Raw genomic sequence first — 56,862 nt, 5'->3', positions numbered from 1 at the left:
GGCTTCCAGAACACGCCGCGGCTGCTCGGCTCCGTCGAGCATGTGGCGGAGGATGGCACGCCGACCGCGCTGTTCGTTCTCCAGGGCTTCGTCCGCAACCAGGGCGACGGCTGGAGCAGCACCGTCGATTCGCTGGTGCGCGATCTGGACGACATCCGTCTCGGCCTCGCCCACGACCCGGAGGAGCCGACCGAGGGCGAGCCCTTCGGCATGCACGCCGCCATGATGGCGACGCTCGGCCAGCGCACGGCGGAACTCCATTGCGCGCTGGCGAAGCGGACCGGCGATCCGGCCTTCGATCCCGAACCGGTCACGGCTGACGACCTGAAGGGCTGGGGCGAGGCCGCCTGCCGTCAGGCCGAGGCCGCCTTCGCCGCCCTGCCCGGCGCGCTGGACCGTTTGGCCCCCGCCGTGCGCGAGCAGGCGGAATCGCTGCTGGCCCGCCGCGCCGACGTGATGAACCGGCTGGCCGAACTGGCGGACACCCCTCCGCAGGGCGACAAGACGCGCATCCACGGCGACTATCACCTGGGGCAGGTGCTGCGCGCCCAGAACGACTGGTACATCATCGACTTCGAGGGTGAGCCCGCGAAGTCCCTGGAAGAGCGTCGGGCCAAGCACAGCCCGCTGCGCGACGTGGCGGGAATGCTGCGCTCCTTCAACTACGCCACCTGGGCGGCGCTGTTCCGGATCGACGAGACCGGGGTGCTGGAGGAGGCCGGTGCGGTCATGGAGGCGGCGCTCGATTGGGAACGGCGCAGCATGCAGAGCTTCCTGGAGGCCTACCGCGCCGCCATGGGGGCCTGCCCGGACGTGCCGGACGGAACCGCCGCGGACCGCCGCCTGCTGGCGCTGTTCCTGATGGAGAAGGCGCTGTACGAGATCGCCTACGAGGCCGCCAACCGGCCGAACTGGATCGGCATTCCGGTGAAGGGCGTGCTGGGGCTTCTGGACGGTGAATCCTGAGGCGAAACCCGATGCGGGACATAGGACGCCGCGGGCGTGGTGTGACAAACGCCCCGGCGCTATGTTCACACCCCAAGAACGAGCAAGGGTAAGGGGAAAGTCAGCCGATGCCGAACGACATCCGAACGGGAAGCCGTGCCAAGGCGCAGGGGGCGTCGCCGAAGGCCGTGTCGCCGTTGAGCGGCGGCGTCGAGGCCATCGTCCGCGCCGACCACGGCGATCCCTTCGCGATCCTGGGCATGCACCAGACCGGCAAGGACCAGCCCGTCGAGGTCCGCGCCTTCATCCCCGGTGCGGAAAAACTCTGGGTGGTCGACAGCGCGTCCGGCGACCCGGTGGGCGAGGCCGACAAGGTCCATGACGAGGGCTTCTTCGTCGCCGTCCTGCCCGACCGCAAGGAGCGCTTCCGCTACCGCCTGCGCGTTCAGTTCCCGCTGGCGACGGTGGAGTTCGAGGACGCCTACCGCTTCTGGTCCGTCCTGGGCGAGCTGGACATCCACCTGCTGGCCGAGGGCACGCACCTCAAGAGCTTCGAGCGGCTGGGCGCCCACCCGCGGGAGATCGACGGGGTGGCCGGCGTGGCCTTCGCCGTCTGGGCGCCCAACGCCCGGCGGGTCAGCGTCGTCGGCGACTTCTGCGACTGGGACGGACGGCGCCTGCCGATGCGCAAGCGCATGGAAGCCGGCGTGTGGGAGATTTTCGTGCCCCACGCCACCGTCGGCCAGCGCTACAAGTTCGAGATCAAGGGGGCCGGTGGTGACTTGCTGCCGCTGAAGTCGGACCCTTACGCCTTCCAGGCGGAGTTTCGCCCGCAGACCGCCTCCGTCGTTCACGGCCTGCCGTCCTACGACTGGCAGGACGCCGAGTGGCAGCGGACCCGCTCGGCCAGCGCCGACCTGACCGCGCCGATCTCCATCTACGAGGTCCATCTCGGCTCCTGGGCGCGGGTGCCGGAGGAGGGGGACCGCTTCCTCACCTACCGCGAACTGGCCGAGCGGCTGGTGCCCTATGTGAAGGATCTCGGCTTCACCCACATCGAATTGCTGCCGATCACCGAGCATCCCTTCGACGGATCCTGGGGCTACCAGCCCATCGGCATGTACGCGCCGACCAGCCGCCACGGCACGCCGGAGGACTTCAAGTATTTCGTGGACGCCTGCCACGCGGCGGGGATCGGGCTGCTGCTCGACTGGGTGCCCGGCCATTTCCCGACCGACCCGCACGGGCTGGGCTGGTTCGACGGCACGCACCTCTACGAGCACGCCGACCCGCGCCAGGGCTATCACCAGGACTGGAACACGCTGATCTACAATTTCGGCCGCACGGAGGTGCAGAACTTCCTGCTCGGCAACGCGCTGTTCTGGCTGGAGCATTACCGGCTGGACGGGCTGCGGGTCGACGCCGTGGCCTCCATGCTCTACCTCGACTACAGCCGCAAGGCCGGCGAGTGGGTCCCCAACCGCTTCGGCGGGCGCGAGAACCTGGAATCCATCGCCTTCCTCAAGCGGATGAACGAGCTGGCCTATGGCCAGAACCAGGGGATCATGACGGTGGCCGAGGAATCCACGGCCTGGCCGGCGGTGTCGCGGCCCGTCTATCTCGGGGGCTTGGGCTTCGGCTACAAGTGGAACATGGGCTGGATGCACGACACGCTGGAGTATATGGCGAAGGACCCCATCCACCGCCGTTACCACCACCACCAGCTCACCTTCGGCCTGATCTACCAGTTCTCGGAAAACTTCGTCCTGCCGCTCAGCCACGACGAGGTGGTGCACGGCAAGGGCTCGCTGATCAACAAGATGCCTGGCGACGACTGGCAGAAGTTCGCCAATCTGCGCGCCTATTACGGCTTCATGTTCGCCCATCCCGGCAAGAAGCTGCTGTTCATGGGCGGCGAGTTCGGCCAGTGGCGCGAGTGGAGCGAGGCGCGCAGCCTGGACTGGCACCTGCTGGAGGAGCCGCTGCACCATGGGCTGCACGCGCTGGTGCGCGACCTCAACGGCATGTACCGCGGCTTGAAGCCCCTGCACCAGACGGATTGCGACCCGGCGGGCTTCGAATGGATCGAGGCCAACGACAGCGACAACTCGATCCTCGCCTTCCTGCGCAAGAGCGGGGAGGACCCGGAGCACCATGTGGTCGTGGTCTGCAACTTCACCCCGCTGCCGCGCGACGGCTACCGCGTCGGCGTCACCCTGCCGGGCCGCTACGAGGAGGTGCTGAACACCGACGCCCCGGAGTACGGCGGCAGCGGCGTCGGCAACGCCGGCGGCGTGGCGAGCGAGGAGACGGAATGGCATGGCCGTCCACACTCCATCAGCCTGACCCTGCCGCCTCTGGGCACGCTGGTGCTGGAACGCAAGGCGGGGTAGGGGGCGCGTCGCTTTCCCCATTGGCCACCCTTGACGGGCGGTGCGTGCCTCCTCTTTATTGAATCGCCTATCCCACACAGGACCTGGACGGGTGAGCGTCCAGGAGGGACGATCATGACGATGAGGAACCGGCCGCCGTCCGTCGAAGAGGTGGTTAGCATCCTGCGCGACAACAGCGCCGACCTGCGTCGGCGCGGTGTTCTGCACGCCGCCGTCTTCGGGTCGGTGGCGCGCGGAGAGGCCGGGCCCGAGAGTGACATCGACATCGTGATCGATCTGGACCCCGGCCGTCCCATGGGGCTGTTCGAGTATACGCGGGTGACGTTGGACATCGGTGACCTGTTCGACCGGCCGACGGATGTGGTGGTGCGGAGGAATTTGAAACCCGCACTTCGGGACAGTGTGGCGGGGGAGGCCGTGCATGCCTTCTAGGTCGCCGCAACGGCGGCTGGAGGACATCGTTCAGAACATCGATGCGATTGCCCGATTCGTTTCCTGAATGGGATTTGAGGATTTTCTGGCCGATCAGAAGACCAGCTATGCCGTGCTGCGCGCTCTCGAAATCATTTCGGAAGCCTCTCGGCGCATCCCCGATGACGTCAGACAGCGCCATCCCGAAATCGATTGGCGGGCCATAGCCGGTGCCGGTAACATCTACCGGCACGATTACGACAACGTGGACGACGCTCTTACGTGGCACACCATTCAACACGAACTTTCGCCGCTGAGGGCTGTGGTCGTCGCGGAGTTGATGCGGATCGAAGGGAACCGGCCATGACGGTCCAACAAGACGGGATCGTCGTCTGATGGCCATCTCCACCGCCACGCGCACCGCCGTCTGGCCCGGCAAGCCCTATCCCCTCGGAGCGAATTGGGACGGGTTCGGGGTCAACTTCGCCCTGTTCTCCGCGCACGCCGAGAAAGTCGAGCTGTGCCTGTTCGACCAGACTGGCCAGCGCGAGGTCGAGCGGGTCGTGCTGCCGGAGCACACCGACGAGGTCTGGCACGGCTACCTGCCCGACGCCCGGCCCGGCCTGCTCTACGGCTACCGCGTCCACGGCCCCTACGAGCCGCTGGCGGGGCACCGCTTCAACCCGAACAAGCTGCTGCTCGACCCCTACGCCAAGGCGCTGTTCGGGCCGTTCCGCTGGTCGGACGCCCATTACGGCTACCGCGTCGGCTCGACGCGCGAGGACCTGTCCTTCGACCGGCGCGACAACGCCCGCGGCATGCCGAAGTGCCGGGTGGTCGACCGCGCCTTCACCTGGGGCCACGACCGGCACCCGGCTGTGCCCTGGTCGGACACGGTCATCTACGAGACGCATGTCGGCGGCTTCACCATGCGCCATCCGGAGGTGCCGGCCCCGCTGCGCGGCACCTTCGCCGGCATGTCCACCCACGCGGTGATTGACTACCTCAAGGCGCTGGGAATCACCTCGGTGGAGTTCCTGCCGGTGCAGTCCTTTGCCGACGACCGGCATCTGGTCGGGCAGGGACTGCGCAACTACTGGGGCTACAACAGCGTCGGCTTCTTCGCGCCCGAGCCGCGCTACATGACCACCGGCGTGCTGTCGGAGTTCAAGACCATGGTCGCCCGCCTGCACGAGGCGGGGATCGAGGTCATCCTCGACGTGGTCTACAACCACACGGGGGAGGGCAACCATCTCGGCCCCACCCTGTCCTTCAAGGGCATCGACAATCTCAGCTACTACCGGCTGCTGCCCGACAACCCGCGCTTCTACATCAACGACACGGGCACCGGGAACACCCTGAATCTCAGCCACCCGCGCGTGCTTCAGATGGTCATGGACAGCTTGCGCTACTGGGTGACGGAGATGCATGTCGACGGCTTCCGCTTCGACCTCGCCACCGTGCTGGCGCGGGAGCCCTACGGGTTCGACCCCGGTTCGGGCTTCCTCGACGCCGTGCGGCAGGACCCGGCGCTGGCCGACGTCAAGCTGATCGCCGAGCCGTGGGACGTCGGTCCCGGCGGCTATCAGGTCGGCAATTTCCCGCCGGGTTGGGCGGAGTGGAACGACCGCTACCGCGACACCGTGCGCCGCTACTGGCGCGGCGACGACGGCATGCTGCCGGAACTGGCCGGACGCATCGCCGGCTCGTCGGACCTGTTCGAGAAGCGCGGGCGGCGGCCCTGGTCGTCGGTGAACTTCGTCACGGCGCACGACGGCTTCACCCTGCACGACCTCGTCTCCTACAACGACAAGCACAATTGGGCCAACGGCGAGGACAACCGCGACGGCCATTCCGCCAACCATTCCTGGAACCACGGGGTGGAGGGCGAGACCGACGACCCGGCGATCCGCGAGGCCCGCGCCAAGCAGAAGCGCAATCTGCTGGCCACCCTGTTCCTGTCGCAGGGCACGCCGATGATGCTGGCCGGCGACGAGATCGGCCACAGCCAGAAGGGCAACAACAACGCCTATTGCCAGGACAACGAGACCTCCTGGCTGGACTGGGCGCGGATGAAGGGCGAGGGCGGGCCGATGCTCGCCTTCGTCAAGCGGCTGATTGCCCTGCGCAAGGCGCACCCGGTGCTGCGACGCCCGGTGTTCCTGCACGGCCGCCGCACCTCCGCGAATGGGCTGAAGGACATCGTCTGGTACACGCCGCAGGGCGTGGAGAAGTCGGCGGAGGATTGGCGCAACGGCCATGCGCGCTGCATCATGCTGCTGTTGAACGGCCATGCCGGGAGCTACACCGGGGTGGACGGGGCGTCGCAGGACGACGGGGTGCTGCTGATCGTGCTGAACGCCCACACCGACACGGTCAACGTCACCCTGCCCGAGGTTCCCGACGCGCGCGGCTGGCGCTGCGTGCTCGACACCCGCGTGTCGGACGGCGCCGGCGACGGGCGGATGCAGCTCGCCGGGCGGACGATGCCGGTGGACGGACGGACGGCGCTGGTGTTCGTGCAGGTTGAATCGCCCGGTCGTTGATGCGGGTCAATAGGCGGTGTTTTCCGCCTGTGCTAACGTCGGGACCGGGGGTGGGTCCTCCACCTCCGGTTTTCGCGGAAGCGACGCATGCCCGACTACGACTTCTCCCTGGTTGATGCGACCATCATCGACACGCAGTCCAACAGCCAGCGCGTCATGCGCGAGGTGCTGGCGCGGCTGGGGATGAAGAAGACGGCGGTGCACGGCTCCGCCCAGGACGCGGCGGAGGCGGTGACCGCGGCCACGCCGGACCTGATCCTGCTCGACATCGACGGCGAGGAGCCGGAGGCGCTGCGCCTCATCCGTCGCCTGCGCAACGAGCCGGACACCCGCAATCCCTACGCCTGCATCGTCGCCACGACGTGGCAGCCGACGCCGCTGCTGGTCATGCGTGTCACCAACGCCGGGGCGGACGACCTGCTGGTGAAGCCCGTCTCGCCCAAAAAGGTGCAGGATCGGCTGGCCGCCCTGATCGAATCGCGCAAGAAGTTCGTGGTCACCGCCGACTACACCGGCCCCGACCGGCGCAAGTCACCGCGCGAGGGCGCCCAGGTGCCGCTGCTCGACGCGCCGAACACGCTGCGGCTGAAGGCCACCAACCGCTGGGCCCACATCAACGCCCGCCAGCTCATGGCCGAGGCCAACCACTTCGTCAACGAACAGAAACTGCTGCGCATCAGCGTGCAGGTCGCCTTCCTGATCGAGTTCGCCGCCACCGGCCTGGCCGCCCGCCCGCCCGAGCGGATGGCGGTGGAGCATGTGGCCCGCGTCCCCGCCTTCCTCGATGACCTGCTGCGCCGCCTCGACGATCTGGGCGAGCCGGGGCCGGCGGAGTCCGTCGCCAAGTCCCTGAAGATGATGGCCGAGCGGTTGCGCCTCCACGCCGAATCGGGCGCCGTCGCGGCGGAGGAGTTGGAAAGTGCCCGCTCGCTCGCCCGCGATCTCATGCAGGCGGTGGACACGGTCCGCCCGCTCGATGCGATGATGGCCGAGGTCGCCGCCGCCGTGACCGGCTACCGCACCCGCCTGGAGCAAATGGCCCAAGCCAAGGCGGAGGCGGCCAAGGCGGAGGCGGCGCGCGCCGCGACGGTGGTGCCTGCGGCGAATGGCGATGCCGCGAAAGAGGCGGTCGGGTCGTGATCCCGCAAATGGTGAGCCGCTGAAGAAGGCCGGATCATCCAGGGTTGCGGCGCGTTGTCACCCTTGCCCCGTCGCTGCGCGCGAAAGCGTTGCGGTCAATATGAAAATTCGAATGTTCGGGGCTGGACGGAACTGGTCCGACGCGCAATGCTCGCGCGCAGGCCGTTGCGGCCAGAATGACGCCACCAAGACGCCACGACCGACAAACGCGGGGACCCCTGAATGAGCGATCTCGACCGGCTTGCCGAACGGCTTGGCATCGAGCCCTTCTACCATGACATCTGGGGCAACCGGCGCGAGACCTCCGAGGCGACGAAGCGGGCCTTGTCCGCCGCCATGGGCTATCCGGCCGGCACCGGTGAGGAGCTGGCGGCGAGCCTGCACGCGGTGGAGGAGCGGGCGTGGCGGCGCATGCTGCCCCCCGTCCTGGTGATCGACGAGGGCGCACCGCTCAGCCTTGCCTTGGCCGTTCCGGCCGGGCTGGAGGACGCCGAGCTGACCTGGACGCTGACCGAGGAGGGCGGGCTCGCCCACCGCGCGGCGCTGCGCGTTGGCAACCTGCCGCTGGCCGAGCAGCGGGTGCTCGACGGCGTGGCCTACGAGCGGCGCACGGTCTCCACCCGCCTGCCGCCGACCCTGCCGCTCGGCTATCACCGGCTGACGGTGGTGATCCGTCCCCGCGGCGTGGGCGGCACGCTGGAGGGCGGCACGGTGCTGATCGTCGCGCCGCAGCGCTGTCTGACGGTGGAGGATGTGGTCCCTGGCGGGCGGACCTGGGGCATCGGCCTTCAGCTCTACGCGCTGAAGAGCGGCGACGACTGGGGCATCGGCGACTTCGACGACCTCGGGCGCTTCGCCGAGACGGCGGCGGGGCTCGGCGCCGGGCTGGTCGGGCTGAACCCGCTGCACGCGCTGTTCCCCGCCGACCCCAACCACATCGGCCCCTATTCGCCGAGCAGCCGGACCTTTCTCAACATCCTCTACATTGATGTGGAGCGGGTGCCGGAGCTGGCGGACACACCGCAGGCGCAGGCCCTCATCGCGTCGGAGGAGTTCCGGCAGCGGCTGGCCGCCGCGCGGGAGACGGAACTGGTGGACTATCCCGCCGTCTCCGCCCTCAAGATGCCAGTCCTGGAGGCGCTGCACGCGACCTTCCGGGCGCTGGGCGAAAACGATGCGCGGCGCGAAGCGTTCGAGACGTTTCGGCGCGAAATGGGCGAGCCGCTGTGCCGCCACGCCGTGTTCGAGGCGCTGCACGAGCATTTCTACCGCCGCGACCCGTCCCAGTGGATGTGGCGGACGTGGCCGCCGGCCTTCCAGCATCCGGACAGCCCGGAGGTCCAGGCCTTCGCCGCCGAACAGGCCGAGCGGGTGGGCTTCTTCGAGTATCTGCAATGGGAGGCCGACCGCCAGCTGGGCACGGCGGCGGAGCGCGGGCGGCGGGCCGGGCTGCCCATCGGCTTCTATCGCGACCTCGCCGTGGCGGCGCATCCCGGCGGGGCGGCGGCCTGGGGCGAGTCCGACATTCTGGTGCAGGGCGCCAACGTCGGCGCGCCGCCGGACCAGTTCAACATGAAGGGGCAGAACTGGGGCCTCGCCCCGCTGTCGCCGGTGGGTCTGCGCGAATCGGCCTATGGCAGCTTCATCGCCATGCTGCGCGCCAACATGCGCCACGCCGGGGCGCTGCGCATCGATCATGTGATGGCGCTCCAGCACCTGTTCTGGATTCCGGCGGACGGCAGCGACGGCGCCTATGTTGAGTACCCGTTCGAGGACCTGTTGCGGATCATCGCGCTGGAAAGCCGGCGCAACCGCTGCATCGTCATCGGCGAGGATCTCGGCACCGTGCCGGAGGGCTTCCGACCGGCGTTGGAGCGGGCCGGCATCCTCAGCTACCGCGTGTTGTATTTCGAGCGCAGCGCGGATGGCGGCTTCAAGGCGCCGGACGAGTATCCTGCCGGGGCCATGGTCACGGTGACCACCCATGACCTCGCCACCTTCAAGGGCTTCTGGACCAACCGCGACCTCGATTGGCGCGCCCGGCTCGACCTTTATCCCGACGAGGCGGCGCGCAACAAGGACGTCTGGGACCGCGGCGTGGACCGCTGGTGGATGCTCCAGGCGCTGGAGCGGGAAGGGCTGCGCCCGGCCAACTACCCGAACAACGAGGGGTCGCAACCCTTCTCGCGCGAGCTGATGGAGGCGGTGCACCGCTACCTCGCCCGCTCGCCGGGCCGCATCGCCATGGTGCAGATCGAGGACGCGCTGGGCGAGGTGGAGCAGCCGAACCTGCCGGGCACCGTGGACCAGCACCCGAACTGGCGCCGCCGCCTGGGCCTGCCGGTGGAGGCGATGGCCGGGGACGAGGGGCTGCGCCGTCTGGCCGAGGCGGTGCGCAGCGAGCGATCCTGAGGCCGGCCGGACCGGAAGCCGATTGCTATCCCGCGCTATTGGCTTACACTTCGCCTCAGTCGTCGGGCAAAAGAACAGAGAGCCGCGCGCCACGCCGCGCGGCCGATCAAGACGGAGGGGTAGATGAAAGGTGATCCGAAGGTTATCCGGCACCTCAACACGATTCTGACGAACGAGCTGACGGCCATCAACCAGTATTTCCTGCACGCCCGCATGTTGAAGAACTGGGGTCTGCATCGGCTGGCGGGGAAGGTCTACGAGGAATCCATCGGCGAGATGAAGCACGCCGACAAGCTGATCGAGCGCATCCTGTTCCTGGAAGGGCTTCCCAACCTTCAGGACCTGCACAAGCTGAAGATCGGCGAGGACCTGCCGGAGATGTTCACCGCCGACCTGGGCATCGAGAGCCACAACCGTGGCAACCTGCTGGAGGCCATCGCCGACTGCGACGCGGTGCGCGACTATCAGAGCCGCGAAATCTTCCGGGAGATCCTGGAGGACACCGAGGAGCACATCGACTGGCTGGAAACCCAGCTCGACCTGATCCAGCGCGTGGGCCTGACCGCCTACCAGCAGGAACAGATCTACGGCGAGGATTCCTCGTCCTAACAAGCGATGGGAAACGGTCCGCCGCCTAGACGGACACCCCAGCCGACGCACCGGTCGCATAGGCCGCGGCGTCGGCCTTGCGGTAGGCGGAGATGGCGGCGGACCAGGGTTCGATGTGCAGGCCGCTGCCCATGGCGTCCTGATGGATGCTCTGCGCGAGGAAACCGGCGTTGGGCCTTGCGCTCAGGCGCGGCGATGCGCCGGTGACCGGCCGGTCGCCGGCCTCCGCATCGCCCAAAGCGAATGTCGAGGAGGAACCGGCGCGGCCGGCGCGGTTTCCGTCCGCCCCGCCCAGCTCCGTCCGGTTTCCGCTTTTCAGCGCATCGTCGGCGGCCGAGACGTCGTCGGACCGCCGGCGTTCCGGTTCCCCCGGCACGCGCCGGATGGGCTGCACCGCGATGGCTTCGCTGGCCAGCATCTGCCGAAGCCGACTCATCCCGGTCAGGGATTGAGCGTTCGACGCCGATGAGAGGGACAGGATGCTGGACACGGGGGCGGGGCGGCTTGTGGGTGAACCTGATCCCGTATGGTATCAGCGCAAAGCTTCCCGATGCCTTAAAAAATTCGGGCAGGGGCACGGCGCCGTGGTGGCTGTCCATCCGACGGCGCCGTGGGGTGCGATGCGAAGGGCTTAAGACCCCTTGCGGCCACGGACGTTGCGGCGGACGACCGATTGCGCTTCCACGACCAGATCGCTGCCGCCCAGGACGCGCGTGAACAGCGCCTTCACCGTCGCCTGCCCATGCACCGTCAGCACGCCGCTGCGCGTGTCGTCCTCGATCTTCAGCACCGCGGTGTGGGCGCCCAGGAAGCTCTTGGAAAAGGCGTTGTCGAAGAAGCTGCGGATGTGGCCGTCCCGCTGGTCGTCGAACATCACCCGTCCGCCGGCCAGCGCCGCCGCGTCCACCGCCTGCGCCAGGCGGGCCTGCACCGCATAGCCGCGCACCGTCTCCAGGGTGTAGCCGGCGCCCACCGTCAGGGGCAGGCCGAGGGCGACGATCAACGCCAGCGCAAGCCTGCGCCCGGACCGCCGTTCCTGCCGATGCTGGAGCGCGTAAGGGTGGTAGACCATCACCATCGCCTGACCCGAAAAAATGTGTAAGGAGAGCGTAAGACCAAATCTGTCAAAACGGCCTTAATGACCGATTAACAGCATCCAAATAAGTCTTTGAATCTTTAAAATCGCGATAACGAGGGCGTGTGTTTGTTCGCACTCATTCTCATAATTATTTGGAGTTGCGAGAAGCTTTCGAATGATACGAAGGGAAATTGGTTCGAAATTCGTACTAAATCATTCCGGCTTGGCCTGCTGGTCAGAGCCGCCAGGGAAGATAAGGATTCCGCGCCGCACCGGAAGGGGGAAAAAGAAGGATCGGCCATGCGGCCGGGTGATGCGCCAAAGGGGAGACGGAATAAAGCCTTTCGTCCGGGCGTCCACGAACCACCATTGTCCGAACAACACGACAGGGGAGGGGGTCCATGGACCGCGATATCTTTGGGGCTGGCATCGGCGCCGCGATTTTGGCGACTGCGCTGCTGTCGGCATCCCCGGCACCGGCGCAGACATCCGCCGGTTCCGCAGGCATGAGCTTCTTCATCACCAGCGTCGGATCGGGGAAGGGTGCCGACCTCGGCGGGCTTGAGGGCGCTGACCGCCACTGCCAGCGGTTGGCCCAGGCCGTCGGGGCGGGGAACCGCGATTGGAAGGCCTATCTGTCCACCCAGGCGGCGGACGGACGGCCCGCGGTGAACGCCCGCGACCGCATCGGCGCCGGCCCGTGGCGGAACGCGAAAGGGCAGGTGATCGCCCGCAGCGTGGAGGATCTGCACGCCACCAACGGGCTGACCAAGCAGACCGGACTGACCGAGACCGGCGAGACGGTCAAAGGGCGCGGCGACACCCCGAACACCCACGACATCCTGACCGGCAGCCAGCCGGACGGCACGGCCTTCGATGGCGCGGAGGACAGGACTTGCGGCAACTGGACCCGCAGTGGGACGGAGGGCGCCGCCATGGTCGGCCATCACGACCGCATCGGGCTCAGCGACGACCCGCCGGCCAAATCCTGGAACAGCTCCCACCTGACGCGCGGCGGGTGCAGCCAGGACGCCTTGAAGAGCACGGGCGGCGCGGGGCTGCTCTATTGCTTCGCGGCGGATTAGCGGGGCAGGAGCGGGAGGGCTGACCCGCCCGCTCCCTTTCCGCCGGCACCCGGGGGCGCTACAGTCGCGCCATTCGTACGGTGCATGGAGGCGGCCCGATGCGGGGCGGGGCGTGGCGTTCGGCGGTGCTGGGCTTTGCGGTGGCGGGCATGGCGCTCGCCTTCCTGGGGGTGGAGATCGGGCGGCTGGCCGTCGCCGACCCGGAGCGTTCCTTGCTGGACATGGGGGCGGTCGGGCTGGGTGTGCTGGCGCTGTGGATGGCCTTCGCCCGGCTGAACCGCCATTTCCGTGATCTGGGCCGGCTGCGCGAGACCCTGTCGGCGTGGCGCGGGCGCAGCGCCGCCTCCCTCGCCGCCGATGCGAAGGAGGATGAGGCCGGCGACCTCGCGCGGGCGGCGGCGGAGGCCTTGCGTCATGGCCGCCACGGCGAAAGCCGTCCGGGCGAGCGGCTGGCCGGGGTGATCGCCGCGCTGGAGGAGCCGGTGGTGGTGCTCGACGATTTCGGGCGGATCGATACGCTGAATCCCGCGGCCTCGGCTCATCTGGGACTGGAGGCGGGGGCCGACATCTACGATCACCTGTCGCGCCCCGAACTGTTCCGCGCCATCGAGCGGGCGCGCGAGGACGCCCAGATGGTCTCGGCCCTGCTGCGCCGCGCCCAGGGGGGCGAGGTGCCGGTGCGGGTCAAGGATCTCGGGCTCCAGTCGGGGATCGCCCTGGTCTTCCCGGCGAAGGCGGGGGAGGCGCAGCCGCTGCTCTCCGGCGAGCGGCGCCTCCTGCGCCCCAACGCCCGTCCCGCCCATCTCGGCGACGAGGACCCGCTGCTGGCCCTGCCGATGGTCAGCCTGTGGATCGCCACCGCCGGCGGGCACCCGGAGGAGGGGCCGGTCGTCGCGGTCGGGACGGTGCGGATGGTCGGGCCGCGCGTCTTCCGCAGCCTGTCGCTGGAGCTGTTCATCGATCCCGGCGCGCCGATCCCGACGGAGGGCACCGCGAGCCACGGCGTGACCGCGACGATGGTGGAGGGCGCACGACCTTTCGCCGCGGCCTGGCCGGTGATCGCCGACGCCCTGCGCGGCTGCGCGGTGGTCGGCTGGGGGGTGGACCGGGCGCTCGGCACGCTGGCCCGCGCCTGCCGCGACGCCGGCCTGCCGGAGCCGGAGGCGCCGCCGACGCTCGACCTCGCCCGGCTCGCCGCGGCGCTCGACCCGGCGCTGGAAGGGGCCTCGCTGGAACGGCTCGCCGCCGCCTTCGGCATTGCAACCAACCGCCGCACGGGTCCCTTCGCCCCCGCCCTGGTCGAGGCGGAGCTGGCGGCGGCGCTGCTGACCCGGCTGGAGCAGCGGGGGATCGCCACGCACGGGCAGGCGCGCGCCTTCGCCGCCGGTCAGGCCGGCGCGCTGCCCCAGTGAACCTTGCCCGAGTGACGGTTCACCGCCATTTCGGCCGCCGCCCGGCCTTCAGCGCCTGCACCGCCTGATCGAGCGTCTGCAGGAACTTCGATTTGTCCTGCTGGCTCATCGGTTTGTTGCCGCCGCTGACCACGCCCATGTCGCGCAGATCCTGCATCAGCGCGCGGGTGGCGATGGCCGAGCCGATGCTGTCCTCGGTGAAGGGGCGGCCGGTCGGGCCGATCACCACGGCGCGCCTCTTGACGCAGCGGTCGGCGAGTTGGATGTCAGCGGTGACCACGATGTCGGCCTCGGTCGCGTGCTCGGCGATCCAGTTGTCGGCGGCGTCGAACTCCGACCCGACGACGACCAGTTCCGACAGGCATTCGTTGGGCAGGCGGAGCGGGCCGTTGCTGACGATCCACACCTTGATTCCGTTGCGCCCGGCCACCCGGTAAATTTCCGACTTTACCGGGCAGGCATCGGCATCCACATAAATCTCGACCACCCGGCCTCCCTCCTTCGCCGTTTCATGCCGCGTCCTTATGCGCTAAAACCCTGAGCGAGCGAAGTGGCGCCGCGTGTGGCGTCCTGGTTTTTTCCTTTTTGTGCAGAAGGGGCGGAGCGGCGCATGGCGTCCTATCAATATGTCTATGTGATGAAGGGCCTGTCCAAGGTCTACCCCGGCGGCAAGAAGGTTCTGGACAACATCTGGCTGTCCTTCCTGCCCGGTGTGAAGATCGGCGTCCTCGGCGTCAACGGCGCCGGTAAGTCGACCCTGATGAAGATCATGGCCGGCCTGGACAAGGATTACTCGGGCGAGGCCTGGGCCGCGCAGGGCGCCAAGGTCGGCTACCTGTCGCAGGAGCCGCAGCTCGACCCGACGAAGACGGTGCAGGAGAACGTCCTGGAGGCCCTGGCCGAGACCAAGGGCCTGCTGGACCGCTTCAACGCCGTGTCCGAGGCGATGGGCGACCCGGACGCCGACTTCGACGCGCTGATGGCCGAGCAGGCCGAGCTTCAGGAGAAGATCGACGCCGCCGACGCCTGGGACATCGACCGCACGGTCGAGATCGCCATGGACGCGCTGCGCTGCCCGCCGGGCGATTCCGACGTGACCAAGCTGTCCGGCGGTGAGCGCCGCCGCGTCGCGCTGTGCAAGCTGCTCCTTGAGAAGCCCGACCTGCTGCTGCTCGACGAGCCGACCAACCATCTGGACGCCGAGTCTGTGGCGTGGCTGCAGAAGCACCTGGAGGACTACAAGGGCACCGTCGTCCTGGTCACCCACGACCGCTACTTCCTCGACAACGTGACCGGCTGGATCCTCGAACTCGACCGCGGGTCGGGGATTCCGTGGGAGGGCAACTATTCCTCCTGGCTGGAGCAGAAGCAGAAGCGTCTGGAGCAGGAAGGCCGCGCCGAGGAGGCCCGCCAGAAGCAGCTCGCCACCGAGCTGGAATGGATCCGGCAGTCGCCGCGCGCCCGTCAGGCCAAGAGCAAGGCCCGCATCTCCGCCTACGAGACGCTGCTGGCCGAGAGCGGCAAGGAAGCGACGGGCGAGGCCCGCATCGTCATCCCGACGCCGCCGCGCCTGGGCAACGTCGTCATCGAGGCCGAGAGCATCAACAAGGGCTTCGGCGACCGCCTGCTGATCGACGGCCTGTCCTTCCGCCTGCCGCCGGGCGGCATCGTCGGCGTGATCGGCCCGAACGGCGCCGGCAAGACCACCCTGTTCCGCATGATCACCGAGCAGGACGGGCCGGACGCCGGCACCTTCCGCGTCGGCGAGACGGTGAAGCTGGGCTATGTCGACCAGAGCCGCGATTCGCTGAACCCGAACAAGACCGTGTGGGAGGAGATCTCCGACGGGCTGGACATCATCGACCTCGGCAAGAAGTCGATGCCCAGCCGCGCCTACGTCTCGTCCTTCAACTTCCGCGGTCCGGACCAGCAGAAGAAGGTCGGCCAGCTCTCCGGCGGTGAGCGCAACCGCGTCCATCTCGCCAAGATGCTGAAGTCCGGCGCCAACGTCCTGCTGCTCGACGAACCGACCAACGATCTGGACGTCGACACGCTGCGCGCGCTGGAAGAGGCGTTGGAGAATTTCGCCGGCTGCGCCGTGGTCATCAGCCACGACCGCTGGTTCCTCGACCGCCTCGCCACCCACATCCTAGCCTTCGAGGGCGACAGCCATGTGGAGTGGTTCGAGGGCAACTTCGAAGCCTACGAGGCCGACAAAAAGCGCCGTCTGGGCGAGGATGCGGTGAACCCGCACCGCATCAAGTACAAGCCGCTGGTCCGTTCCTAAGCGGCTGCGGCGGTCCCCCTCTCCCGTTTCGGGGGAGGGGGCGTCCTCCGGTCACCCTTCCAGCTTCTGATGCTCCAGGAAGGCGGTCTTCAAGAGCTGCTTGAGATCGTCGCCGTACTGGTGGAAGCGCACGGACACCTGTCCCTTCCCCACGCCCTTGTGAACCACGACCATCCGCGCGGTGGCGGTGACGTCGTCCCGCCCGGTGATGGACAGGCGACCCTCGATCGTCTCGCCCTCCTCGAACAAATCGTCCGGCGCGTAGAAACTGACGCCGCCGATCGACCAGTTGCGGGAGGAATGGGCGCCGCGGTCGGTCTGGACGACCAGACAGGGCTGGGCGTAACGCTTCTGCGCCCGCCGTTCCTCCGGCACCGGGGGCGGCGGTGGCGCGGTGTCCACCGTCACCGTGATCCCCGTTCCGTCGAGCTTCGCCCCACCCAGCTTGGCGGAGCGCAGCACCGCGTCCTCCATCCGCGCGTCCCGCAGGTCGGCGCCGGTCAGGTTGGCGCCGTCGAAATTGGCCGGCCAGGGGCGATCCCCGGACAGGCGGGCCGGCCGGGCATCGGCGCGCGCCAGAACGGCGCGGGACAGCCCGGCGCGGCGCAGGTTGGTGCCGTTCAGGCAGGCTTCCGTCAGGTCGGCCCCGATCATCTCTGTGTAGGACAGGTCGGCCATCTCCAGGCTGGCCTTGCGCAGCCGCACACCCATCAGGCGGCACCGGCGCAGCCGCGCGGCGGCGAGCACGCGGCCGGTCAGATCGGCCCCGATCACCGACACGAGGTCGAGGTCGAGATGGCGGCCCTCCGCCCCATGGCTGTTCACCCACCGCTCATGCTCGGTGACGGCCTCCAGGAACACGCCGGCCGGCATGGGCTTGTAGGCCGGCTTGACGATGGCGTTCTCGGGAAGGGAGGCGGGCAGGTAGTTGCGGTCGAGCGTCGCCTCGTCGATCGTCGTGCCGTCGAAGGTCACACCGTCCAGCGTGGCGCCCCAGAAATCGGCGCCGACCAGGACGGCCGCGGTCATGTCGGCGCCCGTCAGGTCGGCGTCGTTCAGGTCGGCGCCGCTGAGGTCGCAGCCGGTGAAATTCGCGCCGGCCAGGATGGAGCGCTCCATCTTCGCCTCGGTCAGGCGGGTGACGCCGTCGCTGCGCGGCTTGTCGCCCGTTCCGTTCATCAGCGACCCGGCGCGGAAGTCGGCGCCGCGCAGGTTGGCGTCGGTCAGGATGGCGCGGTGCAGGTTGGCGCCCCGCAGGTCGGCCCCGATCAGCGTCGAGGCCGTCAGGTTCGCCCCTTCCATGTCGGCGCCGAACAGGTCGGCCTGCGAAAGGTCGGCCCGGACGAGGCGGGCGCCGACCAGATTGGTTCCGGCCAGCTTGGCCCCGTTCAGGTTCACCCGGTCGAGGTTGAGATTCGAAAGATCGCGGAAGCTGAGGTCGGCCCGCCGCCCGCCGCGGCGCGTCAGCCACGTCTGGTGGGCGAGGATGATCGCCTTGATCTCGTCGATCTCGTTCGGAGTCCGGTCGGCCATCGGATGGGGCGCCCGCTGCTGCAACACACACGTGAGGCTTCGGGCGCGACCATACCCCTTCCGGCGGAGTTCGTCACGGAATCGCCGTTCGGATCTTCATGAAATTCAGGCCATGAAATTCAGGCCATGAAATTCAGGCCATGAAAAAGGGCCGCCGGAAGGCGGCCCGTGACGGGGTGCGGTTTTTCAGGTGCCGAGGGATCAGCCGGCGCTGCCCACCTTCTGGCGAAGCGCCTGGAGCAGCCCCTCGACCCGCCCGCCGTTCTGGCCGATGACGGAGGCGAATTCCTGGCGCTGGGTCACGCCCATGCTGACGCCCTCGACCACCACGTCGATGATCTTGTAGGCGGTGTCGCGCTTGCGCACGCGCCAGTCCACATTCACCGGCGGGCCGTTGGGGCGGACGATCTGGGTGGAGACCATCGTGTCCGCTTCGCCTTCCACGCGGGAGCCGGAGATCCGGAAGGTCTCGCCCGAATACTCGACGAAGCGGTCGGCGTAGGTGTTGACGATCAGCCGTTCGAACAGCTTCTGATACTCGTCGTGCTGCTGCGGCGTGGCGGAATTCCAGTAGCGGCCCAGCACCCAGCGCCCGATGTAGGCCACGTCGAAGCCCTGGTAGAGCAGGGTGCGGAAGCGCTGCACCGCCTGCTCGCGCGACAGGCTCTTGTTCGAGAAGGTGGCGACGGCCTCGTTCCCCAGCGATTGGATGAACGCGGTCGCGCCCGGATCGGCCGATTGCGCGGCGGCGGGACGGGCGGCCCAGCTGCTCACCGCGAGCAGGGCCGCGCACACGAGAAACAGGCGACGTGTCAGCATGGCAAGGCAAAAGTGGCTGCCGCGGGGGCTTTGTCAACACTCAATCGGATAAAGGATCAAGCGCGGACGGTCGCATCGCGGCAGGCCTCCTCCTTATTTCTTGGCGGGTTCGTCGAAATCAGGGAATTCCGGCGTCGCCGGCGCGATGTCGTTGGCGATCGCGGCGCGGCGCTGCTGCGCGTACAGGCTGCGGGCCGTCGCGTAGAAGTCCAGGGAGTTCTTGCGCAGGTCGTCGATCTCGCGCAGGAGCTGCGAGCGGCGGTCCAGGCCAGCGGCGGCGGTGCGTCCATACATCGCGTTGTCCGCCCCGGCGGCGTTCGTGCCGATGCGGAACGGGTCGGCCAGCGTGTCGACGCCGTAGCCCAGCGTGTCGCGGAGGTTCGACGGGCCGAGGAACGGCAGCACCACGTAGGGACCGGGTCCGACGCCCCAGACGCCCAGAGTCTGGCCGAAGTCCTCCGGGCGGTCGCCGATCCCGGCTTCCGTCGCCACGTCGGCGAGGCCGCCGAGGCCGAGGATGGTGTTGGTCATGAACCGGCCGGTGGCGACCTGGGCGCCCTCGAAATCACCCTGCAGCAGGTTGTTGGCGATGTAGAGCGGGCCGAGCAGGTTCTGGATGAAGTTGTGCACCGCCTGGCGCAGCGGGTCGGGAACGACCCCCACATAGACCTCCGCCGCCGGGCGGATCAGCAGGATGTCCGCGGTCTCGTTGACGGCAAAGACGAATCGGTTGGGAATCTCCAGCGGATCGTTGACCGTGACGTCGGCTTCGCTGCTGCCGGGCGCGGTTGCGCAGCCCGCCATGCCGAGGGCGACGACGGCCACGGCGGCCGAGCGAAGAAGGGAGCGGGAGAGGTTGGCCAGCTTCATCGGCGACGGCTCTTTCTGGGGACACGACTCTGGGCGGGGCATCCGATTCCGCGGCCACGTCGCGCCACGTCCGAAGGGTTCGACCCCCCGCCGGGCGGCAACGGACGCTGCCGGACAGGACATCGCCCGGAAAATCCGTGCGATCCCTTTGTTCCGTGCCTAACACAGGCGCCGCCTTTTGACCAGCGTGCCACGCGAGGTCACCATACGGATGCCGCCCAATGTGGTAGGATTGCCGCGCCCTTCGCGTCACATCCGGGGGTCCCGTCAGCCGATGCCGCCCGATTGGAAGGGTGAGCGGTGAAAACGTGTTTACGCTGCATAAAGATATCTTTATATCTGTATCCCGCGTGGCGGGCCGTGGTGGCCGGCCGGTTCTTCGGGGCGTTTCGGGACGGTGCCGGCGGTCATGGACGAACTGCTTGCGACATTGAAGGCGGCGGCGGAAACCACGCGGCTTCGGCTGCTGGCGCTGTGCGCCCATGGCGAGCTGACGGTGACCGAGCTGACCCAGATCCTGGGGCAGAGCCAGCCGCGGGTGTCGCGTCACCTGAAGCTGCTGTGCGACGCCGGTCTTCTGGACCGCTTCCGGGAAGGCACCTTCGCCTTCTACCGGCTGACGGAGCGCGGCGCCTCGGCGGAACTGGCGCGGGTGCTGGTGGACGCGATCCCATCCGACGATCCGACCATGACGCTGGACCTGGAGCGGCTGGACGCGATCAAGCGCGCCCGCTCCGAGGCGGCGGCCAGCTATTTCCGTGAGAACGCCGCCCGCTGGCATGAAATCCGCTCCCTCCACGTCCCGGAGCGCGAGGTGGAGGAGGCGCTGCTGCGCCTGATCCCCGCCGGCGGGATCGGCGATCTCCTGGACATCGGCACTGGCACCGGCCGCATGCTGGAGGTGCTGGGGCCGCGCGCCCGGCGCGCCGTGGGCGTCGACCAGTCGCGCGAGATGCTGTCCATCGCCCGCACCAAGCTGGAGGACACCGCGCTCCGCCACTGCCACGTCCGGCAGGCGGACATGTACCAGCTTCCTTTCCCGTCCGGGTCCTTCGACGCGGCGGTCGTCCACCAAGTGCTGCATTTCGCGGAGGCGCCGGCCGATCTTCTGGCCGAGGCGGCGCGGGTGCTGCGGCCCGGCGGCCTGCTGCTGCTGGTCGATTTCGCTCCCCACGCCCTGGAAACCCTGCGCGCGGAGCACGCGCACCGCCGGCTGGGCTTTTCCGACGCCGAGGTCGCCGCCTGGTTCCGCCAATGCGGTCTGGACCGCGGAGCCGTGGTGCATCTGCCGGGCGAACCGCTTACCGTATCCATCTGGCCGGCGGTGCGCGCCGCGAAGGGCGCATCCCCGGCCGATCCTTCCATCCTCTCCATCAGCGGAGCCCAGTCATGACGTCCGGCACCCCGTCGGTCAGCTTCGAATTCTTCCCGCCCAAGACGGAGAAGATGGAACAGAGCCTGTGGCAGGCGATCCAGCGCCTTGCCACGCTCGGCCCGTCCTTCGTCTCGGTGACCTACGGGGCCGGCGGCTCGACGCGTGAGCGCACGCACAACACGGTGACCCGCATCCAGAAGGAGACGGGCATCCCCGCCGCCGCCCACTTCACCTGCGTGGGCGCGACGCGCGAGGAGATCGACGCCATCGCCCGCACCTATTGGGACGCCGGCATCCGCCATCTCGTCGCCCTGCGCGGCGACCCGCCGGAGACCGAGGGCGGAGTGGGCGGGCGCTACGTCCCGCATCCCGGCGGCTACGCCTACGCCGCCGATCTGGTGGCGGGGATGAGGAAGGTCGCCGATTTCGAGATTTCCGTCGCCGCCTATCCGGAGGCCCATCCGGAAGCGCCGAGCGCCCAGTTCGATCTGGACAACCTGAAGCGCAAGGTGGATGCCGGGGCGACGCGGGCGATCACCCAGTTCTTCTTCGACAACGACGCCTATTTCCGATTCCTCGACCGCTGCGCCGCCGCCGGCATCACCGTGCCGATCGTGCCCGGCATCCTGCCGATCACCAACTTCGCCCGCGCGGTGGAGTTCGCCGGCAAGTGCGGGGCGGCGATGCCCAAGCGCTTCGCCGAGACCTTCGAGGGGCTGGACGCCGATCCGGAGACCCGGCAACTCGTCGCCGCGACCATGGCGGCGGAGCAGTGCCAGGCGCTCCAGGCCCAGGGCATCAGGGACTTCCATTTCTACACGCTGAACCGCTCCGACCTGACGGTGGCCATCTGCCGGATGCTGGGCGTCAAGGCGAGGCAGCCGGCGGTGTCCTGACCGTCCCCCTGTGCTAGGGTGTTGCGGATCATCGCGGTCGGAGGATGGGCCATGGACAGCCGGATCGGTTACGACGACGACTTCTATGCCTGGACCCAGGAGCAGGCCCGCCTTCTCCGCGAAGCCGCCCGCGAACGCCTCAACACGCCCATCGACTGGGATCATGTGGCGGAGGAGATTGAGGGCATGGGCAGGAACGATCGGCGCGCGATCAACAGCCATCTTGCCCGTGTCATCGAGCATCTTCTGAAACTGGAGTTCTCTCCGGCTTCCGACCCGCGCAGCGGTTGGCGGAAGTCCGTACGCGAACAGCGTGCGGCGGCCGTCGATGCGCTGGCCGACAGTCCCAGCCTGAAAAGGCATGTCGATCTTCCGTCTGCGTTCCGCCGTGGACGCGGCTTCGCCACCGACGGGCTCGGACAGGATCGCGTCGATGAACAAGACCTTCCTTCCGAATGCCCTTACGGACTTGAACAGCTTCTTGACGAAGGCTGGTGGCCGGTGAACCGCCACGATCTCGACTGAGACGCTGAATCCCTGACTTTCCGCCCGACCTTCCTTCCGAAACGGACCCGATCTTCCCATGCCGCACATTCTCGACACTCTCCGCGACCGCGTCCTGCTCTGCGACGGCGGGTTCGGCAGCCGCATCCAGGCGCTCGACCTCGATGTGGAGAAGGATTACTGGGGGCACGAGAACTGCACCGACATCCTACCGCTCTCGCGCCCGGACATCGTGCGGGAGATCCACCGCGGCTATTTCGAGGCCGGCGCGGACATGGTGGAGACGGACACCTTCGGCGCCTCCCCGGTGACGCTGGGCGAGTTCGGCATCTCCGAGAAGGCGTTCGAGATCAACCAGCGAGCGGTCGAGCTGGCGCGCGAGGCGGCGGAGACGTTCTCGGACGGGCAGCCGCGCTTCGTCATCGGCTCGGTCGGACCGGGCACCAAGCTGCCCAGCCTGGGCCACATCCCCTATCAGGATCTTGAGGACAGCTTCTTCGTCCAGGCGGCCGGCCTGATCGCCGGCGGCGCCGACGCCATCCTGGTCGAGACCTGCCAGGACCCGCTGCAGATCAAGGCCGCGGTCAACGGCATCAAGTGCGCCCGCACAGAGGCCGGAAGCGACACGCCGGTCTTCGTCCAGGTGACGGTGGAGACCACGGGCACGCTGCTGGTCGGCACCGACATCGCGGCGGCCGCCACGGTGATCCAGGCGCTGGACGTGCCGCTGATGGGCCTGAACTGCGCCACCGGCCCGCTGGAGATGAGCGAGCACGTCAAGTGGCTGACCCAGAACTGGCCGGGCCTCGTCTCCGTGCAGCCGAACGCCGGCCTGCCGGAGCTGGTCGACGGCAAGACGCACTACCCGCTGCGCGCCGACGATTTCGCCCATTGGCTGGAGCGCTTCGTGACCGAGGACGGGGTGAATCTCGTCGGCGGCTGCTGCGGCACCAACGTCCCGCACATCGCGGCGGCCAACCAGATGCTGCGCAAGCTGGCCCCGGCCGGCTCGCACCGCCCGAACCCGAAGGGCCGCACGGTCCATTGGGTGCCCGCGGTCGCCTCGCTCTACTCCCAGGTCACGCTGCGCCAGGAGAACGCCTTCTTCGCCATCGGTGAGCGCTGCAACGCCAACGGCTCCAAGAAGTGGCGCGAGCTTCAGGAGAAGAACGACTGGGACGGCTGCGTCGAGATGGCGCGCGAACAGGTGAAGGAAGGCTCGCACACGCTGGACGTCTGCACCGCCTTCGTCGGGCGCGACGAGGTGGCGGAGATGAAGGCCGTCGTGCAGCGCTTCGCCGGCTCGGTCACCGCCCCGCTGGTCATCGACTCCACCGAATACATCGTTCTGGAGAAGGCGCTGGCGCTTTACGGCGGCAAGGCGATCCTCAACTCGATCAACTTCGAGGACGGTGAGGAGCCGGCCCGCAAGCGCCTCGCGCTCGCCAAGAAGTTCGGCGCGGCGGTGATCGCGCTGACCATCGACGAGGAGGGCATGGCGAAGACGCCGGAGCGCAAGCTCGCCATCGCCAAGCGCCTCTATGACCTGGCGGTCAACGAGTTCGGCCTGCCGGCCCACGACCTGCTGTTCGACCCGCTGACCTTCACCATCGCCACGGGCAACGAGGACGACCGCAAGCTGGCCATCTGGACGCTGGAGGGCATCGAGACGATCAGCCGCGAGATGCCGGGCTGCCAGATCATCCTGGGCCTGTCCAACGTCTCCTTCGGCCTGAACGCGGCGGCCCGCCACGTGCTGAACTCGGTCTTCCTCGACCACGCGGTGAAGCGCGGCATGACCGGCGCCATCGTGCATGTGTCGAAGATCATGCCGCTGCACCAGATCCCCGAGAAGGAGGTCAAGACCGCCGAGGACCTGATCTTCGACCGCCGTGCGGAAGGCTATGACCCGCTGCAGGCCTTCATCGCCCTGTTCGAGGGCCGCAAGGCCGCGGACGCCAAGAAGAAGGCCCGCGCCGAGACGGTCGAGGAGCGGCTGAAGGAGCGCATCGTCGACGGCGACCGCACCGGGCTGGAGGATGATCTCGCCGAGGCGATGAAGACCCATTCGCCGCTGGAGATCATCAACACCTACCTGCTCGACGGCATGAAGGTGGTGGGCGAGCTGTTCGGCGCCGGCAAGATGCAGCTTCCCTTCGTGCTCCAGTCCGCGGAGACCATGAAGGCCGCCGTGGCGTGGCTGGAGCCGCACATGGAGAAGCTGGACGGCCAGCAGAAGGGCACCATGGTGCTGGCCACGGTGAAGGGCGACGTCCACGACATCGGCAAGAACCTCGTCGACATCATCCTGACCAACAACGGCTACAAGGTCGTCAATCTCGGCATCAAGCAGCCGGTCGGCGCGATCATCCAGGCGGCGAAGGAGCACAAGGCCGACGCCGTCGGCATGTCCGGCCTGCTGGTGAAGTCCACCGTCGTCATGCGCGAGAATCTGGAGGAGATGACCCGCGAGGGGCTGGAGGTTCCGGTCCTGCTCGGCGGCGCCGCGCTGACCCGCGCCTATGTGGAGACGGACTGCGTGGCCTCCTACGGCTCGGGCCGCGTGGCCTACGCGGGCGACGCCTTCGACGGGTTGACCCTGATGGATCAGGTGGTGGGCGGCAGCTTCGACCAGCAGCTCGCCATCCAGCAGGCCAAGCGGGCGGGCCGGGCGGTCAACCGCCGCCGCGTGCTCGGTCAGGCGACGAGCGCCACCGTCGGTCCGGTGGACAAGGACGCAGCCCGCGCCCGCCGCGCCCGGCTGGCCGAGGGCGTGCCGGTGCCGACGCCGCCCTTCTGGGGGCCGAAGGTCATCGAGCATGTGCCGCTGAAGACGCTGGTGACCTACCTGAACGAGCGCATGCTCTACCAGCTCCAGTGGGGCTACCGGAAGGACGGCAAGTCTTTCGAGGAGTTCAAGGAGTGGGCGAAGAAGGAGCTTCGCCCGGTGCTCGACCGCATCCTTCAGATCGCCGCGAAGGAGGAGATCCTGCGGCCCCAGGCGGTCTACGGGTACTGGAAGGCGGCGGCCGACGGCGACGACGTCATCCTGTTCGCCGAGGACGGCATCCGCGAGGTCGCCCGCTTCACCCTGCCGCGTCAGGCCAAGGAGGACGGCGAGTGCATCGCCGACTTCCTGCGCGACGTGAACGAGGGCGAGCGCGACGTGCTGGGTCTCCAGATCGTCACCATGGGCCAGCATTGCGCCGAGGTGGCGCGGGAGTGGTTCGCCGAGAACCGCTACCAGGATTATCTCTACCTGCACGGCCTGTCGGTGGAGATGACCGAGGCGATGGCGGAGTATGTCCACGCCCGCATCCGCGCCGAGCTGGGCTACGGCGCCGAGGACAGCCGCGACAAGGAGAAGCTGCTTCAGCAGGCCTACCGCGGCAGCCGCTACAGCTTCGGCTACCCGGCCTGCCCGAACCTCGCCGACCAGGAGCAGCTTCTGACGCTCCTCGACGCCGGGCGGATCGGCGTGGAGATGTCCGATGAGCACCAGCTCCACCCGGAGCAGAGCACCTCGGCCATCGTCCTGCATCACCCGCGGGCGAAGTACTTCAGCGTGTGACGCGGGTCGCCTGAACCGGGGCATCGTCTCCTTTCCCGTGTTGCAACGGGAAAGGAGGCGTCTTCGGATTGGCGGACCATCCATGCCGGTTCCCAAAGCGTGGCGGCATCGCTTATCCTTGAGGGCATGAACCATTCGCCCACCCCGCTTCGCCTGCACCGGGAAACCGTCCGCCCGGAGTGGATCGACTACAACGGCCACATGAACGTGGCCTATTACCTGCTCGCCTTCGACCACGCGACCGACGCCGTGCTCGACCATTTCGGGATCGGCAAGGCCTATGCGGAGGGCGAAGGGCGGTCGATGTTCGCGGTGGAGGCGCACCTGACCTACGCCCGCGAGGTGACCGAAGGCGACGGGCTGACCTTCACCTCCCTTGTTTTGGGCGCGGATGCCAAGCGGCTGCATCTGTTCCACGAAATGCGCCATGAGGAGGACGGCTTCCTCGCCGCCACGGCGGAATTCGTTCTGCTCCATGTCGATCTGGCGGAGCGCCGGTCGGTGCCGCTGGCTCCGGAAACCGCGGAGCGGCTGGCCCGCACCGTGGCGGAGCACGCCGCTCTGCCCGCGCCGCCGCAGGCCGGACGATCGGTCGGGCTGCGGACGCCGAAGGGGGCGTGACGGTAAGTCGCTCCCGTCACCGCCTTTTGTTGCGCCGGACCCTTTGTTATTCGGTCCCTGCGACACTATCTGTTGGCGCATGAAGACGACAATTTTCGCCGCCTTCGCGGTACTTTCCACCTTCCTGGGCACGGCCCTGGTCCCCTCCGCCGCATTGGCCGAATGCACCGACCCGGCGCAGCCGAAGGTGAACTGGCGCCGCTGCTATTTCGACGGGCGCGATCTGTCGTCTGCGAAGCTGGCCGGGGCGATGCTGCGCGACGCCACCTTCCAGCGGTCGACGCTGAAGGACGCCGACCTGTCGGACACCGATGGCTACCGCGCGAAATTCTTCAGCGCCACCATGCCGGGGGTGAAGCTGGACGGCGCCCGCCTGATCGAGGCCGATTTCACGCGGGCCGATCTGACCGGAGCATCCCTGAAGGAATCCGACCTGCGCAACGCCAAGCTGGTGAACGCCATCCTGCACAACGCCGACTTCACCGGGGCGCGGCTCGGCGGGGCGGACCTGCGGCACGCCGATCTGTCGGGCGCCACCTGGATCGACGGCACGACGGTCTGCGCCGCGAAATCCGTAGGCCAGTGCAACTGAGGAATTCGCCAGTAAATTTCCCCTCGATTGTAATATAATGACCCATTGGGAAAGTCCCTTGCCCGTCTCTTTCCCGCTGCGGTAGCCTTTTATTCAAAGCGCAGTGGAAAGGCGGACAGGATGGCGGGCGATCAGGATTTCGAGACGGCGCGGATTCTCGCGAGCCGTGCCATGGATCGGATCGCCGTCCACGGGCTGTTGCCGAACCCGGAGAACTTCACCCTCTGGTACGCCTATTTCGGCGGGCAGAACCCTGACCTGACCCGGGCCATCGAACTGGCCCAGCGCGACGGCGCCACGCTGTCGCAAGGCCATTGCGACGAGCTGTACAAGCGCTTCTTCACGCTGGACGCCGAGGCCCAGGCCATCCGCGAGACGTCGGAGCGGGCGCGCGTCGCCCTGGGGCGCATCCTCGACCAGTTGGGCAGCGTCGGGTCGGAAACCGATCGCTATGGGCAGACGCTGGCCGGCTTCCGGGGGGAACTGGACCAGCCGATGAGCCTGGCCGAACTGCGCGCCATGGTGGCGGCCATCGCGGCGGAGACGACCGCCATCGTGGACCGCCAGACCCGTCTGCAGAGCCAACTCCTCGAATCCAGCCAGCAACTGGCCGAGTTGCGCGTCGTTCTGGACTCCGCGCGGCGCGAGGCAATGACCGACGGGCTGACCGGCATCGTCAACCGGCGCGGCTTCGATCTGGCGCTGGCCTCCGCCGCGGAGGAGGCGATGCAGACCGGCATGCCGATGACCCTGCTGATGGTGGACATCGACCATTTCAAGCGCTTCAACGACGTCCACGGCCATCTCGTCGGCGACCATGTGCTGAAGCTGGTCGCCAAGGTGCTGACCGAGGGGGTGAAGGGCCGCGACACCGTCGCCCGCTATGGCGGGGAGGAGTTCAGCGTCATCCTGCCCCACACAGCCCTGGACAACGCGCTGAAGGTGGCCGAGCAGCTCCGCGCCTCGGTCGGGTCGCGGCAGATCATCAACCGGACGCGCAACGCCAATTACGGATCGGTGTCCCTGTCGGTCGGCGCGGCGGAGTACCGGCCCGGCGAGGATCTGTTGGCCCTGCTGCGCCGTGCCGACGAGGCGCTCTACACCGCCAAGCGCGGCGGGCGCAACCGCGTCTGCGCCGAGGCCACGGTGGCGGGCTGACCACCGCCGCTCAGTCCCTGCCGGTCAGGCGCCGGACCGCGGCGTCGGTTTCCGCCACCAGCCGCGCCATCAGTTCGGCCGCCGTCTGCCGCCGCGCGAGACGGACGCCCTGTCCGGCCCACAGCGAGAGAAACTCGGCGCGCCCCTGCTGCGCCGCGGCGGTGCGCATCGGGCGGGTCAGCGCGTTCTGAAGGGGGAAGGGCAGGGCGTCGCCGTCCGCGATGTCCTCCATGACCCGGTTCACGATCCCGCGCGCCGGGCGGCCCGAGAAGGCGCGGGTGACGCGTGTCTGGGTCTCACGGGAGTCGAGGATCGCCCGCTTGTGCGCCTCGGGGATGCCGGCCTCCGCGCAGGTCAGGAAGGCGGTGCCCATCTGCACACCGGCGGCGCCCAGAGCCAGCGCCGCCGCGATGCCGCGTCCGTCCATGATTCCGCCGGAGGCCAGCACCGGCAGGGTCACCGCGTCCACCACTTGCGGAACCAGCGCCATGGTGCCGACCAGGCTGGCGGCGAAATCCACCTCGCCTGGGCCCGTGGCGAAGCTGCCGCGGTGTCCGCCGGCCTCGGCGCCCTGGGCGACTACGGCATCCATGCCGGCCCGTTCCAGCGCGACGGCCTCCTCGACGCTGGTCGCCGTGCCCATTAGGAGCATCCCCCGCGCCTTGATGGCGGCCAAAGCGTCGGCGGACGGGATGCCGAAGGTGAAGCTGAGGGCCGAAGCCCCGCAGTCCAGCGCCGCGTCCAATTGGGCGGCGAAGCCGTCGGCTCCCAGGGCCGGTGTTCCGGGAGCGGGCAGGCCGAGGTCGGCGTGGTAGCGCACGATGGCGGCGACCGCCGCGTCCATCCGGCCGGCATCCGGTGCCTCGGGCGCGGGCAGGGGGGCGAACAGGTTGATCCCGAAGGGACGGGCGGTCCGGGCCCGGATCGCCCGCCCCCGTTCGGCGATCTGGTCCGGAGTCAGGTAGGCCGCCCCGACGAAGCCGATGCCGCCCGCCTCGCCCACCGCGGCGACGAGGTCCGCCGTGTCGGCGCCCCCGGCCATCGGGGCCTGGACGATGGGGGTGGACAGGCCCAGGCGCTGGGTCAGAGTGGTGTGAACCGGCATCGCGCCGCCCTCCGCTTTCGGTGATCCGCGGAGGGAGGCTAGGGCAGTCCGGCCATCGTGAAAAATGATTTGTTCAGATGGGACGGATCATGTCCGGTGATGGGAGGGCGTGGCCGCGTCACGCGGCGCGCAGCCACACCGCCGTGTCGTGGAAGGCGGCACCACCGGCCGGCGGGACCGGCTCAGGCGAGGTCAGGGTGTTGATCCCGATCCCCTCCAGGAAGGCGCTGTTCGGCCAGATGCCCTCGACGATCACCACGCCGCGCGGCACCCCGGCGAAGGGCTTGGCGTGGACGACGACGCTGCCCAGCCCGTTGCCGAGGCGCACGGCGTCGCCGTCTGCCAGGGCGAGGTCCGCCGAGTCCTCCGGGTGGATCAGGACGGTGGGGCGGCCTTCGCGGCGCTGGGCGGTCACCGTCTCGGTGAAGCTGGAGTTGAGGAACTGCCGTGCCGGGGCGGTGACGAGGCGGAAGGGATGCTCGGCGTCGGCCGGGCGGCCCGGCGCCATGTGGTCCGGCAACTCCGGCAACTGGCCGGCGCCGTAGGGGCCGAGCGCCGCCCAGTCGGGCGCGAAGCGGAAGCGCCCGTCCGGGAAGGCGAAGCCGTTCAGGAAATGCGAGGTCTCGAAATCCGGCTGGGCGTCGATCCAGCGCTGCTCCGTCAGGGTGGCGGCGTCGGTGAGGCCGGAGGTCTTCAGCATGGAGTCGATGATCTCCAGCGCGCTCATGCCGAAGCCCGGATGTTCAGCGCCGACGCGGCGGGCCAGCTCGGAAATCACCCAGTGGTTTTCGCGCGATTCGAACTGCGGCTCGATCACCTTGCGGCCGATCAGGATGTGCATCTGACCGCCGCCGCGGTAGAGGTCGTCGTGCTCCAGGAAGGTGGTGGCGGGAATGACGATGTCGGCCAGCTGCGCCGTGTCGGTCATGAACTGCTCGTGCACCGTCACGAACAGGTCGTCGCGCAGGAAGCCGCGGCGCACGCGGGCGCTGTCCGGACAGATCGCCGCCGGGTTGGTGTTCTGGATCAGCATGGCGGCGATCGGCGGACCGCTCTTGATGTCCTCGCCGGTCAGCACCGCGCCGATGCGCGACTGGTCGAAGCCGCGCACCGACGTGTCCAGCCGGTCCAGCCCCTCCGACAGGGTGCGGTCGATGCTGTAGATGCCCGACGAACAGTAGAGCGCCCCGCCGCCCTTGTGCGCCCAGGCGCCGGTGACCACCGGCAAACAGGACACCGCGTGCATCTGCGCCGCCCCGTTGTGGGCGCGCGTCAGCCCGTAGCCCAGCCGCAGATAGCTGCGCTTGGTGGTGCCGTAGAGGCGGGCGAAGCCGACGATCTCCTCCACCGTCAGGCCGGTGATCGCCGCCGCCCATTCGGGCGTGCGGGTGGCGAGATGCGCCTCGAACCGATCCGCCCCGGCGGCGTAGCGGTCGAGATAGGCGCGGTCGGCCAGACCCTCCCGGAACAGGACGTGCATCACCGCGCAGGCCAGCGCGCCGTCGGTGCCCGGGCGCAGCATCAGGTGCAGGTCCGACACCTCCGCCGTGCCGGTGCGGTAGGGGTCGATGGTGACCAGCTTCGCCCCGCGGCCCTTGCGGGCGCGGCTGACGTGGGTCATCACGTTGACCTGGGTCGCCACCGGGTTGCCGCCCCAGTTCACGATCAGGTCGCTGTCGGCCATCTCGCGCGGGTCGGCGCCGCGGATGTCGCCGTGGCCGGCCAGCCAGCCCATGTTGGCCGGCGTGTCGCAGACCGTGCTGATCTGCCGGGAATAGCCCTTGGTGTGGCGCAGCCGCTGGATGCCGCCGCGCTGCACCAGCCCCATGGTGCCGGCGTAGAAGTAGGGCCAGACGGCTTCCGCGCCAAGACGCCGCTCGGCGTCCAGGAAGGCGTCGGCGATGCGGTCCAGAGCCTCGTCCCAGCCGATCTCCGCCCACTGGCCCGAGCCCTTGGGGCCGGTGCGCCGCAGCGGCGTCCTCAGGCGGTCGGGGGAATGGACGCGCTCCGCGTAGCGGCTGACCTTCGCGCAGATCACACCCGCCGTGTAGCTGTTGGCGGCGGCCCCGCGGACCTTGCCGATGCGGTCCGGCGCGACCCGCTCCACTTCGAGGGCGCAGGTGCTGGGGCAATCGTGCGGGCAGGCGGTCGGCAGGAAGACGGAGTTCACGGAAGGGCGCCTCGACGGGGGAAAAGCGGTGGTCAGCTTATGTCCGGCGTCCGGCTTTCCGCAACCGGTCAGGATTGTTTAAGGACTGCCATCAGATTTCAATATTGCAGCCCTATCCTTGTGGAGACGCGTCGCGAAAAGATGTATGTTTTCGAAAAAATACTCGCATAAGGCGGCGTAATGACCGTCGAGAGCGCGGAACGACACAGCAAGGGGAAGCCGTATGATCGCGAATGTTGCCGCAGGCGCCCGACGGACGCTGCGGGCCGGGGTGTTCGCCAGCCTGATCGGAGCCATGGTCGGAGCCGTTGCCGGCATGGCCGCTCCGGGAATCGCCGCGGCGCGGGCGGACGGCGTGAAGCTCGGCTATGTGGAATTCCCACCCTACACCCAGACTGACGGCGGGGCGGCGAAGGGCAGCCTGATCGAGGCGTTCGACAAGGCCGCCAAGGCGGCCGGGATCGCCTACAGCGCCGAATCGGCCCCGGCCCGCCGCCTGTTCTCCGGCATCGCGGACGGCGACTTCAACGTCTTCCTGGGCATCCGCACGGTCAAGGAGTTCGACGGCACCACGCTGATCAGCGCCGCCCCGATCGCCCGGATCGAGTTGAACGCCTACGGCATCGGCGAGGCCCCGGCGGTCAAGGCGAAGGAGGATCTGTCGGGCAAGGCGGTGATCGCGCTGAACGGCTATTCCTACGGCGGCTGGCGCGCCTGGATGGAGGACCCGGCCAACAAGGTGCAGATGGTCGACGCGCGCACCGCCGACCAAGCGCTTCAGCTTCTCCAGGCCGGGCGGGCGCCGACGCTGCTGCAGTACTCGTTGCCCATGCAGCAGGCGCTGGGCGGGAAGACGCTCGCCGAGCTGAAGGCGACGCCGGTCCAGAGCCTGGACGTCTACATCGTCGTGTCGAAGAAGACCCCCGACGCCGCGGCGGTTCTGGCGAAGCTCGAAGCCGGGTTCAAGGCGACCCAATAGCGCCGAGGCGGACGCCGACCGTTCGGCAACCGATTGTTCAGCAAGAGAAAAGGGCGGATCATGACGGTCAGCGGCGCGGCAGACGGGACCCGGGACAGCGGGAATCACGGTGGAGGTTTGGGGTTGCGCCTGCGGGCGATGCTGCTGATCGGCGGCGTGCTGCTGGTCTATCAGGTGCTGGCCATCGCCTGGGGCGTGCACAGCTCGGCCAACCAAGCCAAAGAGACGCTGGCGGCGCGCGCCGACATGGTGGCCACGCTCCAGGCCCGCGCCGCGGCGATCCCGCTCTACGACTTCGACACCGAACAGGTGCGCGAGGTCGCCAAGGCGCCGTCCTCCGACCCCGATTTTCTCGGCGCCCAGGTGCGCGACGACAAGGCCAAGGTGGTGGCCGAGGTCGGAGACACCAAGGCCGCGAAGGGCTTCATCGAGGTGGTGAAGCCGATCGTCGGCGGGCAGGCCGGGCAGCGCAAGACCATCGGCGAGTTCGTCCTGCGCCTGCGCACCGACCGGGTGGAGGCGCGGGTGACCGCTGACGCGGCGACCCAGATCGCCGTCGGGGCCGTCGCCTTCCTCGCCATCATGGCGGCGCTCTACCTCGTCGTCTCCGCGATCACGCGACCGCTGATGCAGATCACCGCCATGGTCGGCCGGCTGGCCCAGGGCGACTACGCGGTCGCCGTGCCCGCCCTGGAGCGCCGCGACGAGATGGGGGCGATGGCGCGCACCATCGACATGCTTCGCCAGAACGCCCAGCAGCGCCAGCGGCTCGAAGCCGAGAAGCTGGCCCGGCAGGCCGAGGAGGCGCAGCGCGGCGAGCGGCTGACCCGCCTCGCCGCCGCCTTCGACCGCTCGGTGCAGGCGACGGTGGGCGAGGCCTCCACCGCCGCCTCGCAAATGAAGGGCAGCGCCGGCAGCATGCTGGAGAGCGCGCTGCGCGCCGACCAGTGCAACGCCTCGGTGGCCGGGGCCGCCGACGAGACCAGCCGCACCGTCCAGACCGCCAGCGCGGCGGCGGAGCAACTCACCCAGTCGATCCGCAGCATCGCCGAGAGCGTCAAGCAGTCGGTCGCCATGTCCGCCCAGGCCATCGACCGCGCCGACGCCAGCCGCAAGACGGTGGAGGCGCTGGCCGCCGGCGCCGCCAAGATCGGCGAGATCACCAGCCTCATCACCTCCATCGCCGGGCAGACCAACCTGCTGGCCCTGAACGCGACCATCGAGGCGGCGCGGGCCGGGGAAGCCGGCAAGGGCTTCGCCGTGGTGGCGAGCGAGGTGAAGAACCTCGCCAGCCAGACCGCCAAGGCGACGGAGGAGATCGCCACCCAGATCGGCGCCATCCAGTCGGTGACCCAGGACACCGTGTCCGCCATCGGCGCCATCACCGAGACCATCGGCCAGCTCAGCCAGCGTTCGGCGGAGATCGCCGCTTCGGTCCAGGAGCAGTTGGCCGCGACCGGCGAGATCGCCGAGAAGGTCCGCACCGTGGCCGGCGAGGCCGACACCGTGACCCGCAGCATCGCGGTCGCCTCCGGCGCCTCGTCGGAGGTGGCGACGGCGGCCCGCGAGTCGGTGGAGGTCGCCCAGACTCTCCAGGCGCGCTTCGTCGATCTGCGCGACGAGGTGCAGAGGTTCCTGGCCTCGATCAAGGCGGCGTAAACAGCCTTGCGATGACACGCAACTTGCTTGCGGCGGGAGGGAATGCCCGCCTTGGGCAAGTTGCGTTTCCGCTTTTCGCCTCGCCGCACTAGGATGCCGCTCCCGAAAGGCGAGGATGATATGGACGACGGATTGAAGTGCCCGAAATGCAACTCCGAGCATGTCTATCAGGACGGCATGCTGTGGATCTGCCCCGAATGCGCCCATGAATGGAACCCGCAGGCCGAAGGCGGCGCGGGTGCGGACGCGGCGGATCAGGGAGTGCGGGACGCCAACGGGAACGCGCTGAGCGACGGCGACGCGGTGACAGTCATCAAGGATCTGAAGGTCAAGGGCTCGTCCCTGGTCGTCAAGGGCGGCACCAAGGTGAAGAACATCCGTCTGGTCGATGGGGCCGACGGCCACAACATCGCCTGCAAGATCGACGGCATCGGCGCGATGAACCTGAAGTCGGAATTCGTCAAGAAGGCGTGACGGCGCTCCGGCTTCCCCGGAAAAGAAAAACCCCTCGCCGGAACGCTCCGGCGAGGGGTTTTCCTTATGGGCCTTCGCCCGGGGATGAGGGATTACATCATCCCCAGCGCGCGCGGCAGCCAGGTGGAGACGATCGGCACGTAGGTGATCAGCACCAGGAAGCCCAGCATCGCCAGCAGCCACGGCCAGACGGCCACGGTCAGCTCGGTGATGCCCATCTTGGTGATGCCCGACGCGACGTAGAGGTTCAGACCCACCGGCGGGTGGCACATGCCGACCTCCATGTTCACGACCATCATGATGCCGAAATGCACCGGGTCGATGCCCAGCTTGATGGCGACCGGGAACAGGATCGGCGCCATGATCAGCACGATCGACGACGGCTCCATGAAATTGCCGGCCATCAGCAGAAGGATGTTGGTCACCAGAAGGAAGGCGATCACGCCCAGCCCCTGGGCGACGATCCAATCGGCGATGCCCTGCGGGATGTTCTCCGACGTCAGCACGAACGAGAAGAGCACGGCGTTCGTGATGATGTAGAGCAGCATCGCCGACATGCTGGCCGAGGACAGCAGCACCTTCGGCACGCCGCGCAGCGGCATGTCCTTGTAGACGAAGACCGCGATGATGAAGGCGTAGACGGCGCTCATCGCCGCGGCCTCGGTCGGCGTGAAGACGCCGGAATAGATGCCGCCGATGACGATGACGATCAGCGACAGGCCCCAGATGGCCTCGCGGAAGGCCTTGAAGCGCTGGGCCAGGCTGGCCTTTGGCAGGCGCGGATAGCCGAACTTGCGCGCACGGTACCAGGTGACGCCGCCCAGCACGAAGGCCAGCAACAGGCCGGGGATGACGCCTGCCATGAAGAGCTGCCCGACCGAGGCGGCGTGCGGGCTGCCGCTGGTGGCGACCGAATACATCACCATCACGATGGACGGCGGGATCAGGATGCCCAGCGCGCCCGAGGTGGTGATGACGCCGGCGCCGAACTGCTTCGGGAAGCCCTGGGCGACCATCGCCGGAAGCACGATGGAGCCGATGGCCACCACCGTCGCCGGGCTGGAACCGGACACCGCCGCGAACAGGGCGCATCCCATCACGCCGGCGAGGCCGAGGCCGCCGTGCCAGTGGCCGACCATCGCCGTGGCGAAGTTGATCATGCGCCGGGCCACGCCGCCGTGCGTCAGGAAGTTGCCGGCCAGGATGAAGAACGGGATCGCCATGATCTCGAACTTCTCGATGCCGGTGAACAGCTTCAGCGCCACGGCCTCGATCGGCACATGGGTCATGGTGAAGAGGAAGGTCAGAACCGTCAGGCCGAGCGAGATGGAGATCGGCATGCCGGTCAGCATCAGGACCAGCAGGAGGCCGAAGATGATGGCGGCGTTCATCGGTCGTTCTCCTTCGGTCCCTTGGCGGAATCAGGGCCGTTGCCGGGCTTGCGGCCCTCGTGATGGGCGATGTCGTGCGGGTGCAGGTTGTCGTCCATCTCGTACCAGTTGACGTCCTGCGCGGCGCGTTGCGGGTCGGTGGTGTCCTCCTCCAGACCCTCGACATGGCCGTGGTCGTGGTGCGGCAGCTCGCCGGTGCGCAGGAAGTTCACCATCACCTGAAGGAAGCGGAAGCACATCAGGTAGGAGCCGAGCGGGATCGCCAGATAGATGATCCACATCGGCCATTCCAGGTCGGCCGACACCTGCTCGGTGTCCGACATGTGCCAGACGAAGGTGGAGCCCATCGTGCCGACCACGCCGGTGAAGGTCGCGCCGGCCAGAAGGCCGAACACGATGAATTTCGCGCGCAGGGGGGTGGAGAGCTTGTTGATGAGGACGTCTACACCCACATGGATGCCGGTGCGGACACCGTAGGCGGCGCCGAACTTCGCCATCCAGACGAACATGTAGATGCACAGCTCCTGCGCCCAGGCCAGATTCCAGTGGAGGATGTAGTCCTGGATGATGGGGAAGCCGGCGGCGTAACGGTGGGCGACCGAGATGAAGATGATTATCGTCGCCGCTGCCATCAGGAAGGCGATAAGAATCTCCTCCAGATGGTCTAGGATTTTCATGGGCATGGTGGCTCCGCGCGCAGGAGGAAGCGCCCGCGTCGAGTGAGCGGGCGCTTGCCGAGGGCTGTGCGTTGGTCTTGCTTGATTGGACCGGGCGGCAGTGCCGCCCGATCAGGTGCTCGTGATCACTCGCACTTGGCGGCGTCGGTCTCGGTCTTGATGCTCGCCAGCAGTTCCTTGCCGACGCGCGACGCCATGTCCTCGTGGACCGGCAGCATGGCTTGGCGCCACGACGCGCGCTCGTCCTTGGTCAGCTCGTAGAACTTGGTCTTGCCGGCGGCCTTCATCGCCTCCAGGGACTTGTCGTTCTCTTCCTGGGCGATGTTGTTGGCGTACTCGGTCGCCTCCTTCATCGCACCGTCGAGCTGGGTGCGGACGTCGGCCGGCAGGCCGTCCCAGAACTTCTTGTTCACGATGACCGCGTAGCCCAGATAGCCGTGGTCGGAGAGCGTGGCGTGGCTCTGCACCTCGTGCATCTTCTGGGTGTACATGTTGGACGGCGGGTTCTCGGTGCCGTCGACGACGCCGGTCTGCAGCGCCTGATAGACCTCGGAGAAGGCCATCACCTGCGGCAGGGCGCCGAGCGCGCGCATCTGCGCGTCCAGCACCTTCGACGACTGGATGCGCATCTTGAGGCCCTTGAAGTCCGCCGTGGCGTGCAGCGGCTTGTTGGCGCTCATGATCTTGAAGCCGTTGTCCCAGTAGGCCAGACCGGTGATGCCCTTGTTCTCCAGCTTCTGGAACAGCTGCTTGCCGATCGGGCCGGTGGTGACCTTCACCAGGGCGGCCTTGCAGGGGAAGATGTAGGGCAGGTCGAAGATCTCGAATTCCTTGGCGCCCAGCGGGCCGAACTTGGCCAGCGACGGGGCCAGCATCTGCACGGCGCCGAGCTGCAGCGCCTCCAGCTCCTCCTTGTCCTTGTAGAGCTGGCTGTTGGGATAGACCTCGACCTTCACCTTGCCGCCGGTGCGCTGCTCGGCCAGCTGCTTGAACTTCTCGGCGCCCTTGCCCTTCGGGGTCTCCGGAGCGACGACGTGGCTGAACTTGATGACGATCGGCTCCTGCGCGGTGGCGGCGGTGGCGGCCATCAGGCAGCCGGCGGCGACGGTGGCGCACAGCAGCGAAACGAACTTCATAGGGGTCATCCTCCACTTGTTGTTGGTCGGACTGATGGTCCGGCCTTTGATATTCTTTCATTGTTCGATAATTTCGCCCTCGACGCTATTGTGGAAATCCGTAGCTGTGAACGTGACATATTGGTTGCCGTGCCAACACCTCTCCCCCCCATGACCGGCGGTGCGGCCAGCGCGCCCCATGGCCTCGGCCAGCGCGGCCCGGTGCAGGCCATGCCCATCGTGGCGATGGCGCTGGTCGTCCTGCTGTTCGGCGTCTTCCTGTGGGTTCTCCATCGCAGCGAGCGGGAGGAGGAGACGCTCACCCTCATCAAGGACGTGCTGTGGGTGGAGCAGAATCTCCACTTCCAGCTCACCTCCGACGAGGAGAAGCTTCAGTATCTCGCCGAATCGCTCGGGCGCGAGGACACCACGCCGGTGAACTATTCAGTGATGGCGCGCCACATCGTGACGGTGAACCCGGCGATCCAGCGGGTGGTGCGGCTGGATCCGCAGGGACGGCCGGTGCGGTCGGAGCCGCCGGTGGAGGACGGGCCGGCGCTGGACGACGCCTTCGGTCCCAGCCCGCGCGCCGACGCCTTCCTGATCGCCCGCTCATCGGGCCGCCGGGCCTATTCGGCGCCCTACCGGCTGGGCGCGGCGGACACCGCGTTCGAGATCGTCATCCCGATCTTCCGCGGGGAGGAGTTCGCCGGCGCGCTCGCCGGCGTGCTGTCGATCGACGCCTTGCTGACCCATCACGTGCCCTGGTGGTTCGCCCAGCGCTATCAGCTGGAGGTCATCGATCCTTACGGGGCGGTGCTGGGGACCAAGTCGCGCATCGCCATGCCGGAGCCGCGGCGCAGCCACGTCGTGCCCTTCGACCCGCCGGGGCATGGGCTGACGCTGGTCGCCACGCTGCATCAGCTCTCCGGCAACCTCGGGCGCAACATCCTGATCGCCGCCATCTTCGCGCTGACCGTCTCGGCCCTGTGGAGCCTGTGGGCGGTGCGCCGCCACATCGCACGGCGCATCCGGGCGGAGGAGGCCCTGCGCGCCGAGCACGCCTTCCGCAAGGCGATGGAGGACAGCCTGACGGTGGGCATGCGCGCCCGCGACCTGGACGGCCGCATCATCTATGTGAATCCGGCCTTCTGCCGCATGGTCGGTTGGACGGCGGAGGAGCTGGTTGGGGCCGGGCCGGTCATGCCCTACTGGCTGCCGGAGGATCTCGCCCACACCGAGGAGGTCTTCCAGGCCGTCCTGGCCGGCAACGCGCCGGCCAACGGCTTCGAGCTGCGCTTCCGCCGCGCCAACGGCGAACGGTTCGATGCGCTGATCTACGAGGCGCCGCTGATCGACGCCAACGGTCGGCACACCGGCTGGATGGGTTCGGTCCTCGACATCACCGAGCGCAAACGGGCGGAGGAGCTGGCCCGCCAGCAGCAGGAGCGGCTGCAGCAGACGGCGCGGCTGATCACCATGGGCGAAATGGCCTCCACCCTGGCGCATGAGCTGAACCAGCCGCTGTCGGCCATCGCCAGCTATTGCACCGGCTGTCTCAACCGCCTTCAGGCCGGCAGCATCCGGCCGGACGAACTGGCGACGGCGCTGGAGAAGCTGTCCGGGCAGGCCAGGCGGGCCGGACAGATCATCCGGCGGATTCACGACTTCGTTCGCAAGAGCGAGCCGAACGTCGCCCCCTGTTGCCTGTCGGAGATGCTGGAGGATTGCGTGGCCCTGATGGAGGCCGATGCCCGCCAGCAGGGGGTGAAGCTGGTGCTGGAGGTGGGGCGCGGTCTGCCGGCGGTGATGGCCGACCGCATCCTGTTGCAGCAGGTGGTGATGAACCTGATGCGCAACGGCATCGAAGCCATGGCGGCGACGCGGCGCGACCGCCGCCGCCTGAGCGTCACGGTGCAGGCGATGGACGGGTCGGTCCTGACGCGCATCCAGGACCGCGGTTGTGGCATTTCGCCTGAAAATGCGGAAAAACTGTTTTCTCCCTTCTTCACCACCAAGACCGAGGGCATGGGCATGGGCCTGAACATCTGCCGGTCCATCATCGAGCACCACCAGGGGCGCCTGTGGTTCGAGCCCGCGCCGGAGGGCGGCACCGTGTTCCTCTTCTCCCTGCCGGTCCTGTCCGAACCGTCAATGACCGGCGTGGCGACGTCCCACGACGAGAGAACCGCCGATGTGTGAGCCGAAGCTGCACATCGTCGATGACGACGAGGCGATCCGCGACGCCCTGGGCTGGCTGTTCCAGTCGCGCAACGTCCCGGTGGCCTCCTGGCCGTCGGCGGAGGCGTTCCTCGCCGACTACGACCCCGCCATGACCGGCTGCCTTCTGCTGGACATCCGCATGGAGGGGATGAGCGGGCTGGAGCTGTTCGACCGGCTGAGCGCCATGGGCTGCCGGATGCCCGTGCTGTTCCTGACCGGCCATGGCGACGTGCCCATCGCCGTGTCGGCCTTGAAGAAGGGCGCCCGCGACTTCGTGGAGAAGCCCTTCAACGACAACGATCTCGTCGACCGGGTGATCGAAGCGCTGGCCTTCGACGCCGGGGAGCGGGCGCGGCAGGCCGGGCAGGCCGGCGTCGCCGCCCGGCTGGCGACCCTGACCCAGCGCGAACGGCAGGTGATGGGTCTGGTGGTGGCCGGCAAGCTGAACAAGGTCATCGCCGACGAGCTGGGGATCAGCATGCGGACCGTCGAGGTGCACCGCGCCCATGTCTTCGAGAAGATGGGGGTCAAGACGGCCGTGGAACTGGCCCGCATCCTCGCGGCGGTGGGGTGAGCGCGGAGGGAAAGGACAACCGGCGGGCTTGACAGGCGAACCGATGCGGGCGACCCATTGGAGGGGGAGGCGCACCGCCTGTCCCTGTCCAGTCCGAACGCCATTCCGTGTCCGTCAACGGTCGGAGAGTGCCTTGCGACTGCCCTCATCGACGCTGGGTCTGGGGCTCGCCGCCATCGCCCCGCTGCTGCTGTTCCTGGCGGTGGTGGTCTGGATTCTGGACCTTCGACAGCAGGACGTCCTGGCGGCGGAACTGGCCGCGCAGGCCCGTTCGGTGATGGTCGCCATCGACCGGGAGCTGGAAAGCAAGGCCCGCCCTCTGGAGCTTCTGGCCGCGCTGAGCCGCGGCACGGTGAAGGATGTCGCCCTGCTGAAGTCGGAGGCGGTGGAGGCCGTGCGCAGCCAACCGGGCTGGTTGGCGATGGGGCTGGTGACGGTGGAGGACATGTCCTTCCTGTTCCACACGCAGTATCCGCTGGGGGCCTCCCTGCCGCCGCCGCGTCTGGACGACGTGACCCGGCAGGTGGCCGCCACGCGGAGGACGGTCGTCGGCGGCGTTCTGCCGCCGGGCGGGCCGCCGGGGCGTCCGGCGCTGATCGTCCGTGCGCCGGTCCTGGACCCGGATGACCCGGACGGAGCGCCGATCCGCCATGTGCTGTCGTTGGCGGTCGGGCTGGACGGGCTCGACGCCGTGCTGCGCGGGTCGGGAATCCCCGCGGCCTGGACGGTGTCGGTCGTCGATCCCGCCCTGGTCATCGCCGCGCGGTCCCACGATCCGGAACGGCATGTCGGCCAAAGAGTCCGGGACAAGATGGTCCCCCGGCTGATGGAGTCTAATCAGGGGCTGTTCTCAGGAACGACGAGGGAGGGGCACGAGGCGCTCGTTCTCGTTCACCGGTCGCAGCAGACCGGCTGGTCGATCATCGTGGCCGTCCCGTTCGAGCAGATCAGCAGCCAGTTGAACCGGACGCGCACGACCATCCTGGCCGGTGCGGCGGGCGCCGGTCTGGCGACTCTGGTGCTGTCGCTGGTGGTGACGCGCCACGTCCGCCGCCGCCGCCATGCAGAACGCGAGGCCCGCATCGCCCGCGAGGCCATGCTGGCGGAGCAGCGCCGCCGGCTGGAGGCCGAGAAGGACCATGCCGAGGCGGCCAATCTGGCCAAATCCGATTTCCTGGCCAACATGAGCCACGAGCTGCGCACCCCGCTGAACGCGATCATCGGTTTCAGCGAGGCCCTGCTGTCCGGCCTGTTCGGCCCGAGCCCGCCGAAGCACCAGGATTACATCGCCAGCATCCACGCCTCCGGCCAGCATCTGCTGGCGCTGGTCAACGACGTGCTGGACATGGCGAAGGTCGAGGCGGGACGGCTGGAACTCTATCCGGAGCCGGTGCGCGTCGCCGTGCTGTTGGGGGAATGCCTGGAGTTGATGGAGGCGCTGGCTGGTCAGAAAGGGGTGCGGGTCGAGAGCGCGCCCGTCGAAACCGGCCTGACGGTGATGGCCGACGCCATCCGTCTGCGGCAGGCTGTGCTGAACCTGCTGTCCAACGCCATCAAGTTCACGCCGGCAGGCGGTTGCGTGCGCGCGGATGCGGTGCGCGACGAGGGGGGCTGCGTGGTTTTGACCGTCGCCGATTCCGGCATCGGCATGTCCCCGGAGGACATCCAGATCGCGTTGGAGCCCTTCCGCCAGGTGAACAGCTACATGACCAAGGCCCATTCCGGCACAGGGCTGGGGTTGCCGCTCGCCAAACGCTTCGTCGAGGCCCATGGCGGGCGGCTGGACCTGTGCAGCGCCCCTGGGGAGGGCACGGTGGTGCGCATCATCCTGCCCGGTGCGCCGCCGGCCGCTCCGGCGGCCGGGCAGGGGACCATCGTGCTGCTCAAGGCCGAGTAAGCCGGCCCGGCCGCCGCGGTCAGGCCGCCACGCGCTTCAGGCGGGCTTCCATGCCGTCAAGGCCATCGGCCAATTCGGCCGCAGCCTGATCGGCGATTGCCCGGGCAAAGGTCCAGGCGTCATCCGTGGCGATGCGCGCCGCCTCGACGCGGGCGGACAGCCGGTTGTGCTGGCCGCGCAGAGCATCCAGCGTGCGCTCCAACTCGTCCCGGCTCATGCCCTCGTGACCCTCAAGCCCGAACCGCTCCACCTGCGACCGCAACCGGTCCAGCCGGTCGGCGGTCGCCTGAAGCAGGGTACGGCATTTGGCGTCATGGGCGTGCCGGTTGCGGCGGCTCATCTCTCGCTTCTCCCTTCTGATTGCCTGGGCCTTTGGATTGGCCGGGCCTTTGGATTGCTCCGGGACCCTTCGACCGGGCGTCCGATCGGCGTTTCAAGTTGGCGCCTTGCGTTGGGTTCCTGTTTTCAAAAAACATGTGCATTGCAAAAAAATGCATTGCTGCAGCGCCAAAATAAGAAATCAATCCGGTTGCTTTTCATAGACGCATGAAAAGCAATTCCAGTTCCAGGCGACTTGATTTTTTGTGTGTCCCGTCCAGCCAGGAGCGCTCCGTGCCGCTCCGAATGCTTCGGATTTCTTGAATCCGGGTTGGACTCTTTCTGCACGATCGGCCCCGCCCCGTCAAGCGGGCCAGGGGTATAAGTCTATGGCGATTTGTCGCAGCCGAAAGGAAGGGGTGGGCCGCTACCGAACGGAAGAAAAAAGCGCGAAAAGGCTGTTCCGTTCCGAAACAATTCCGCAGAATCCCGGATTAAAAGAACACTCAGCGGCAATCCGGCGGCGATTGCTGTGTTTCAACTGAGCGGAAGTGTGGGGGGTATTGCAATGACTTGGTAGGGTGGGAAAGAGCGAGGCCCTTCACTCCGCCGCGACGCCGTAGGGGAAGCTGTCGGCGTTGGCCGGCTCCGGCAGCAGGACAGGCTGCTGCGTCGCGGCTTGGCTGGGGCAGGCCTGGCACTGGTTGGCACAATGGCTTTGGGCCATCTCCCGCATCATCGGAACGCATTTGCCGCACTGGACCTGACGCTCGAAATGACGGAAGACGGAGGCCGGGGTGCGCGCGCCGTTCTCCAGCGCCTTGGTAACCTGCTTGTCGTTCAGCGCGTGGCAGATGCAGACGTACATGGGCCCCCGGCAGCGGTGCGTGTTGTGCGATCGTGCTGGGGTCAATGTGCTGCGACTGAGAATGATTGTCAATTGATCTGAATCATGAGGGCCGCATTTGAGCGGATTGCGACGGAATGTCACAGCTCGATCCAACGGGGGTGACGGCTACCTCCGTTGTCGATGCTTTTCTTCGAGTGGTGGGAGGATGCGGTGCGGCGAATGGGATGGCTGCTGATGGCTGGAGTCGCGGTCCTCTGGGCCGGCGCGGCGGCGGCGTCCGTGGTGGAGACGGCAGTGGTGGAGACGGCAGCGGTGGAGACGGCGGTGGGCATGCGGGCGCTGGCCTTCACCGACCCGGCGGATGGCGGGATCGCCCGCGTGGTGGTCTGGTACCCGACGGACGCGCCGGAGACGCCGGTGCAGCGCGGCCCCTTCACGTTCCAAGTGGCGGAGGGCGGGCCGGTGGCCGAGGGGCGCCACCCGCTGGTGGTCGTGTCCCACGGGTCCGGAGGAAGCGCCTTCGGTCACGCGGACACCGCCATAGCTCTGGCCCGGCGGGGCTACGTGGTCGCGGCGGTTCATCACCGGGGCAACGCCTTCGACGACAACCGGGACGCCGGCACGGAACGGATGTGGCGGAATCGCCCGGCCCAACTGTCCGCCGCGCTCGACCATCTTCTGGCGGAACCGGTGTTGGCGGGCCGGATCGACGGCGGGCGCGTCGGCGCCCTCGGCTTCTCGGCGGGCGGATACACGGTTCTGGTGGCCGCCGGCGGGGTGGCGGAGCTGGGACGCATCGCCGCCCATTGCCGCACCCCGCCCGTTGGTGAGCGTTTCTGCCATCTTGGGAACGAGGAGACGCAGGCTCGTGTCGAGGCGCGCGACCCGCGCATCCAAGCGGCTGTCCTGATGGCGCCGGTCGGTGTTCCTTTCTCCAGGGACGGCCTCGCGGGGGTGACGATCCCCAGCCGCCTGTACCGGGCCGAGCGGGACGAGCAGATCGCGGCTTCCCAGATCGAGGACCTGCGTGACCGCTTGCCCGTGCCACCCGCATACGAGGTCGTGCGCAATGCTGGGCACTTCGCCTTTATGACGCCCGTTCCGGCCGCCATCGCGGCGGAGGTCGGGCCGCCCGCCCAGGACCCGCCGGGCTTCGACCGGACGGCCTTCCACGAGCGACTGAACGCGGAGATCGCCGATTTCTTCGACCGCGCTCTTGCAATCGAACGCCAGGGGCGCTAGCCCCTCGGCATGAGCGACTCATCCGACACTTCGTCCGCCCGTCCGGCGCCGGCGCATACCCCGCTGGGGCAGACCATCTATCTGGCGCCCGAGGGCTTCGTGCAGGACCTCGTGGCCGAATTGGGCGACGTGGCGGCGGTGGAGGACCGGCTGGTCTTCGCCGATGGTCCGGCGCGTCCGGCCGCCTGGGCGCAGAACATCTGGCACGACCCGGTGCGGATCGAGTTCGCGTCGATCAAGGAGGGGGCGCGGGCGCTGCGCTCCATCCAGCGCAACTGGGCGCTGTGGACGCTGCGCCATCACCGGCGGGCCAGCCTGATCCAGGAGAACCTGCCCCACGTCTCGGCCAAGCCGGTGGTCTTCCCGTCGCCGCTGCCGACGGCGCCGCTGGGCTCCTGGACGCTGCTGGATGAGAACACCATCGTCGCGGCGGCGCGCTGCTCCAGCCCCTACCGCCACGGCGAGGTCACCTTCGTCGAGAACCGGATGGTGCCGCCCAACCGCGCCTATCTGAAGCTGTGGGAAGCACTGACCCTGTTCGGGGAGCAGCCGGGGCCGGGCGACCGCTGCATCGATCTCGGCGCCTGCCCCGGCGGCTGGAGCTGGGTGCTGCACGAGCTGGGCGCCAGCGTGGTCAGCGTCGACAAGGCGCCACTCGACCCGGCCATCGCCGCCCTGCCGCGCATCGAGTTCCGTCAGGAAAGCGCCTTCGGCCTGAAGCCGCAGGACGTCGGGCCGGTGGACTGGCTGTGCTGCGACGTGATCTGCTACCCCACGCGCCTGCTGCGGCTGGTGAACCAGTGGATGGAGAGCGGGCTGGCCAAGCGCTTCATCTGCACGCTGAAGTTCCAGGCCGAGACCGACCACGAGACGGCCCGCGCCTTCGCCGCGATCCCCGGCGGGCGGGTGCTGCACCTGAACCACAACAAGCACGAGCTGACCTGGATGTGGCCGGCGGCTCCCGTCTGAGCGCGGCTACGCCCGGCGCAGCGCCAGCTCCAGCGCCGGTTTGAGGATCGAGGCGGCGCCGTAGCCGATCTCCACCACCTCCTCCGCGCGGTCGAACTCCAGGATGCCGATGTGGGCGAGGCGGGGCGCGATCAGCACGTCCGGCGGCTCTCCGGCGAGGCGGGAGCGGGTGATGCGGTCCTGCATGATGTCGATCGACCCGGCCATCACGTCCATCACGTTGGGCGGGACGTTGGAGGCCGGGGCGCGCGTGAGCTGGTCGGCGAGGAAGCGCGTGCGCGCCGCCGGGCGCCGCCCCATCCAGGAGGCGATCTGCGAGGTCAGGGTGGAGAAGACCGGCGAGGTGGCGTCCCCCGCCGGCGCCATCGCCTCTTCCTGAAGGGCCTGGGCCTGCTGCATCTGGGCCGTCTGCATCTGCGCGGGCTTGGCCTCCGCCGCCTTGCGTAGCTTGGCGGCGCCGCGTCCGGAGGGGCGGCTCAGCGGCGACAGCTCGCTGTTCAGGTTGACCGCGATCACCACGTCCGCCCCCAGCGCGCGGCAGAGCGACACCGGCACCGGGTTGACCAGCGCGCCGTCCACCAGCCAATGGTCGTCGCGCCGCACCGCCGGGAACAGGCCGGGCATGGCGGCCGAGGCCTGCACCGCGCTGAGCATCGGCCCGTCGCGCAGCCAGATTTCCCGTCCGGTGCTGAGGTCGGTGGCGACCGCGGCGAAGGGCTTGCGCAATTGATCGATGGCGACCTCGGTCCGGTGATTGCGGAAGCGGTCGAAGGTGCGGTCGGCGGCCAGCAGCCCGCCGCGGCGGAAGGTGAGGTCGATGATGCCGAGCATGCCGAGCCAGCCCATGCTCTGGGCCCAGGCCTGCAACTCGTCCAGCTGGTCCGTCAGGTAGGCCGCGCCCACCACCGCGCCGATCGAGGTTCCGCAGATCACGTCGGGCTCGACCCCGATCTCCTCCAGCGCGCGCAACACGCCGATGTGCGCCCAGCCGCGCGCCGCCCCGCTGCCCAGGGCCAGTCCGATCTTCAGTCCGCTCACCGCCAGCACCTCATGTCTTGTGGGCTTGGTCAGGCTTGTCCGTCGCCGACGCGTCGATGGGTGTCCAAAGGGATTTGGGGCATCGGACCGTCGGTGGAAACCCTTCCATCCGGGGGACGCGGGACGCGCCCGGGGGCCTCCTCATGGGGGATGCCGAAAATTGTACCCGCTTTTGCCCTCTATTTGACTTGCATCAGTTTTTCTTCCGATTACCTGTGGCATTGCGATGGATGAAAGAGTTTCCGGGCGACGTTAACCAAACATCAACTGGAAGCGTCCAATGTCGCTCTCAACACGGACAGTCAGGGATGGCGGAGGTTGCCATGGCCCAGGAATTCAAGAGTTTCAAGAAGGATTGGCAGCGCTGGTCGGCGGCGGAGAAGCTGACGGCGGTGGCCATCCTGATTGTCGCCGCGGTCGCGCTGGGCGGCCCGGTGACCATTCTGTTCTGAGTTGCTCCGGGTGATCGGCGCATCCCGCCTCCTCACAGGAGAGAGGCGAGGGCCGCGATCCCGAAAGCTCCCAGCACCGCTCCCGAAACGCGGTTGATCCACAGCATGGCGGCGGGCGTGACCCGGCGCCGCAGAGCCCCGACCGAGGCGCTGAGCCCCAACCACCACATCGCCGAACCGAGGAAGACGCCCGCCACGAGCAGGGCGGCGACGCCGGTGCTGTTTCCGTCCCCCGCCGACACGCCCAGCCCGCCGAACACCGCGGCGAAGCTGAGGATCGTCGCCGGGTTGGCCAGCGTCAGCGCGAAGGTGGAGGCGTAGGCCCCGGCCAGACCGCCGCCGCCGCGGGCGTCCGCCGCGCGCTCCGCCGGGCGGGCGCGCAGGGTGCTCCAGCCCAGCCACAGCAGCATCAGCCCGCCGACCAGCTTCAGCGCCACCTGGGCGCCCAGCAGCGCGTCCGTGACCAGGGCCACCCCGAAGCCGGCGATGGCGCCATAGACCGCGTCCGCGCTGGCAGCACCCAGCCCGCTGACGAAGCCATGCGCCGGCCCGTCGGCCAGGGTGCGCCGGATGCACAGAAGCCCGATCGGCCCGACCGGGGCGGCGATGCTGAAGCCGATGATCAGGCCCTTCAGCAGGGCGGGCAGCGTGTCCATGGCGGATACTCCTGAAAAGGCGTCAATCTGATCCGATGGGAAGGACCGGCGTCTCCTTGACCGAGGAGAGCGCGATCACGGTGTGGGAGCGCACGACGCCGGGCAGGGCCTTCAGCCGGTCGGAGAGGAAGCGCTCCAGCTCCTCCGTGTTCGCCACGCGCACCTTGAGCAGGTAGGACCAGTCCCCGGTGACGTGGTGGCACTCCTGAACCGCCGGCGTGGCGCGCATGGCGTCGCGGAAGGGCGCGTCATGCTCCGGACGGTCGAGCAGCACGTCGACGAAGGCCAGCACGTCCAACCCGGCGGCCTTGGGCGACAGCCGCGCGCCCCAGCCCTGGATCACGCCGCTGGCCTGTAGTTTCTTCAGCCGCTCGTTGACGGCGGACACCGACAGCCCGGCCGCGGCCCCGATGTCGGCGTAGGAAGCGCGTCCATCTTCCTGGATGTGCGCGATGATTTTGCGGTCTGTGTCGTCCATGACCGCAATATTTTCTGATTGCTCGACGGATGGCAAGGGCTTTGTGCCGGTCAGTCGCCCATCCGGCGGAAGTCCGGCTTGCCGGCGCCGCAGCGCGGACAGAACCAATCGGCCGGCAGGTCCTGGAAGGCGGTGCCGGCCGGCGCGCCGTGCTCCGGGTCGCCGTCGCGGGGGTGGTACTCGTAGCCGGGGCAGTCGCCGCCGCCGCACCGCCAGATTTCGAACAGGCGCGGGTCCTCGGCCCTTGCGGGGCGGACGAACAGGGCGATGACGAACGCGGGGATCAGGCGCAAGGCGCCGCGTCGCTGAAGCCGGCGAAGGAAGGAGCGGGGCAGGGTGGGCATGGCGGAGCGTCCGGCGGATCGAGGTGCCGCACTATGCCCCGCGGTCCTTTGCGGGATGATGACGGTCGCGGATCGAGCGCTGCGGGTCAGCGCCGTCGCGGCGCCTTCCCCTTGAGATGGGCGCGCTGCAGTTTCGCGCCGGCGAGATCGGCCCCGTCCAGGTCGGCGTTCTCCAGGTCGGCGTCGGTCAGGTTGGCCTGGACCATGCGGGAATCGGTGAGCATCGCCTGCCGCAGGTCGGCGCCCATCAGATTGGCGGCCCAGGAGCGGCCGGTGGGCCGTCCGCTGGGGTCCTTGATCTCCGCCGGGCCGAGATTGACCCGCGTCAGGTCGGCCCCGGTCAGCCGGGCAAAGCTGAGATTGGCGCCCGACAGGTCGGCGCCCATCAGGTTCGCGCGCTCCAGATTGGCGCCGGACAGGTCGGCCATCATCAGCCGCGCGCCGGTCAATGCCGCGTCGGACAGGTTGGCGCCGCGCAGCGAGGCGGCGCTGAGATTGACGCCGCGCAGGTCGGCGCGGCTGAGGTCGGTGCCGTCCAGCTCGGCGCGCTCCCCACGCTGGCCGACGCTGTCGATCCAGCGCTCGTGGTCGAAGATCGCCCGCTGGATCTCGGAGCCCATGCTGTCGATCGGGCGGGTCAGGCAGGCGGAACCGAGGTTGGCCCGCGAGAGGTCGCAATCGACCATCCGCGTGCCGACCAGATCGGCGTTGTCGAAGGTGGCCCCGTCCAGCCGGGCGCCGCTCAGGTTGGCCCCGTTCAGCCGCGCTCCGGACAGGTTGGCGTCGGTCAGCACCGCTCCGGTCAGGTCGGCGTTCTGAAGCACCGCCCCGCACAGGTCGGCGTCCGTCAGGTTCGCGCCGGCCAGCACCGCGCCGGTCAGATCGGTCGGGATGCCGCCTTCCGCGGTGGCGCCGCCCTGAAGGCGGGCCAGGGCGGTCCGGTGCGTCTGCCGGGTGGCCTCGGCGTCCTGGGCGTCTGAATGCCCGTCCGGACCGGAACCGCGGCGGGCGCTGCCTCCCGGCTCCAGCGTGCCGGCGCGCAGGTCGGCGTCGCGCAGGTTGGCGTTCGAGAAGTCGGCGGAGCGCAGCCGGGCGCCGCGCAGATCCGTCTGCATCAGGTTGGCGCGGGTGATGTCCGCGTCGCGCAGGTCCACGCCGAACAGGTCGGCGCCGGCGAGGTTGGTGCCGCTGAGCCGGCAGCGCGCCAGCTTCGCCCCGACCAGACGCGCCCCGCGCAGGTCGCGCTGTGACAGATCGGCGCCCTCCAGGTCGGCCAGCGCCAGATTGGCGCGGGCGCCGCCCGGCTGGCCCTTGATCCAGCGGGCGTGCCGGTCCAGAACCTCGGCCAGCTGATCGGGCCGAAGATAGGATGGAGCCGGCGCGGGGGCTGTGGCGACGGGGGACACGGGCAGCAATCTGACGGGGGTTGTTTCCACTACCCAAACTATGGGGGTAGATTCCTTACCGAAGACTAAACGGTAAAATTCGCGGCAATACCCTTCATGGTTGCCGCTTTTTGCCCCGGCCTTGTCACGGCCGGTGCCGGCGGGGACTCGGGCGAATCGGGAGAGCGTCGCGCTATGTTTCACCCCTGTAACGCGGCTCTCGGTCCTCCCGACGCGGGCACGGTCGCCCGGCAAGTCCAGGAAACGCGGGCGTTTTAAAGACGTTAACCATTGGTTTCTTGACAGAAGCGGGGGCTCTGCCGCCAAAAGGCATCGGACAAAAAGGGGGCGTTCTGCGCACCGCCCCGTTCGGGACCCCATGGAGGCATGATGACCGAGGCCAAATTCCAACCGACCCCAGCAGCCAAGCTCGGCCGGAGGGAACTGTTGCGCATCGGTCTGGCGACGGCCGCCGCCGGGATGGTGATGGCGCCGGAGGTGTCGGAGGCGGCGCTGCGCGCCCCGCCGCGGCAATTGGTCCTGCTCAACCTTCACACCGGCGAACGGGTCCGTGCGGAATACTGGTCCAGGGGACGCTACCAGCGCGACGGGCTGCGCGAGATCAACCACCTGCTGCGCGACCACCGCACCGGGGCCGTTCATCCCATCGACCCGAAGCTGCTCGATCTGCTGCACGCGTTGACCCGCAAGGTCGGCGGCAAGACGCCGGTGCACATCATCTCCGGCTACCGCTCCCCCGAATCCAACGCTTGGCTGCGCGAGCAGGACGGCAGCGGCGTCGCCCAGAACAGCTTCCACATGCAGGGCAAGGCCATCGACCTGCGGGTGCCCGGCCTGCCGCTGCGCACCCTGCAGCGCGCGGCGCTCAGCCTGCGCGGCGGCGGGGTGGGCTATTACCCGGACAGCAACTTCGTCCATGTCGATGTCGGCCCGAAGCGCCATTGGGCGTCCTGACCGGCCTCCCGGGAGAAAACGAAAAAGCCCCCGCCGGTCGGACGGGGGCTTTTTCTTTGGCCGGATTGTCCTCGACCGGACCGCCTTACTCGACGGTGACCGACTTGGCGAGGTTGCGCGGCTGGTCGACGTCGGTGCCCTTCAGCACGGCGACGTGATAGGCCAGCAACTGCACCGGAATGGCGTAGAGCAGCGGGGCGACCAGCGGGTCGCAGGCCGGCAGCTCCAGCGACCAGCGGACCTTGTCGGACAGCTTGTCGATGCCCTTCTTGTCGGCGATCAGCAGCACCTTGCCGGACCGCGCGCAGACCTCCTGCACGTTGGACACGGTCTTCTCGAACAGGTTGTCCGACGGCACCAGGACAATCACCGGCACGCTCTCGTCGATCAGCGCGATGGGGCCGTGCTTCAATTCGCCCGCCGCGTAACCTTCGGCGTGGATGTAGCTGATTTCCTTGAGTTTCAGCGCGCCTTCCAGAGCCAGCGGGTACATCGCGCCGCGGCCCAGGTAAAGAACGTCGCGGGCCTCCGCGACCTCCTGCGCCAACTCGTGCAGGCGTTCGTCGTGGGCCAGCACGTCGGCGGCGCGGGCCGGCACCTCGCGCAGGGCCTGGGCGATCTGCTGCATCCGCTCGGCCGGGATGACGCCGCGGTCGTGGCCGACCGAGACCGCCAGACAGGCCAGCGTCGTCAGCTGGGTCGTGAAGGCCTTGGTCGAGGCGACGCCGATCTCCGGCCCGGCCATGGTGTAGAGGACCGCGTCGGATTCGCGCGCGATGGTGCTTTCCGGCACGTTGACGATGGACAGGATCTTCTGGCCCTGGCGCTTGCAGTAGCGCAGCGCCTCCAGCGTATCCAGGGTCTCGCCGGACTGGCTGATGAACAGAGCCACGCCGCCCTCGGGCATCGGCGCCTCGCGGTAGCGGAACTCCGAGGCGATGTCGACCTCGACCGGCAGGCGGGCCAGCGTCTCGAACCAGTATTTCGCCACGACGCCGGCGTAATAGGCGGTGCCGCAGGCGACGATAGTCAGCTTCGTCGCCTTGGCGATGTCGAAGCTGGTCTCCGGCAGGGTGACGCGGCCGGTCTCCGGGTTGATGTAGGCGTTCAGCGTGTCGCCGATGACCTGCGGCTGCTCGTAGATTTCCTTGAGCATGTAGTGCCGGTAGCCGTCCTTGCCGATCAGCGCGCCGGACAGGGCGGTGGTCTTCACCGGACGCTCCACCACCGCGTCGGTGGCGTCGTGGATCACGGCGGCGCTGCGGGTCAGCTCCACCCAGTCGCCGTCCTCCAGATAGCAGATGCGGTTGGTCAGCGGCGCCAGCGCGAAGGCGTCGGAGGCGAAATACATCTCCCCCTCGCCGTAGCCGACGGCCAGCGGCGTGCCGTGGCGGGCGCCGATCAGCATGTCCTCCCGGCCGGAGAACAGCAGCACCAGCGAGAAGGCGCCGGTGAAGCGCTTGAAGGAGGCGGCGGCGGCCTCGACCGGGCCCAGCCCTTCCTTCTCCATGTAATAGGTGACGAGGTGGGCGATCACCTCGGTGTCGGTGGCGCTTTCGAAGACATAGCCGTGCTCGATCAGCTCGGTCTTCAGCTCCTGGTAATTCTCGATGATGCCGTTGTGCACCACGGCCACGCGGTGGGTGGCGTGCGGGTGGGCGTTGTTCTCGGTCGGGCCGCCGTGCGTGGCCCAGCGGGTGTGGCCGATGCCGATCACACCCGGCAGCGGCGCCTCGCGCAGCTTGGCGTCGAGGTTGATGAGCTTGCCCTCGGCGCGGCGGCGCTCGATGCCGCCCTTGACCAGCGTGGCGACGCCGGCGCTGTCGTAACCACGGTATTCGAGGCGGCGGAGACCCTCGACGAGACGGGGGGCCGCGTCATGCGTGCCGATGATGCCGATGATGCCACACATGAACCTGCAACTCCTGAATGATGGCCGGGGCCGGGTGAACGGTCAACCGGGGCAATCTTACGCCTTTTTCGCTTTCTCGTTTTGCTTCCGTTCGCGGAAACGCTTGGCCCAGCCGGTGTAAGCCTGCTGGCGCCCGCGCGCCACGACCAGCGCGTCGCCTTCCACGTCGGTGGTGACCACGCTGCCCGCTCCGACGATCGCGCCGTCGCCCACCCTGACCGGAGCCACCAGCGCGGTGTTGGAGCCGATGAAGGCCCCGGCGCCGATGTCGGTGTGGCTCTTGGCGTAGCCGTCGTAATTGCAGGTGATCGTTCCGGCGCCGATGTTGGCCTTCGCCCCCACCCGCGCGTCGCCGATGTAGGTCAGGTGGTTGACCTTGGCGCCGGCCTCGATCTTCGCGTTCTTGATCTCGACGAAGTTGCCGATGTGGGCGTCCGGGCCGATCTCCGCCCCCGGGCGCAGGCGGGCGTAGGGGCCGATCTGGGCGCCGCTGTCCACCCGCACCTGCTCCAGATGGCTGAAGGCCTTGATCTCGACCCGGTCGGCGACGACCACGCCGGGGCCGAACACCACGTGCGGGCCGACGATCACGTCGCGGCCGAGGCGGGTGTCCACGCAGAAGGTGACGCTGTCCGGGTCGGTCAGGGTGGCGCCGTTGTCCATGGCGGCCTTGCGCAGGCGGCGCTGGATCAGCTTCTCCACCTCCGACAGCTCGGCGCGGGAGTTGACGCCGACGACCTCCGCCGGGGCCGCCTCGACCACCGCGCAGGCCATGCCGTTGCTGCGGGCGATCTGCACCACGTCGGTGAGGTAGTATTCGCTCTTGGCGTTGCTGTTGCCGATGCGGTTGATGAGGTCGAACATCCGCGCGCCGTCGAAGGCCATCAGCCCGGCGTTGCACAGGGTGACCTGCCGCTCCTCCTCCGAGGCGTCGAGATACTCGACGATCTTCTCCAGACCGTTGCGGGCGTTCAGGATCAGACGGCCGTAGGCGCCGGGATCGTCGGGGCGCATGCCCAGCACGACGACCGCCGGGTCGTTCGGCTGGCGCCGCGCGGCGACCATGGCGCGCAGCGTGTCCGGCGTGACCAGCGGCGTGTCGCCGTAGAGCACAACCACGTCGCCGTCGAACCCCTCCAGCAGGCCGAAGGCGGCGCGCACGGCGTCGGCGGTGCCGCGCTGCTCATGCTGGACGGCGGTGGGGTAGGGGGCCACGGCGTCGGCCACATTGTCCATTCCGGGGCCGACCACCACGACCACATGGTCGGGGTCGAGCGCCCTCACCGCGGACAGCACATGGCCGACCATCGGCTGGCCGGCGACGCGGTGCAGGACCTTCGGCAGGTCCGACTTCATGCGGGTGCCTTTGCCGGCGGCGAGAATGACGCAGGCGAGCGGGCGGTGCTGAGTCATCGGATATCCCTGCAGTATTGGGTGTGGGTTATGGCGGACGGGCGGAAAAGCGTGCGCATCAATATCCGGGCAAAAGTTGTGTCCTCAAGCATTGAGTGCCACATCCGGCGCCGGGACCCCAAGTCAACTTTTGTGTCAATCTGACATACACGAATCGCGGCCCGAGGGTGTACGCACCCCGCGCCGTCGGCGCCGATGGGCCTATGCTGGGGGTGGGTCGCGGGAACAGGGGCTCGCCGCCGGGGGAAGGTCGTGCTATCGAAAGGGGTATCCGCTCGTCTTCGACTGACCATGGGACTTCTGCCGATGTCTGCCGCGCCCGCCGCCATTCCCTTCTCCGCGGTCGTCTTCGACCTGGACGGCACGCTGATCGACAGCGCGCGGGACATGACCCGCGTCCTCAATCGCACCCTGTCCCGCTTCGACCGGCCCGCCGTCAGCGAGAAACAGGTGCGCGGCATGGTGGGCGACGGTTCGGCCGCCCTCGTCCGGCAGGCTTTCGAGGCGACCGGCGACGCCCTGGGCGAGGATGCTCTGAAGACGGTCCTGGCCGATTACCTGGACGCCTATTTCCAGGACGACGAACCTCCGGTGCTCTATCCCGGCGTCCCGGAAACCCTGGCGGTGCTGGCGGACAGTGGCATCAGGCTGGGGCTGTGCACCAACAAGCCGGAGCGGATCACCCGCAAACTGATGGGCCGGCTGGGTTTGTCGCCCTTGTTCTCCGCGCTGGCCGGCGGCGACACGCTGCCGGTGAAGAAGCCGGACGGGCGCCATCTGTCCTGGGTGGTCGAGGCGCTGGGCGGCGGCAGCGCCGCGATGGTGGGCGACAACCGCAACGACGTGGCGGCTGCCCGCGCCGCCGGCGTGCCGGTGGTGGCGATGACCTACGGTTATCCCCGCATGCCGGTGCGGGAACTGGGCGCCGATATCCTGCTCGACCGCATCGCCGACCTGCCGGACGCCCTGCGGCGCCTGGGCGCCTGAGGGACGGGCCGCGTCGCCGGGCGCAGCGAGGGCTTTGCTGTAGGTCTCCTTCTTGTCATGGTTAACGAGAGATTAACGGTGGCTAACGAAAGGTAAATGTAGTTGGATGGGTGCATCGAATGGTGGTGAGCGAAGGAGACACCCGATGGCCCAGATCCTTGCCTTCCCCGGTAAGACCCAGACCGGCGACACCCTCTCCGCCGACGCTCTGTCCATCGAAGGCCACACCGCCAACTTTACTCCGGCCAACAGCCAGATCGACTCGGCCACCGCCGACTTCGACCGGATGATGGCCCACCACAGCGACCTCCAGCGCAAGATGGCCGAGTTCAACCGCTTGTGCGAGCAGGCGCTGGCCGAGCGGCCGATGGCCGACCTGCTCTACCACCCCACCGCCGGCAGCGGCGGCGTCGGACGCGCCTGACCCGTCAGGGCGGGGCGGGACGCTCCGCCGTCTGGTCGGTCTTGCGGGCGGCGGTGAGGTGGATGACCACGCCGCCGAATCCGCTGTCGGTCTCCAGCCGGACGGGCAGGGGCGGGCCGGACCCCTCCACCGGAGCGATCCACAGATCGACAGGCGGTCTCTCCTCCCGACCGCCGCCGCCGCGCTGCCAGAAGGCTTGGCGCGGCGTGCGCTCGTAACCGGCGATCGGCTTGTGGGACACCCGGCATTGCCGCGCCGCGCCGGCGAAGACCGAATGGCGCGAGGCCCCGATCATGGTCATTCCCCGGTCCGTAAAGATCATGTCGTAGCGGCGGCGCCCGTCGTAAACGGGCACCGTGCGCTGGCATCCCCCGCCGTGCAGCCCCGCCATCAGCATGTCCAGGACGCCGCTCAGCGGATCGCGGGTTTCTCGGCTGAGCGTGTCGGGAACAGGGTCGCGGTCCTCCTCTTCCGGGGGCGGGGAGACCTGTGTGCGGACGCTGCCGTCCGGGGCGAAATCCAAGGTGACGGTCCGGGGGGAACCGCGCAGGACGCCGGACTGGGTGTGGCGGATCGGGGCGACTCCGTCCGGGGTGACCGTGCCGACGCTGAGCGATTGGGTTTCCCAGGGAAACAGGCGCCCCAGAAAGCCGTCCGTCGCGGCGTTGACCTGGACGCTGTAGCGGCCCTCGGTCAGGGTCAGCTCCGCCCGCGCGTCGAGCACGGCCACGCCGCCGACATGGACACGGTAATCCAACTGCCAGCGCTGCGCCTGGGCGGGCAGTGGGAACAGGCCGGCGAGCGCCGCGCACAGTCCGGCCGCGATGGCGGCAGAGGGAAGTCTGGCGGGAGGTGCGGTCCGGCGTGTCATGTCCATTGGCTTATCGGGGCTCCTGGG

At 68.5% G+C, this 56,862-nt stretch carries 51 protein-coding genes (1 of these 51 running past the window's edge); 30 read left to right on the top strand and 21 right to left on the bottom strand.

What is annotated here, in order from left to right; all coding sequences use genetic code 11:
• From treS to bfr, 8 genes are all read left to right on the top strand, one after another.
• Positions 1-966: the end of a maltose alpha-D-glucosyltransferase gene (gene treS / locus DXK32_RS01905; RefSeq protein ID WP_114856954.1), read on the top strand. It extends 2,358 nt beyond the left edge of the window; 966 of the gene's 3,324 nt are visible here — the last part of the coding sequence; the start codon falls outside the window, past its left edge; it ends in the stop codon at positions 964-966.
• A 107-nt stretch (positions 967-1,073) separates the two neighbouring features.
• A complete protein-coding gene (glgB, locus tag DXK32_RS01900) occupies positions 1,074-3,338 on the top strand; it encodes a 1,4-alpha-glucan branching protein GlgB (protein WP_114856953.1) in 2,265 nt (754 codons plus the stop codon).
• A 114-nt stretch (positions 3,339-3,452) separates the two neighbouring features.
• Positions 3,453-3,770, top strand: coding sequence for a nucleotidyltransferase family protein (locus tag DXK32_RS01895; protein ID WP_114856952.1), 318 nt, complete (start codon positions 3,453-3,455; stop codon positions 3,768-3,770).
• A 67-nt stretch (positions 3,771-3,837) separates the two neighbouring features.
• Positions 3,838-4,116, top strand: coding sequence for a HepT-like ribonuclease domain-containing protein (locus tag DXK32_RS01890; protein WP_014240602.1), 279 nt, complete (start codon positions 3,838-3,840; stop codon positions 4,114-4,116).
• A gap of 28 nt (positions 4,117-4,144) precedes the next feature.
• The gene (gene glgX / locus DXK32_RS01885; protein WP_114856951.1) at positions 4,145-6,295 is read left to right on the top strand and encodes a glycogen debranching protein GlgX; all 2,151 of its coding nucleotides are present in this window, start codon (positions 4,145-4,147) and stop codon (positions 6,293-6,295) included.
• Positions 6,296-6,382: 87 nt separating this feature from the next.
• Positions 6,383-7,435 (top strand): response regulator, encoded by a 1,053-nt coding sequence (locus DXK32_RS01880; RefSeq protein WP_114856950.1) that lies wholly within the window; start codon positions 6,383-6,385, stop codon positions 7,433-7,435.
• Positions 7,436-7,657: 222 nt separating this feature from the next.
• A complete protein-coding gene (gene malQ / locus DXK32_RS01875; protein ID WP_114856949.1) occupies positions 7,658-9,847 on the top strand; it encodes a 4-alpha-glucanotransferase in 2,190 nt (729 codons plus the stop codon).
• Positions 9,848-9,970: 123 nt separating this feature from the next.
• Positions 9,971-10,456, top strand: a complete 486-nt coding sequence (gene bfr / locus DXK32_RS01870) for a bacterioferritin (RefSeq protein WP_014240606.1) — start codon at positions 9,971-9,973, stop codon at positions 10,454-10,456.
• Between the two features lie 25 nt (positions 10,457-10,481).
• On the opposite strand, the gene DXK32_RS01865 is transcribed toward bfr, so the two are convergent.
• Both DXK32_RS01865 and DXK32_RS01860 read right to left on the bottom strand, forming a co-directional pair.
• Positions 10,482-10,874, bottom strand: coding sequence for a hypothetical protein (locus DXK32_RS01865; RefSeq protein ID WP_114856948.1), 393 nt, complete (start codon positions 10,872-10,874; stop codon positions 10,482-10,484).
• Positions 10,875-11,087: 213 nt separating this feature from the next.
• Positions 11,088-11,528, bottom strand: coding sequence for a hypothetical protein (locus DXK32_RS01860; protein ID WP_247876928.1), 441 nt, complete (start codon positions 11,526-11,528; stop codon positions 11,088-11,090).
• A gap of 407 nt (positions 11,529-11,935) precedes the next feature.
• On the opposite strand from DXK32_RS01860, the gene DXK32_RS01855 reads away from it, so the two are divergent.
• Positions 11,936-12,619 (top strand): hypothetical protein, encoded by a 684-nt coding sequence (locus DXK32_RS01855; protein WP_114856946.1) that lies wholly within the window; start codon positions 11,936-11,938, stop codon positions 12,617-12,619.
• Between the two features lie 98 nt (positions 12,620-12,717).
• A complete protein-coding gene (locus DXK32_RS01850; RefSeq protein WP_114856945.1) occupies positions 12,718-14,031 on the top strand; it encodes an exonuclease domain-containing protein in 1,314 nt (437 codons plus the stop codon).
• A gap of 19 nt (positions 14,032-14,050) precedes the next feature.
• Here DXK32_RS01850 and DXK32_RS01845 read toward each other — a convergent pair whose 3' ends face one another.
• Entirely contained in the window at positions 14,051-14,518 is a 468-nt protein-coding gene (locus DXK32_RS01845) for a YaiI/YqxD family protein (protein WP_114856944.1), read from the bottom strand.
• A gap of 123 nt (positions 14,519-14,641) precedes the next feature.
• On the opposite strand from DXK32_RS01845, the gene ettA reads away from it, so the two are divergent.
• Positions 14,642-16,318, top strand: a complete 1,677-nt coding sequence (ettA, locus tag DXK32_RS01840; protein WP_014240614.1) for an energy-dependent translational throttle protein EttA — start codon at positions 14,642-14,644, stop codon at positions 16,316-16,318.
• Positions 16,319-16,369: 51 nt separating this feature from the next.
• Here the strand turns inward: ettA and DXK32_RS01835 are convergent, their stop codons facing one another.
• The 3 genes from DXK32_RS01835 to DXK32_RS01825 all read right to left on the bottom strand — a co-directional run bounded on the left by DXK32_RS01835 (position 16,370) and on the right by DXK32_RS01825 (position 19,540).
• Positions 16,370-17,851: a pentapeptide repeat-containing protein gene (locus tag DXK32_RS01835; RefSeq protein WP_114856985.1), complete on the bottom strand. Its 1,482-nt coding sequence runs from the start codon at positions 17,849-17,851 to the stop codon at positions 16,370-16,372.
• A gap of 201 nt (positions 17,852-18,052) precedes the next feature.
• Positions 18,053-18,670 carry an MlaC/ttg2D family ABC transporter substrate-binding protein gene (locus tag DXK32_RS01830; protein WP_038527421.1) on the bottom strand — a complete coding sequence of 206 codons (618 nt, stop codon included), beginning with the start codon at positions 18,668-18,670 and terminating at the stop codon, positions 18,053-18,055.
• A gap of 93 nt (positions 18,671-18,763) precedes the next feature.
• A complete protein-coding gene (locus DXK32_RS01825; RefSeq protein WP_114856943.1) occupies positions 18,764-19,540 on the bottom strand; it encodes an MlaA family lipoprotein in 777 nt (258 codons plus the stop codon).
• 409 nt (positions 19,541-19,949) lie between these two features.
• Between DXK32_RS01825 and DXK32_RS01820 the strand changes: the two genes are divergently transcribed.
• From DXK32_RS01820 to DXK32_RS01790, 7 genes are all read left to right on the top strand, one after another.
• Positions 19,950-20,933 (top strand): ArsR/SmtB family transcription factor, encoded by a 984-nt coding sequence (locus DXK32_RS01820; RefSeq protein ID WP_114856942.1) that lies wholly within the window; start codon positions 19,950-19,952, stop codon positions 20,931-20,933.
• Positions 20,930-21,811 (top strand): methylenetetrahydrofolate reductase [NAD(P)H], encoded by an 882-nt coding sequence (metF, locus tag DXK32_RS01815; RefSeq protein WP_114856941.1) that lies wholly within the window; start codon positions 20,930-20,932, stop codon positions 21,809-21,811. The genes DXK32_RS01820 and metF overlap by 4 nt, the downstream gene beginning before the upstream one ends.
• Positions 21,812-21,862: 51 nt before the next feature.
• Positions 21,863-22,336 (top strand): DUF29 domain-containing protein, encoded by a 474-nt coding sequence (locus DXK32_RS01810; RefSeq protein WP_114856940.1) that lies wholly within the window; start codon positions 21,863-21,865, stop codon positions 22,334-22,336.
• Between the two features lie 58 nt (positions 22,337-22,394).
• Complete coding sequence (gene metH / locus DXK32_RS01805) at positions 22,395-25,886, top strand: methionine synthase (protein WP_114856939.1); 3,492 nt, start codon at positions 22,395-22,397, stop codon at positions 25,884-25,886.
• 126 nt (positions 25,887-26,012) lie between these two features.
• Entirely contained in the window at positions 26,013-26,507 is a 495-nt protein-coding gene (locus tag DXK32_RS01800) for a thioesterase family protein (RefSeq protein ID WP_114856938.1), read from the top strand.
• Between the two features lie 79 nt (positions 26,508-26,586).
• A complete protein-coding gene (locus DXK32_RS01795) occupies positions 26,587-27,099 on the top strand; it encodes a pentapeptide repeat-containing protein (protein WP_114856937.1) in 513 nt (170 codons plus the stop codon).
• A gap of 171 nt (positions 27,100-27,270) precedes the next feature.
• Positions 27,271-28,257, top strand: coding sequence for a GGDEF domain-containing protein (locus DXK32_RS01790; protein WP_247876927.1), 987 nt, complete (start codon positions 27,271-27,273; stop codon positions 28,255-28,257).
• 10 nt (positions 28,258-28,267) lie between these two features.
• On the opposite strand, the gene DXK32_RS01785 is transcribed toward DXK32_RS01790, so the two are convergent.
• On the bottom strand, positions 28,268-29,362 hold the full coding sequence (locus DXK32_RS01785) for an NAD(P)H-dependent flavin oxidoreductase (protein ID WP_114856935.1): 1,095 nt from the start codon (positions 29,360-29,362) through the stop codon (positions 28,268-28,270).
• Positions 29,363-29,480: 118 nt separating this feature from the next.
• Complete coding sequence (locus DXK32_RS01780) at positions 29,481-31,532, bottom strand: molybdopterin oxidoreductase family protein (protein WP_114856934.1); 2,052 nt, start codon at positions 31,530-31,532, stop codon at positions 29,481-29,483.
• A gap of 223 nt (positions 31,533-31,755) precedes the next feature.
• Here DXK32_RS01780 and DXK32_RS01775 point away from each other — a divergent pair, with 223 nt between their 5' ends.
• The 3 genes from DXK32_RS01775 to DXK32_RS01765 all read left to right on the top strand — a co-directional run bounded on the left by DXK32_RS01775 (position 31,756) and on the right by DXK32_RS01765 (position 34,644).
• A complete protein-coding gene (locus DXK32_RS01775; protein WP_114856933.1) occupies positions 31,756-32,511 on the top strand; it encodes a transporter substrate-binding domain-containing protein in 756 nt (251 codons plus the stop codon).
• Positions 32,512-32,634: 123 nt separating this feature from the next.
• Complete coding sequence (locus tag DXK32_RS01770; protein ID WP_162801030.1) at positions 32,635-34,170, top strand: methyl-accepting chemotaxis protein; 1,536 nt, start codon at positions 32,635-32,637, stop codon at positions 34,168-34,170.
• Positions 34,171-34,290: 120 nt separating this feature from the next.
• Positions 34,291-34,644, top strand: coding sequence for a zinc ribbon domain-containing protein YjdM (locus DXK32_RS01765; protein ID WP_114856931.1), 354 nt, complete (start codon positions 34,291-34,293; stop codon positions 34,642-34,644).
• Between the two features lie 92 nt (positions 34,645-34,736).
• On the opposite strand, the gene DXK32_RS01760 is transcribed toward DXK32_RS01765, so the two are convergent.
• The 3 genes from DXK32_RS01760 to DXK32_RS01750 form a co-directional block, all read right to left on the bottom strand.
• The gene (locus DXK32_RS01760; RefSeq protein WP_114856930.1) at positions 34,737-36,035 is read right to left on the bottom strand and encodes a TRAP transporter large permease; all 1,299 of its coding nucleotides are present in this window, start codon (positions 36,033-36,035) and stop codon (positions 34,737-34,739) included.
• Positions 36,032-36,718 carry a TRAP transporter small permease gene (locus tag DXK32_RS01755; protein ID WP_114856929.1) on the bottom strand — a complete coding sequence of 229 codons (687 nt, stop codon included), beginning with the start codon at positions 36,716-36,718 and terminating at the stop codon, positions 36,032-36,034. Before DXK32_RS01755 ends, DXK32_RS01760 begins: the two co-directional genes overlap by 4 nt.
• 119 nt (positions 36,719-36,837) lie before the next feature.
• Entirely contained in the window at positions 36,838-37,848 is a 1,011-nt protein-coding gene (locus DXK32_RS01750; RefSeq protein WP_114856928.1) for a TRAP transporter substrate-binding protein, read from the bottom strand.
• Positions 37,849-37,998: 150 nt separating this feature from the next.
• On the opposite strand from DXK32_RS01750, the gene DXK32_RS01745 reads away from it, so the two are divergent.
• From DXK32_RS01745 to DXK32_RS01735, 3 genes are all read left to right on the top strand, one after another.
• Positions 37,999-40,029 carry a sensor histidine kinase gene (locus tag DXK32_RS01745; RefSeq protein ID WP_114856927.1) on the top strand — a complete coding sequence of 677 codons (2,031 nt, stop codon included), beginning with the start codon at positions 37,999-38,001 and terminating at the stop codon, positions 40,027-40,029.
• Positions 40,022-40,624, top strand: coding sequence for a response regulator transcription factor (locus tag DXK32_RS01740; protein WP_114856926.1), 603 nt, complete (start codon positions 40,022-40,024; stop codon positions 40,622-40,624). Before DXK32_RS01745 ends, DXK32_RS01740 begins: the two co-directional genes overlap by 8 nt.
• A 133-nt stretch (positions 40,625-40,757) precedes the next feature.
• The gene (locus DXK32_RS01735; protein WP_114856925.1) at positions 40,758-42,521 is read left to right on the top strand and encodes a sensor histidine kinase; all 1,764 of its coding nucleotides are present in this window, start codon (positions 40,758-40,760) and stop codon (positions 42,519-42,521) included.
• Between the two features lie 19 nt (positions 42,522-42,540).
• Here the strand turns inward: DXK32_RS01735 and DXK32_RS01730 are convergent, their stop codons facing one another.
• Both DXK32_RS01730 and DXK32_RS01725 read right to left on the bottom strand, forming a co-directional pair.
• Positions 42,541-42,861, bottom strand: a complete 321-nt coding sequence (locus DXK32_RS01730; RefSeq protein ID WP_038527471.1) for a hypothetical protein — start codon at positions 42,859-42,861, stop codon at positions 42,541-42,543.
• A gap of 579 nt (positions 42,862-43,440) precedes the next feature.
• Positions 43,441-43,707, bottom strand: a complete 267-nt coding sequence (locus DXK32_RS01725) for a (2Fe-2S)-binding protein (protein WP_114856924.1) — start codon at positions 43,705-43,707, stop codon at positions 43,441-43,443.
• A gap of 216 nt (positions 43,708-43,923) precedes the next feature.
• Between DXK32_RS01725 and DXK32_RS01720 the strand changes: the two genes are divergently transcribed.
• Together DXK32_RS01720 and DXK32_RS01715 are read left to right on the top strand one after the other, a co-directional pair.
• On the top strand, positions 43,924-44,931 hold the full coding sequence (locus DXK32_RS01720) for an alpha/beta hydrolase family protein (protein WP_162801028.1): 1,008 nt from the start codon (positions 43,924-43,926) through the stop codon (positions 44,929-44,931).
• Positions 44,932-44,940: 9 nt separating this feature from the next.
• On the top strand, positions 44,941-45,900 hold the full coding sequence (locus DXK32_RS01715) for an SAM-dependent methyltransferase (protein WP_114856922.1): 960 nt from the start codon (positions 44,941-44,943) through the stop codon (positions 45,898-45,900).
• A gap of 6 nt (positions 45,901-45,906) precedes the next feature.
• On the opposite strand, the gene DXK32_RS01710 is transcribed toward DXK32_RS01715, so the two are convergent.
• The gene (locus DXK32_RS01710) at positions 45,907-46,938 is read right to left on the bottom strand and encodes a patatin-like phospholipase family protein (RefSeq protein ID WP_348981583.1); all 1,032 of its coding nucleotides are present in this window, start codon (positions 46,936-46,938) and stop codon (positions 45,907-45,909) included.
• A 323-nt stretch (positions 46,939-47,261) separates the two neighbouring features.
• Between DXK32_RS01710 and DXK32_RS33395 the strand changes: the two genes are divergently transcribed.
• Positions 47,262-47,390 carry a hypothetical protein gene (locus DXK32_RS33395; RefSeq protein WP_282184081.1) on the top strand — a complete coding sequence of 43 codons (129 nt, stop codon included), beginning with the start codon at positions 47,262-47,264 and terminating at the stop codon, positions 47,388-47,390.
• A gap of 32 nt (positions 47,391-47,422) precedes the next feature.
• Here DXK32_RS33395 and DXK32_RS01705 read toward each other — a convergent pair whose 3' ends face one another.
• The 4 genes from DXK32_RS01705 to DXK32_RS01690 all read right to left on the bottom strand — a co-directional run bounded on the left by DXK32_RS01705 (position 47,423) and on the right by DXK32_RS01690 (position 50,274).
• Positions 47,423-48,046: a LysE family translocator gene (locus tag DXK32_RS01705; protein ID WP_114856920.1), complete on the bottom strand. Its 624-nt coding sequence runs from the start codon at positions 48,044-48,046 to the stop codon at positions 47,423-47,425.
• A 22-nt stretch (positions 48,047-48,068) separates the two neighbouring features.
• Entirely contained in the window at positions 48,069-48,524 is a 456-nt protein-coding gene (locus tag DXK32_RS01700; RefSeq protein ID WP_114856919.1) for an Lrp/AsnC family transcriptional regulator, read from the bottom strand.
• A 50-nt stretch (positions 48,525-48,574) separates the two neighbouring features.
• On the bottom strand, positions 48,575-48,868 hold the full coding sequence (locus DXK32_RS33605; protein ID WP_114856918.1) for a rubredoxin: 294 nt from the start codon (positions 48,866-48,868) through the stop codon (positions 48,575-48,577).
• Positions 48,869-48,954: 86 nt separating this feature from the next.
• Positions 48,955-50,274 carry a pentapeptide repeat-containing protein gene (locus tag DXK32_RS01690; RefSeq protein WP_114856984.1) on the bottom strand — a complete coding sequence of 440 codons (1,320 nt, stop codon included), beginning with the start codon at positions 50,272-50,274 and terminating at the stop codon, positions 48,955-48,957.
• A gap of 426 nt (positions 50,275-50,700) precedes the next feature.
• On the opposite strand from DXK32_RS01690, the gene DXK32_RS01685 reads away from it, so the two are divergent.
• Positions 50,701-51,228: a DUF882 domain-containing protein gene (locus tag DXK32_RS01685; RefSeq protein WP_247876926.1), complete on the top strand. Its 528-nt coding sequence runs from the start codon at positions 50,701-50,703 to the stop codon at positions 51,226-51,228.
• Between the two features lie 85 nt (positions 51,229-51,313).
• Here DXK32_RS01685 and glmS read toward each other — a convergent pair whose 3' ends face one another.
• Both glmS and glmU read right to left on the bottom strand, forming a co-directional pair.
• Positions 51,314-53,140: a glutamine--fructose-6-phosphate transaminase (isomerizing) gene (gene glmS / locus DXK32_RS01680; RefSeq protein WP_114856916.1), complete on the bottom strand. Its 1,827-nt coding sequence runs from the start codon at positions 53,138-53,140 to the stop codon at positions 51,314-51,316.
• Between the two features lie 57 nt (positions 53,141-53,197).
• Positions 53,198-54,553: a bifunctional UDP-N-acetylglucosamine diphosphorylase/glucosamine-1-phosphate N-acetyltransferase GlmU gene (glmU, locus tag DXK32_RS01675; protein ID WP_114856915.1), complete on the bottom strand. Its 1,356-nt coding sequence runs from the start codon at positions 54,551-54,553 to the stop codon at positions 53,198-53,200.
• 306 nt (positions 54,554-54,859) lie between these two features.
• Between glmU and DXK32_RS01670 the strand changes: the two genes are divergently transcribed.
• Entirely contained in the window at positions 54,860-55,540 is a 681-nt protein-coding gene (locus DXK32_RS01670) for an HAD-IA family hydrolase (RefSeq protein WP_114856983.1), read from the top strand.
• Positions 55,541-55,685: 145 nt separating this feature from the next.
• Entirely contained in the window at positions 55,686-55,964 is a 279-nt protein-coding gene (locus DXK32_RS01665) for a hypothetical protein (protein WP_114856914.1), read from the top strand.
• 4 nt (positions 55,965-55,968) lie between these two features.
• Here DXK32_RS01665 and DXK32_RS01660 read toward each other — a convergent pair whose 3' ends face one another.
• Positions 55,969-56,841: a DUF3108 domain-containing protein gene (locus tag DXK32_RS01660; protein WP_114856913.1), complete on the bottom strand. Its 873-nt coding sequence runs from the start codon at positions 56,839-56,841 to the stop codon at positions 55,969-55,971.
• Positions 56,842-56,862: the final 21 nt, after the last annotated feature.

It is taken from the genome of Azospirillum brasilense (genome assembly GCF_003349955.1).
In the GTDB taxonomy this organism is placed as follows: domain Bacteria; phylum Pseudomonadota; class Alphaproteobacteria; order Azospirillales; family Azospirillaceae; genus Azospirillum; species Azospirillum brasilense_B.
The sequence above is the reverse complement of the archived record's forward strand: the minus strand, read 5'-3'. Positions and strand labels throughout refer to the sequence as shown.

Coding starts and splice junctions, on each gene's coding strand:
- glgB (WP_114856953.1), top strand. CDS start 1,074: ATGCCGAACGACATCCGAACGGGAAGCCGTGCCAAGGCGCAGGGGGCG.
- DXK32_RS01895 (WP_114856952.1), top strand. CDS start 3,453: ATGACGATGAGGAACCGGCCGCCGTCCGTCGAAGAGGTGGTTAGCATC.
- DXK32_RS01890 (WP_014240602.1), top strand. CDS start 3,838: ATGGGATTTGAGGATTTTCTGGCCGATCAGAAGACCAGCTATGCCGTG.
- glgX (WP_114856951.1), top strand. CDS start 4,145: ATGGCCATCTCCACCGCCACGCGCACCGCCGTCTGGCCCGGCAAGCCC.
- DXK32_RS01880 (WP_114856950.1), top strand. CDS start 6,383: ATGCCCGACTACGACTTCTCCCTGGTTGATGCGACCATCATCGACACG.
- malQ (WP_114856949.1), top strand. CDS start 7,658: ATGAGCGATCTCGACCGGCTTGCCGAACGGCTTGGCATCGAGCCCTTC.
- bfr (WP_014240606.1), top strand. CDS start 9,971: ATGAAAGGTGATCCGAAGGTTATCCGGCACCTCAACACGATTCTGACG.
- DXK32_RS01865 (WP_114856948.1), bottom strand. CDS start 10,874: ATGCTGGCCAGCGAAGCCATCGCGGTGCAGCCCATCCGGCGCGTGCCG.
- DXK32_RS01860 (WP_247876928.1), bottom strand. CDS start 11,528: ATGGTCTACCACCCTTACGCGCTCCAGCATCGGCAGGAACGGCGGTCC.
- DXK32_RS01855 (WP_114856946.1), top strand. CDS start 11,936: ATGGACCGCGATATCTTTGGGGCTGGCATCGGCGCCGCGATTTTGGCG.
- DXK32_RS01850 (WP_114856945.1), top strand. CDS start 12,718: ATGCGGGGCGGGGCGTGGCGTTCGGCGGTGCTGGGCTTTGCGGTGGCG.
- ettA (WP_014240614.1), top strand. CDS start 14,642: ATGGCGTCCTATCAATATGTCTATGTGATGAAGGGCCTGTCCAAGGTC.
- DXK32_RS01835 (WP_114856985.1), bottom strand. CDS start 17,851: ATGGCCGACCGGACTCCGAACGAGATCGACGAGATCAAGGCGATCATC.
- DXK32_RS01830 (WP_038527421.1), bottom strand. CDS start 18,670: ATGCTGACACGTCGCCTGTTTCTCGTGTGCGCGGCCCTGCTCGCGGTG.
- DXK32_RS01825 (WP_114856943.1), bottom strand. CDS start 19,540: ATGAAGCTGGCCAACCTCTCCCGCTCCCTTCTTCGCTCGGCCGCCGTG.
- DXK32_RS01820 (WP_114856942.1), top strand. CDS start 19,950: ATGGACGAACTGCTTGCGACATTGAAGGCGGCGGCGGAAACCACGCGG.
- metF (WP_114856941.1), top strand. CDS start 20,930: ATGACGTCCGGCACCCCGTCGGTCAGCTTCGAATTCTTCCCGCCCAAG.
- DXK32_RS01810 (WP_114856940.1), top strand. CDS start 21,863: ATGGACAGCCGGATCGGTTACGACGACGACTTCTATGCCTGGACCCAG.
- metH (WP_114856939.1), top strand. CDS start 22,395: ATGCCGCACATTCTCGACACTCTCCGCGACCGCGTCCTGCTCTGCGAC.
- DXK32_RS01800 (WP_114856938.1), top strand. CDS start 26,013: ATGAACCATTCGCCCACCCCGCTTCGCCTGCACCGGGAAACCGTCCGC.
- DXK32_RS01795 (WP_114856937.1), top strand. CDS start 26,587: ATGAAGACGACAATTTTCGCCGCCTTCGCGGTACTTTCCACCTTCCTG.
- DXK32_RS01790 (WP_247876927.1), top strand. CDS start 27,271: ATGGATCGGATCGCCGTCCACGGGCTGTTGCCGAACCCGGAGAACTTC.
- DXK32_RS01785 (WP_114856935.1), bottom strand. CDS start 29,362: ATGCCGGTTCACACCACTCTGACCCAGCGCCTGGGCCTGTCCACCCCC.
- DXK32_RS01775 (WP_114856933.1), top strand. CDS start 31,756: ATGATCGCGAATGTTGCCGCAGGCGCCCGACGGACGCTGCGGGCCGGG.
- DXK32_RS01765 (WP_114856931.1), top strand. CDS start 34,291: ATGGACGACGGATTGAAGTGCCCGAAATGCAACTCCGAGCATGTCTAT.
- DXK32_RS01760 (WP_114856930.1), bottom strand. CDS start 36,035: ATGAACGCCGCCATCATCTTCGGCCTCCTGCTGGTCCTGATGCTGACC.
- DXK32_RS01755 (WP_114856929.1), bottom strand. CDS start 36,718: ATGCCCATGAAAATCCTAGACCATCTGGAGGAGATTCTTATCGCCTTC.
- DXK32_RS01750 (WP_114856928.1), bottom strand. CDS start 37,848: ATGAAGTTCGTTTCGCTGCTGTGCGCCACCGTCGCCGCCGGCTGCCTG.
- DXK32_RS01745 (WP_114856927.1), top strand. CDS start 37,999: ATGACCGGCGGTGCGGCCAGCGCGCCCCATGGCCTCGGCCAGCGCGGC.
- DXK32_RS01740 (WP_114856926.1), top strand. CDS start 40,022: ATGTGTGAGCCGAAGCTGCACATCGTCGATGACGACGAGGCGATCCGC.
- DXK32_RS01730 (WP_038527471.1), bottom strand. CDS start 42,861: ATGAGCCGCCGCAACCGGCACGCCCATGACGCCAAATGCCGTACCCTG.
- DXK32_RS01725 (WP_114856924.1), bottom strand. CDS start 43,707: ATGTACGTCTGCATCTGCCACGCGCTGAACGACAAGCAGGTTACCAAG.
- DXK32_RS01720 (WP_162801028.1), top strand. CDS start 43,924: ATGGCTGGAGTCGCGGTCCTCTGGGCCGGCGCGGCGGCGGCGTCCGTG.
- DXK32_RS01715 (WP_114856922.1), top strand. CDS start 44,941: ATGAGCGACTCATCCGACACTTCGTCCGCCCGTCCGGCGCCGGCGCAT.
- DXK32_RS33395 (WP_282184081.1), top strand. CDS start 47,262: ATGGCCCAGGAATTCAAGAGTTTCAAGAAGGATTGGCAGCGCTGGTCG.
- DXK32_RS01705 (WP_114856920.1), bottom strand. CDS start 48,046: ATGGACACGCTGCCCGCCCTGCTGAAGGGCCTGATCATCGGCTTCAGC.
- DXK32_RS01700 (WP_114856919.1), bottom strand. CDS start 48,524: ATGGACGACACAGACCGCAAAATCATCGCGCACATCCAGGAAGATGGA.
- DXK32_RS33605 (WP_114856918.1), bottom strand. CDS start 48,868: ATGCCCACCCTGCCCCGCTCCTTCCTTCGCCGGCTTCAGCGACGCGGC.
- glmS (WP_114856916.1), bottom strand. CDS start 53,140: ATGTGTGGCATCATCGGCATCATCGGCACGCATGACGCGGCCCCCCGT.
- glmU (WP_114856915.1), bottom strand. CDS start 54,553: ATGACTCAGCACCGCCCGCTCGCCTGCGTCATTCTCGCCGCCGGCAAA.
- DXK32_RS01670 (WP_114856983.1), top strand. CDS start 54,860: ATGTCTGCCGCGCCCGCCGCCATTCCCTTCTCCGCGGTCGTCTTCGAC.
- DXK32_RS01665 (WP_114856914.1), top strand. CDS start 55,686: ATGGCCCAGATCCTTGCCTTCCCCGGTAAGACCCAGACCGGCGACACC.
- DXK32_RS01660 (WP_114856913.1), bottom strand. CDS start 56,841: ATGGACATGACACGCCGGACCGCACCTCCCGCCAGACTTCCCTCTGCC.